Origin of the sequence: Nocardiopsis deserti, from assembly GCF_008638355.1 — a bacterium.
Lineage (GTDB): Bacteria > Actinomycetota > Actinomycetes > Streptosporangiales > Streptosporangiaceae > Nocardiopsis > Nocardiopsis alborubida.
In genome coordinates, this window is sequence record NZ_VWVS01000019.1 from 1 (window position 1) to 57,671 (window position 57,671).

A 57,671-nucleotide genomic window follows, 5' to 3' on the forward strand; every position below is an offset into this window, starting at 1 on the left:
CCGCCGTGGCGAAGGTGGCGGTGCGGCGGGTACTGCGGCGGGCGCTCTTGGTCATGGCGTACTCCGTTGCGCGGGGGGGGGGGGGGACGGGCGCGCCCGGCGCCGCGACGCGTGCGAAATAGCGGGTTCCGCACGGGCCGTGAGGGGCGCGCCCGCGTGGGCGGGTGCCCACTGAACAAGCGTTAAGTGACTGTACGTACGCGAGCGGTCGCGGACAAGGGGGTCACGCGAAAAAGTTGGGATCGCTCCCATGGGGCTGGGGTGAAACGTGTGCTCTGTGTGCTTTTGGGGTGGTGTCGCCGCCTCGGGGGAGGGATCAGGGCCCGGGGCGGGACCTGTCGGACGGGGGCGTCAGCTTTGCTTTGGCGAGGGACCCCGGGGCTTCAACTCCAAGAGGAATCACTGCGCGGACCACACCGGCCCCTGGTGACGGGCATCACATCGGATTGCTTTGGCTGCGTGCTGACACTGAACGGGTGCACGATGGTGGGCGTGTCGAAGATCGTCGCGTGGGTCAAGCTCACACCGTCGCCCGAGCAGGCTGCGGTGCTGGATTCGACCCTGCGCGCGCTCAACGACCACGCCACCTGGGTGGCGAAGGTGGCTCACGAACGCGGGGTGATGCGCAACTACGAGCTGCGCAAGCACACCTACCGGCAGTTGCGTGAGACCGGAGTGGGCTCCCAGGCGGCCCAGCACGTGATCAAGAAGGTGTGCGACGCCTACCGCGCCCGCCGGTCCAATCTGGACAACGGCAACTACGGGCCGAAGGGTTCGGTCCGCCGGAAGCGGATCGAGTCCACACCCATCGTCTTTCGCCCGGAGTCGGCGCACCCCTACGACGCGCGCAACCTGTCCTTCGCTCTGGACGCGCGCACAATCTCGCTGTGGACCTTCCAGGGCCGGTTAAAGGATGTGCCGTTCGTCGGCTCCCCCGACCAGATCAAGATGCTGGCCGAACACAAGCAGGGCGAGGCCGACCTGCTCTGCCGCGACGGTGCCTGGTTTCTGGCGGTGACTGTGGAGGTGCCCGATGCCCCCGAGATCGACCCCGACTCCTTTCTCGGGGTGGACCTGGGCATCGTCAACATCGCCACCACCTCTGACGGCCGGGTCATGGCCGGACGCGGGATCAACCGGTACCGCAGGCGCCAACAGCGGTTGCGGACCAAACTCCAGTCCAAGGGCACCCGCTCCGCCAAGCGTCTGCTCAGGAAGCGGCACCGCCGTGAGGCCAGGCACGCCCGGGATGTCAACCACCGGATTTCGAAACGCATCGTGGCCGAGGCCGAACGCACCGGGCGCGGCATTTCCCTGGAAGATCTCAAGGGAATTCGCGTGCGGGTACGGCAACGCAGGCCCCAACGGGTCACGCTGCACTCCTGGTCCTTCCACCAGCTGGGTCAGTTCATCGCCTACAAGGCCCGCCTGAAGGGTGTGCCGGTGGTGTTCGTGGACCCGGCTTACACGTCGCAGACGTGCGCTGAGTGTGACCACGTGGACTACAGGAACCGGGTCGATCAGGCCGTCTTCATCTGCCGGGGCTGCGGTGTCGTTGCACACGCGGACCGGAACGCCTCCGCCAACATCGCCGCTCGCGGTCGTGTGGTGTGGAACGCGGGGCGGAAGTCACACGTCCCACCCGACAACCCCTAGCGGAGTTGTCGGGTCAGACGCGGTGGGCTCCCTCGCACCCAGCGGAGGTGGTCCAACCGCACGCTCGGTCCCTTCAGGGAGCCGAGAAGCTGACGGTCTCCTGGAGCAGCGGGACCAGCTCGTCCAGCGCGTGGGAGATGCCCGGGTACGAACCGCTGGAGAAGGCGTTGGCCAGCTCCATGTCGTCCAGGATGACCAGTCGGCCGTCCTCGGCGGAGGGGATGCCCTGGAGCACCGGGTCCTCGTGCAGGTGGTCCGCCGTGCCGCCGATGGGGAACATGACCGTCAGGTCCGCGTCCAGGACCTCCAGCCGCTCCGGGCTCAGGTCGACGTAGAACGCGTCGTCGGCCATCTCCTGGACCTCGGGCTTGTACTGGAAGCCCAGCTCCTGGAGCAGGTCCACCCGGGAGTCGCCGGGCACGTAGGCGCCGTACTGGCCGTCGAAGTAGGCGCCCACGGTCAGGGTCATGTCGGCGAACTCGGGGTTCTCCTCGCGGATCTGGGCGAAGCGGCCCTCCAGCTCCTCGATGAGCTCCTCGGCGCGCTCCTGTTCGCCGACCACCTGGGCGACCTGGCGGGTCTGCTGCTGCCAGGTGGTGCCGTAGGTGACCTCCACGCCGGGCGGCGGGCCGACCACGGGGGCCACCGGCGAGAGCGTGTCGTAGCGCTCCTGGCTGTTGTCGGAGCGGGTGTCGAGGATGACGTCGGGCTCCAGGGAGGCGATCGCCTCCAGGTTCGGCTCCATGGTGCCGAGCTGGACCGGCTCCTCGTCGAACATGTCGGCCGCCCACGGACCCACGCCCGTGCCGCCGTAGGCCTGCCAGTCGGCCACACCGACCGGCTGCACGCCCAGCGCCAGCGCGGTCTCGGCGTCGGACCAGCCCATGGCGACGACGTTGGTCGGTTTGTCCGCGATCTCCACGTCGCCGAAGAGGGTCTCGACGGTGACCGGGTACCCCTCGGCGACCTCGCCGTCCGAGCCGCCCTCCGCGGAACCGGAGGTCTGGCCGCCGCAGGCGGCGAGCAGCAGGAGGGACAGCGCACCGGCGGCGATCGCGCCGCCGCGGGTCAGCGGACCGGGGTTCATGGGGCCTCATTCGGTCGATTGGATGAGCTTAGCCTTGCCTAAGCAAGGGTTATGGTGCTGGAGTCGGCGGTTTTGTGCAAGCTCGTGCTGAAGAACGGAAAAAGTCACGTATGCCGGTAAGGCGCGGTATGCACGGTGATCGACGGGCCCGCACGGCCCCCCTTGAGGGGCGCGGTCGTGTCGAGGGTCACACCGTCAGGCGTAGGCGTCCACGCCGTGGCGCCAGTAGCCGATGAAGGCGATGTCGTCCTTGGGGATGCCGTGTTGGTGTACGAGGGTGCGGCGGAGTTGGGTGGGCAGGGTGTTCTCTCCGGCGACGAAGCAGTAGGGGCGCCCCTCGGGGAGTGGGGCGGTGCGTACGGTTTCCAGGGCCAGTCGTCCGGGGACGGCGTGGGGGTCGGTGCGTGGTAGCCAGTGCACCTGTACTCCGGTGGGAGCGGTCACGGGGCGGATGTCGGTGCTGTCGGGGACTTCCAGGTAGGCCTGTCCCCGTAGGTCGGCGGGTGCCTGTTCGAGGATGGAGAGCAGGGCGGGTACGGCGCTCTCGTCGCCGACGAGCAGGTGCCAGTCGGCCTCCTCGGGCGGCAGGTAGTAGATCCCCTCGGGGTAGAGGCCCAGCTCGTCGCCGGGCCGGGCGGCCAGCGCCCACGCCGACGCCGGGCCCTCGTCCCCGTGCGCGACGAACTCGATGTCCAGTTCCAGCGCCTCGGGGTCGAAGCGGCGGACGGTGTAGTTGCGCACGTGCGGGCGCAGGTCGTCGGGCATGGCGCGGAACGCGGCCACCCACCCGTTGCCGTCGCCGCCGCTGTCGGCGACGGGCAGGTGCAGGCGGTCCTGGCCCGGCCGGGCGAAGAGGATCCGCGTGCACTGGTCCAGGCCCAGGAACTCGAACCCGGTCAGCTCCTCGCCGGTGAGCGTCACGGTGAGGAAGTGCTCGCTGGTCCGCTCGGTGCGCGCCACCCGGGTGCGGATCATGGTGCGGTGGCTCGGATACCTGATGCGCAAGGCGCGGCCCCTTCGTTCGGGTCGGAGAGCGGCGGGTGTCGGGTTCGTCCGGTCTCGGGGTGCTGTGACCGTATACCGACATGGGAAAGGTTAGCCTAACCAAGGTCGGTGTGGCACGGTGGTCCGGGGCCGGTGGTTCCCGGTTCCGTGGGCGCTCCGCCAGCCGACTAGGGTCGGTTTTCCGAACCTGCCTCAGCTTGCGGGGGCGGTTCGGGCGCCCACAGGGCTCCCGTTCTCCGGGCGCCCGAACACGGGCCGAAGCGAAGCGGAGGCCCCGGGGAACACCGGCTAGCCTTGCCCAGGGCACGACATCGCGGGGGGAACAGGACATCGGATGAGTAGACGTCTGTACGGGGCAGCGCGCCCCGCGTCGAGCGGACGCGCCGTATGAGCGCCGCCCCAGCCCCCGCCCCCGCCGCCGAGCGCGAACGGCGCTCTCCCCGCGTCCCCGAGCGGGAGGTCCCCGACAGCGTGCGCGCCCTGCGCCGCCGCACCCTGAGGCGCAACCGCGGCCACGTCACCGTCGGCGTGGTCCTGCTCTCCCTGCACCAGGTCGCCGAGGCCCTCGTCCCGGTGGCCATCGGCCTGACCATCGACTGGGCCGTCTTCACCGGCGACGTCGGCGCCCTGGGAGTCTGCGTCGCGGGCATGGTCGTGCTCTTCACCGTGCTGGCCCAGGCCTACCGCAACGGCGCCCGCTTCACCCTGCGCGCCGTCGAGAACGAGGCGCACCTGCTGCGGGTGGAGGCCGCCCGCCGCGCCCTGGACCCGCGCGGCGAACGCAGCGGCCTGCGCGCGGGCGAGGTCCTGTCGGTGGCCACCTCCGACGCCGAGCAGGCCGCCCTGTACGTGCGCGCCTGGTCGGCGTCGATCGCCGTGGTGGTCGCCATCGCCGTCACCACCGTCGCGCTCCTGGCCATCGACGTCCCCCTGGGAGCCGGCGTCCTCGTCGGCGTCCCCCTGCTCATGCTGTTCCTGCGCCTGCCCGCCGCCCGCATCACCCGGCGCAGCGAGGCCAAGCAGGCCACCGCCGCGGGGGCCACCGCCCTGGCCACGGACCTGGTCAGCGGTCTGCGCGTCCTCATGGGCATCGGGGCGCGGCGCAACGCGGCCACCCGCTACCGCCGGGCCAGCACCCTCGCCCTGGACGCCTCGGTCGGCGCCGCCGCCAGCAACGGCGTCTACCGCGGCCTGGTCACCGCGGCCAGCGCCGTCTTCCTGGCCTGTGTGGCGGGCGTGGCCGGGTGGATGGCCCTCCAGGGGCGCCTCAGCATCGGCGAACTCGTCACCGTCATCGGCCTCGCCCAGTTCCTGGCCGAACCCGTGCAGGGGCTGGGCATGGTCGGCCAGCTGTTCGCCACCGCCCGCGCCTCCGCCCGGCGGCTGGTGCGCCTGCTCAACGCCCCCGACGCGGTCACCCCGGGCGAGCGCGCCTGCGCGGGGGAGCCCGTGGTCGCGCTGTCCGGGGTCAGCTACCGCACGCTGCGCGGGGTGGACCTCGAACTCGCCCCCGGCGAACTCGTCGGCGTGCTCACCACCGACCCCCGCGACGCCGAGGCGCTGCTGGAACTGCTCTCGGGCCGGGCCGAGCCCGCGGCCCTGGACGGCACGCTCACCGTGGGCGGCGTCCCCGTCCCCGAACTCGCCCTGGACGCCCTGCGCGAGGCGGTCCTGGTGGAGGAGCACGGCGCCACCCTGTTCGAGGGCACCCTGCGCTCCAACCTGGACACCGGCGCGGGCGGCGACGAGGAGCGGCTGCTGGACGCCCTGCGCGCGGCCTCGGCCGCGGACCTGGTCGACGGCCACCCCGAGGGCCTGGACCGACCGGTCGCCGACCGCGCCGCCAACCTCTCCGGCGGCCAGCGACAGCGCGTGGCCCTGGCCCGCGCCCTGGTCGCCGACCCGCCCGTCCTGGTGCTGCACGACCCCACCACCGCCGTGGACGCGGTCACCGAGGAGGCCATCGCCCGGGGCACCGCCGCCGCCCGCGCGGGCGCGGCCAGGGCCACCCTGGTCGTGGCCAACAGCCCGGCGCTGCTGGCCCGCGCCGACCGCGTCGTGGTGCTGGCCGGAGGGCGGGTGCGGTGCGCGGGCACGCACGCGCTGCTGGTCGAGGAGGACGCGGACTACCGCGAGGCGGTACTGCGTTGACCGCCCCGCAGCAGAGCGCCCCCTCGCGGTTCACAGCACACCAGAGCGCTCCGTCGCCGACCGCCGCCCCAGGGCGCCGAGCCCTCCTTCCCCACACCCACGACCCGGAGGACGACCGATGAGCACGCCGGTGGAGGACTCCGCGAGCGAACACGGGGAGCTGCTGCCCACCGCCTCGGCCCGCCGCACGTGGGCCGTGCTGGGCGAAGGGGTGCGCGGCACGGGCTGGGGCACCCCCCTGGCCCTGGCCACCGTGCTCGCGGGCAGCGCCGCCGGACTGGTCGCCCCCTGGGTGCTGGGCCGGATGGTCGACGACATCTCGGCGGGGCGGGGGCTGGACACCGTCCTGTCCTCGGTCCTGCTGATCGCCGGGGCGGGTCTGCTCGGCGGTCTGCTCACGGGCGTGGGCAGCTGGCTGGTCAGCCGGGTCGGCGAGACCGTCCTGGCCCGCCTGCGCGAACGCGTCATGGACCGGGTGCTGCGCATGCCCGCCGCCCGCCTGGAGCGGGTACGCATCGGTGACCTGCTCTCCCGGGTCGGCGACGACGTCGCCGTGGTCACCGCCAGCATCGCCCGCAGCGGCCCCGACGCGGTCGTCGCGCTGGCCACCGTTCTGCTGACCGCGGTGGGCATCACCGCCCTGGACTGGCGCCTGGGCCTGGCCGCGATGCTCTGCGTGCCTGTCTACGTGACTGCCGTGCGCTGGTACCTGCCCCGCTCGGGTCCCTACTACGCCCGCGAGCGCGTGGCCATGGGCGAGCGCTCGCACGCGATGATGGGCGCCCTGCGCGGGCGCTCCGCCGTGCGCGCCTACCGCCTGGAGGACGAGCACGAGTCCCGGGTGCGCGAGCGCTCGACCGCCGCCATGGACATCACGGTCGCGGTGTTCCGGCTGTTCACCCGCTTCGGGTCGCGGCTCAACGCCGCCGAGTGCGTCGGACTGACCGCGGTGCTGGTGGCCGGGTTCTGGCTGGTGCGCGCCGACCTGGCCAGCGTCGGCATGGTCACCGCCGCCGCCCTGTACTTCCACCGCCTGTTCGGCCCGCTGATCTTCCTGGTCATGAACTTCAACGAGGTGCAGTCGGCCGGGGCGAGCCTGGCCCGCCTGGCCGGTGTGGTCGACCTCCCGGTGGAGGCCGACCCGGGCGCGGAGGAGGGCCCGGCCGGTTCCTCGGTCCGCGTCGCGGGGGTCACCCACTCCTACGGCACCGGCGGCCCGGCGGCCCTGGAGGAGGTGTCGCTGGAGGTCGCTCCGGGCGAGCGCGTGGCCCTGGTCGGGGCCAGCGGCGCGGGCAAGACCACCCTGGCCGCCCTGGTCAGCGGTCTGCGCACGCCCACGGCCGGAACCGTCTACCTGGGCGGGATCCCCCTGGAGGAGCTGGGGGAGCGGCGGGTGCGCGAGCACGTCTTCCTCGTCAGCCAGGAGACCCACGTGTTCGCCGGAACCCTGCTGGAGGACCTGCGCCTGGCCCGCGCCGGGGCCGACGCGGCCGAGGCGGAGGCCGCCCTGGAGACCGTCGGCGCCCTGGAGTGGGTGCGCGCCCTGCCCGAGGGGCTGGACACGGTGGTCGGCGAGGGCGGGCACGCCCTGACCGCCGAGCAGGCCCAGCACCTGGCGCTGGCCCGGCTGGTGCTGGCCGACCCGGACGTGGCGGTCCTGGACGAGGCCACCGCCGAGGCGGGAAGCTCCGGCGCCCGGCGCCTGGAGCGGGCCGCCGCCGCGGCCACCGCCGGGCGCACGACGCTGGTGGTGGCGCACCGGCTGACCCAGGCGCAGACCGCCGACCGCGTGGTGGTCATGGACCGGGGCCGCGTCGTCGAGCAGGGGACGCACACCGAGCTGGTCGCGGCCGGAGGGCGCTACGCCGACCTGTGGCGCAGCTGGCAGGGCGCGCCGGACGACGGGGAACTGCTCTCCCGCTGACCGCGGGCGGGGTCAGAGCTGGAGTTCGCTCTCCACGCGCCGGAGGGTGTGGCGGGCCATGGCCAGGTTGGCGCGCTGGCGGTCCAGCGCGAGGTAGAGGAAGACGCTGCCGTGCGACTTCTCCAGCAGGCGGATGAGGTGGTACTGGCTGCTCAGCGTGATGAGGATGTCCTCGATGCGGTCGTCGAGGCCGATCGCGCCCAGGGCGCGCGTCTTGGCGCGCACGACCTCGGTGTTGGCCGCGGCGGCCATCTCCAGGTCGAAGTGGCCGCCTCCGCCCATGGTGCCCAGGGACATGCCGCTCTCGTAGTCGACGACCGCGACGCCGATGGCGCCCTCGATCCCCATGGCTTCCTTCATCGCCGCTTCGGCGTTCATGGCGTCTCCTCACGCTCGGTGTCCACCGCAGGAGCGGCGATACATGTCGAAAGTTAGCGAAACGCCTGGAGGGTGCGTAAGTGGACAGTTTGTGGCGAGGGCCCATCGTTACCACAGTGTGTTCTCTTTGCTCCGCTTTGACTGTTAAATGTCTTTTGGAGGCAATCGGACGCCGGGGGGCACGTGTCGAGCACAGCTGTATCCACGGAGCGTTACCTGAGCTGTGACGGGGTCGTGGCCGCGATGCTCGTGGACCGCGCGACGGGCCAGGCGCACGCGCGATCGGGGGCGGCGTCGGCGCTGCCCGACCCCGAGCACGCGGCGGACTCCCACCACCTGGCCCTCGACCTCGCCGTCGCCTCCCACGAACCGGCCGTCCAGGAGAGCGTGGTCACCACCGACGGCCACCACGTGCTGACCCGCGCCGTGCCCTCTCCGGTCGCGGACGAGGTCCTGCTCGTCCTGGTCTTCGACCGCGCGCGGACCAACCTCGCGCTGGCCCGCTACCAGGCCGACGAGCACACCGCGGCGCTGCTGTCATGAGCGCCGTCGCGCCCCCGCGAGCCCTGGCCGAGGCCCTGCTCCGTGCCCGCGAGGAGGGGCTCACCGGAGCCCTGCGTCTGACCGGCCCGCCCGAGGCCCTGGTCCACCTGAGCGCCGGGCGCGTCACCGCCGTCACCACACCGGCGGCGCCCACGCCCGAGACCCTCCTGGTCAGGTCCGGCGCGGTCCCCGCCGGGGTCTGGGCCGACGCCTACGAGGCCGCCGCCCACACCGACAGCCTGGCCCGGGAACTGCTGAGCCGCGGCGCCGTCTCGGCCGCGGTACTCGAACTCGCGTGCGCCACGGCCCTGGCGGACGGCGCCCTGGCGCTGTGCCTGTCCCCCGAAACCCGGGTGGAGGCCGTGCTCGCCGACGCCGCGCCGCCGCTGCTGGGCCTGGCGCACGGCCTGGACCCGCAGGAGGTGCTGACCGAGGCCGGGCGCCGCCTGGCCTTCCTCACCGACCGGTGGGGCGCGCCCGCGGAACTGGCCCGCCGCCGCCCGGTGGCCGCCGGGCCGGTACGCGACTCCCTCCCCTCCGCCTACCGGCTCCTGCTCACCCAGGCCAACGGCCGCCGCACCCCCCGGGACCTGGCCTTCGCCCTGGGCCGGGGGTTGACCGGGGTCATGGCCGACGTCGCGCGCCTCACCGAACGCGGGCTGCTGGAGGCCGCCGCCCCCGGCGGAGCGGACGGCCTCACCCGCCGCACGCCCGAGGCCGCCGCCCCGGACGAGGGCCCGTCCGCGCTGGCCAAGCGGCGGCCGGGTTCCAACGCCGTGCGCCCCGCGCCCCGGGCCTCGTCGGCCCCCGTCCCCGGGAACGTACGCGAACGCCTGCGCTCGCTGGGCGCCGACCACGGGACGGTCGGGGCGGGCACGGGAGGGGAAGCCGAATGAGCACGACCGGACGCCCCCGTCCGGCCCGCGGCGGCGAACCCCCTGCCGGGGGACACGAGGCGGGCGGCCTGACCGCCCTGCCCAAGCGCACCCCCTCCCCGGTGCCACGGGGACCGCGCCCCCGGCCGGGCCTGTTCGGCCCCAAGGAGCCCGAACCGGGGCCCATCGCCGCCCTGCGCCGCGCGCAGCGCGCCGCGGTGCCCCTGGAGAGGGTGCGCCGCGCGCTGGAGGACCTGGACGCCCACACCGGCCGCGCGCCGCGGCCGACCGACGAGCACGGGAGCGATTAGATGGTTCAGGGTCAGATCGCCGAGGAGCTGGCGCGGCTGCGCGAGCACGTCGTCGGCGTGACCGACAGCGCCGTGGCCGCCTCCGACGGCATGCTGGTGGCCTCCGACATCCAGGGCGGCCGCCCCCACGCGCTGGCCGCGCTCGCCGCCGCCTCCCTGGGCCTGGGCAAGCGCACCGGTGACGAGACGGGGCTGGGACCCCTGCGCGAGGTCGTCACCCGCTGCCAGGGCGGCTACGCGGTCGTCTACGCGGTCGGGATGGAGGCCCTGCTCGTCGTGCTGGGCGACGAGGGCATGGACACCGCCGCCCTGCGCCGTGAGTCCCGGCTGACGGTGGAGCGCGTGGGCTCGCTTCTGGAGGTCACCTCCGCCGGTTGAGGCCCTGAGCAGGAGCCTCACCGGGTCCGGCCCGCCGCCCGGCGGGCAGTGGACCGGTCGCCGCCCTGCCCCGGTGCGGGGCCGCGGCCATCCGGACGGTCACGGGACCGGCCGGGGCCGTCGGCTCCGCGCGGGCCGGTCAGGCGCCGACGTAGGCCGCGAGGTGCTCGCCGGTGAGGGTGGAGCGGGTGGCGACGAGGTCGGCGGGCGTGCCCTGGAACACGATCCGGCCGCCGTCGTGGCCCGCCCCGGGGCCGAGGTCGATGATCCAGTCGGCGTGCGCCATGACCGCCTGGTGGTGCTCGACGACCACGACCGACTTCCCGGAGTCCACGAGCCGGTCGAGCAGGCCGAGCAGCTGCTCGACGTCGGCCAGGTGCAGGCCGCTGGTCGGCTCGTCCAGGACGTAGACGCCGCCCTCCCCGGCCATGTGGACGGCCAGTTTGAGCCGCTGCCGCTCGCCGCCGGACAGGGTGGTCAGCGGCTGGCCGACCCTGAGGTAGCCCAGGCCGACGTCCTCCAACCGCCGCAGGATCCTCGCGGCCGCGGGCACCTTCGCCCCCTCGCCGTCGAAGAACGCGTGCGCCTCGGCCACCGACATCGCGAGGACCTCGCTGATGTCCCGGCCGTTGTCCGGACCGCCCAGGCGGTACTCCAGCACCTGCGGCTGGAACCTCCTGCCGTCGCACTCCTCGCACGGCGAGGCGACCGTGTCCATCATCGCCAAGTCGGTGTAGAGCACCCCGGCGCCGTTGCAGGCCGGGCAGGCGCCCTCGGAGTTGGCGCTGAACAGGGCCGGTTTCACGCCGTTGGCCTTGGCGAAGGCCTTGCGGACCGGGTCGAGCAGCCCGGTGTAGGTGGCCGGATTGCTGCGCCGCGAGCCGCGGATCGCGCTCTGGTCCACCGACACCACGCCCGCGCCCGCGGGGACCGACCCGTGGACCAGCGAGCTCTTCCCGCTGCCCGCCACGCCGGTCACCACGCACAGCACGCCCAGCGGCACGTCCACGTCGACGTCGCGCAGGTTGTTGGCGTCGGCGCCGCGGATCTCCAGGGCGCCGCGGGGCGTGCGCACCCTCGGCTTGAGCCGGGCCCGGTCGTCGAGGTGGCGGCCGGTGAGGGTGCCGCTGGCGCGCAGCCCCTCGACGCCGCCCTCGAAGACGATCCGGCCGCCGTCGTCACCGGCTCCGGGGCCGAGGTCGACCACGTGGTCGGCGATCGCGATCGTCTCCGGCTTGTGCTCCACGACGAGCACGGTGTTGCCCTTGTCGCGCAGCCGCAGCAGCAGGTGGTTCATCCGCTCGATGTCGTGCGGGTGCAGCCCGACGGTGGGCTCGTCGAAGACGTAGGTGACGTCGGTGAGCGAGGAGCCCAGGTGGCGGATCATCTTGGTGCGCTGCGCCTCGCCGCCGGAGAGGGTGCCCGAGGACCGGTCGAGCGAGAGGTAGCCCAGTCCGATCTCCACGAACGAGTCGAGCGTGTGCCCCAGCTTCGCCAGCAGCGGTCCCACGGTGGGCTCGTCGAGGCCGCGGATCCAGGCGGCCAGGTCGCTGATCTGCATCGCGCACGCGTCGGCGATGCTGATCCCGCGAATCCTGGAGGACCGGGCCGCCTCGCTCAGGCGGGTGCCCTCGCACTCGGGGCAGGCGGTGAAGGTGACCGCCCGGTCCACGAAATCCCGGATGTGCGGCTGCATCGCCTCCCGGTCCTTGGACAGGAACGACTTGCGGATCTTGGGGATCAGCCCCTCGTAGGTGAGGTTGACGCCCTCGATCTTCACCTTGACCGGCTCCTTGTACAGGAGGTCGGCGAGCTCTTCCTCGGTGTAGTCGCGGATCGGTTTGTGGGGGTCCACGAAGCCCGACTCGGCGTAGACCCGCACCGTCCAGAAGCTGTCCGACTTCCAGCCGGGGATGGTGAACGCGCCCTCGGCGATCGACTTGGAGTCGTCGTAGAGCTGGGTGAGGTCGATGTCGGAGACCGCGCCCCGCCCCTCGCAGTGCGTGCACATGCCGCCGGTGCGGGTGAAGGTCTGCTTCACGGCCTTGCCGGTGCCGACCTTGATGGCGCCGCTCGCCTGGACCGAGGCGACGTTGAACGCGAACGCGTTGGGCGAGCCGACGTACGGTTTCCCGAGGCGGCTGAAGAGGATGCGCAGCAGCGAGTTGGCGTCGGTGGCGGTGCCCACCGTGGAGCGGATGTTGGCGCCCATCCGCTCCTGGTCGATGATGATCGCGGTGGTCAGCCCGTCGAGGACGTCGACGTCGGGCCTGGCCATCGTCGGCATGAGGCCCTGTACGAAGGCGCTGTAGGTCTCGTTGATCATCCGCTGCGACTCCGCGGCGATCGTGTTGAACACCAGGGAGCTCTTGCCCGAGCCGGAGACGCCGGTGAACACCGTCAGCCGTCGTTTGGGGATCTCGACGCTGATGTCCCCGAGGTTGTTCTCGCGTGCGCCGTACACGCGGATCAGGTCGTGGCTGTCGGCGGCGTGCGGTTCGGACGCCCCCGCGTCCGCCCTGGTGGCCGTGCTCATTGTTTCTCCCTCGGTCGGGCGAGGCCTCTGCGTCGGCGTCGTCTGGGTCGGGCCCACCAGTACCGGACGACGACCGTCGCGTGCCGGTCCGTGTGACCGGCGGGGTCCGTGGTGTCAACGCTAGACGGGGGAGCGGGGGCGGCGCTTCTCGATTCCTGACCGGACGGCCCGCTTCGCGCCGCCGCGGTCCGGCAGGACACCTGGTCGGCCGCGGCGCCGACGCTCGTGGACGAGGGGAGCGGCGTCGGGTGGCGCGAAGGAGAGGGGCTCAAAGCGGGTCCTCGGAACCGTCAGGAAGTCGTCGGGCGGTCCTCTCCCGCGCTGGTCTCTCCCGCGCTGGTCTCTGCCGCAGGGGATCGGCCGCCGGGGGAGTGCCGAACGCACGCTTGTAGCCGCGGCTGAACTGTGACGGGGTTTCTCCCGCTACGGATTCCCGGCGCACCTCGAACCGTGGAGGTCCGCCTGGGGGACGGGCTGGGAAACGACTTCGTGCGGGATTACAGGATTCTGCACGACAACGGTCACAACGTACTGGCGTTTGATTTTCGCAACTGCGGACTGAGCGCGGCAGCGAACGGAGGAATGGCGTCGAAGCCGACTCTGACCTACGGCGTCCACGACGATCCGCTGGTCCGGCCCTCGGATCGCGAAGGCGTCTTCGAGGCGATGGGCGCCGGAGACGGCGGGCGGGCCCTGGATGAGTGATTCCCGGGGGCCGGTGGTCATGGGCCGTCAACCGCGTCACAACACCACCACGGGCTCCCTCGCCTCGTGCTCAGGCCAGGCGTCCGTGGAATGACCCGTCTAGTCCATGGCGGCGCGGCCGTGGCGCCAGTAGCCGATGAAGGCGATGTCGTCCTTGGGGATGCCGTGTTGGCGGACGAGGATGCGGCGTAGTTCGGTGGGCAGGGTGTTCTCTCCTGCGACGAAGCAGTAGGGGCGTCCTTGGGGGAGCGGGGCGGCGCGTACGGTCTCCAGGGCGAGTTGTCCGGGGACGGTGTGGGGGTCGGTGCGCGCGAGCCAGTGCACCTCCACTCCGGGCGGGGCCTGGACAGGCCGGACGTCGTCTGTGCAGGGTACTTCGAGGTAGGCCTGTCCGCGCAGGTGGGCGGGGGCCTGTTCGAGGATGGAGAGCAGGGCGGGCACGGCGCTCTCGTCGCCGACGAGCAGGTGCCAGTCGGCCTCCTCCGAAGGCAGGTAGTACACGCCGTCCGCGAGCATGCCCGCCTCGTCCCCGGGAACGGCGGCGCGGGCCCAGGCGGAGGCGGGACCGGCGTCGCCGTGGTCCACGAACTCGATGTCCATCTCCAGCGCCTCGGGGTCGAAGCGGCGCACCGAGTAGCTGCGCACGTGCGGCTGGCGGCTCGGCGGCATGGCGCGGAGTTGCTCGAACCACCGCTTGTCGGCGTCGGCGGGCATGTGCAGCCGGTCCTGGCCCGCGCGGGGCAGGAACAGGCGCACGAACTGGTCCCGGCCGAGGAAGGCGAAGTCGGCCAGCTCGGCGCCGCCCAGGGTCACCGTGACGAAGTGCTTGCTCAGGCGCTCGGTCCGCACCACGCGGGTGCGGATCATCTCGCGGTGGCCGGGCTGTTCGACGCGCACGGGACCTCTTCTTCCTCGCCTGGGGACACGGGGGCGGGCTGCCTCCAGGTGAGGTTAGCCGAACCTTGCTTCGGCCGCGTTGCCCGAACCCCGGCCCCCGGGGTCCCTCCAGCGACGGAGCCTCCCGCGCCGAACCCGGGCGCCCGGCCGGGTCAGCCCCGGGGCTCGGGGCGGGCCCGGCACCATGCCTCCTCGAAGTCGCTGCCGCTGATCTCCAGGGACGCGTGTCGCGGCTCGTACAGGTCGCAGGGCGGGTTGAACGGCCAGTCCTCAGGGCCCGTCCTGACTGCGGTGCCGTCCGCGTCGATCTCGACCTGCCGCAAGCGACGACCGTCCGGACCGAGCTCCATCAGGAAGACCTCCGGGTCGCCCTCCTCCTGCCAGCGCAGGTACACACGGTCCCGACCCGCCAGGGCACCGAAACCGGGCTGGTCGCGCTGGGCGTCCCGTTGGGCGCGCAGACTGGACAGCGGGTTCGGATCCGGCGCGTCGAGGTGGACCTCCTCCAGGGCCCATGTCCGCGCATGTGCGAGGGCGTAGGGGTCAGTGACCACCTCGACCTCGGCGCAGGTGCGCACGATCTCCTCCGCGGACCCGGCCCACACCCACCACCACAGGCCACCCATCCCGTAGTCGTGGAGGACCAGGTGGCGCGTCTTGGGAACTCTGCTTCGTCGGTGCACGACCCGGGATCCTGTGCCTTCCTCGGACGGCCCCGCCGCGCGGACGGATGCCCGTCTTTCACTCCTCTTGCCCGAGAGGTAAATCTACGTCGTAAAGGCAACGCCTGTCCGTTCTGCCTTCGATCGGGGAGAACTCTGACCGGAGACCGGAACCCACAACGGGACACGACTGTCGTCACCGTGCCGGAGAATCGGCGTATGACACAGCCAGCACACCGACACCACGCCATCGACTACCTGGAGCTCACGGTCACCGACCTGGACCGGGCGCGACGCTTCTACTCCGAGGCGTTCGGGTGGCGCTTCAACGACTACGGCCCCGGCTACGCGGGCATCCAGAACCCCGAGGGGCCGGACGCCCCCGAGGTGGGCGGCCTCGCGCTGGGCGAGGAGACGCGCGCGGGCGGCCCCTTCGTCCTGCTGTACTCGACCGACCTGGACCGTTCCGTCGAGGCCGTGGAGGGCGCGGGCGGCCGTGTGGTGCGGGGCCCCTACGCCTTCCCCGGCGGGCGCCGCTTCCACTTCACCGACCCCAGCGGCAACGAACTGGGCGTCTGGGCCGAGGCCTGATGGGCGGGCAGGGACACGAGGGGGGCGACCCCGCTGTGGAGCACCTGACCGCGACCCTGCGCCGCCGTCGGGAGGAGCTGGCGGGAGCGGCCGGGGTGCGGATCGGCAACGCCCTGGTCGTGCACGCGCTCGCCACGCACATGTGGGCGGGGGTGCCGGTCCCGGCCGTGGCCTGCCACGCCTCCGTCGACCCGTTGCGCCTGCGCGCCTCCGCCGGGCCGGTGACCTGTCGCAGGTGTCTGACCCAGAGCGGTCAGGAGCGCCAGCGGCAGGTTCCCGGGCAGACCGCGCTGGAGGTGTGACCGGTCGCGGCCGGTCGCCTGTGCCCCGGGCTCCCGCCGCCCGGCTCAGGCGGGGCCGGGCGCCTCTTCACGGTCGTGGGCCCCTTCGCGCCCGGTGTGGCGGGCGACGGCCTCGTTGAGGACCGCGCAGGCGCGGCGCAGGTCGGCGGGGTGCGCTGACCCGTAGCCGAGGACCAGTCCGTGCACGGTCGGGGCTCCGTGGCTGGCCCGTGAGGTGTCGTCCACCAGGACGCCCCGTTCGGCGGCCTCGGCGACCACGGGGGCGACGGCACGGGCTGGCAGCGGGAGCAGGACGTGCAGGCCCGCGGTGTCCCCGAGGGGGCGCGTGGTGAGGAGTTCGATCATCAGTTCGCGGCGGCGGGCGTACTCCAGGCGCATGCGGCGCAGGTGCCGGTCGAGGTCGCCGCGTTCCAGCAGCAGGGCGGTCGCGGCCTGGACCGGGACGCTGGTGCGGTCCGACAGGTCGTGGCGGACGTCGGCCAGGCGTTCCAGCAGCGGGGGTTCGGCGACGATCCAGCCGATGCCCAGGTCGGGGGAGAGGGTCTTGGACAGGGTGCCGAGCAGGATGACGCGGCCGGGGTCCAGGCCGTAGAGGGCGGGCAGGGGCGCCACGTCGTAGCGGAACTCGGCGTCGTAGTCGTCCTCCACGACCACCGCCGCGTTCTGGCGGGCCCAGGCCAGGAGGCGTTCGCGGCGAGGGACGGGCAGCCGTCCGCCGAGCGGGTACTGGTGGGCGGGTGTGGTGTAGACGAGGGACAGGTGGCCGGGCAGGTGCTCGGTGAGGATGCCGTCGTGGTCGACCGGGCAGGGGAGCACGCGGGCTCCGCGGGCGGCCAGGATGGTGCGGGCCTTCTGGTAGCCGGGCTCCTCCACGCCCGCGCGGGTGCCCGCGCCGAGCAGGGCGGCCCCGACCAGGTCCAGGCCGTTGCCGGTGCCGCGGGTGACCATGACGTTCTCGGGGCCGATGCGTACTCCGCGGGTGCGGCGCAGGTGGTCGGCCAGGAGTGCGCGCAGCCGGGGCAGGCCGCGGGGGTCGGGGTCCTCGTCCAGGGGTTGTTCGGCCGCGTGCCGCCAGGCCCTGCGCCAGGCGGCGCGGTCGTGGTCGCGGACCCAGGGGGCGCCGGGGCGCAGGTCGATCATGCCCTGGCGGCGGGCCTGTTCCCGGGAGGTGCGCGGGGCAGTCGTGCGCACGGTGGGACTCGCGGTGGCGGAGGGGGTGCCGTGTCCGCTGCCGTCGTCGTTCCCGCTGGCGGTGTGCTCACGGGCGCCGCGTCCGTCGGCGGAGGGGACGGGGAGCCGGGCGGGGGAGGGCGGTGAGCCGTCCTGGGCGACGAACGTGCCCGAGCCGTGGCGTCCCTCCAGCCAGCCCTCGGCGTAGAGCTGCTGGTAGGCCTCGGTGACCACGGTCCTGCTCACGCCCAGCTGCACGGCCAGGGCACGGCTGGAGGGCAGGCGTTCCCCGGGGGCGAGGGTCCCGCCGGACATGGCCCCGCGCAGTGCGTCGGACAGCTGCACCGTGAGGGGGCGGGCGGCGGAACGGTCGAGGTGGAAGGCCGGTTCGGCCAGGCGTCGGGGCACAGTGGTCCTTCGTTTTCGGGCAGAAGTGGCCATGGTCGAAAGGTCCACTTGCTTTCTAGGCTATGGGCATGCTCTCCACGACAGAACGCACCCGGCTGCGCCGCGGCAAGCACAAGGCCCGTACCGACCGGGCCGACCTGTACGACCTCCTGGACGAGGGGATGGTGTGCCATCTGGGGGTGGTGGTCGACGGCGCGCCCATGGTGGTGCCCACCGCCTACGGGCGGGTCGGCGACACCCTGTACCTGCACGGTTCGACCGGGGCGCGGTCGCTGCGCGCGGGCGGCGAGGTGTGCGTGACCGTGACCCTGCTGGACGGCCTGGTGCTGGCCAGGTCGCTGTTCAACCACTCGGTCAACCACCGCTCCGCGATGGTCTACGGCGTGCCTCGGGTGGTGGAGGACGAGCAGGAGCGGCTGGAGGGGCTGCGCGCGCTGGTCGAGCAGTTGACGCCGGGGCGGTGGGAGGAGGCCCGCCAGCCGACCGCGAAGGAGTTGGCGGCCACGCGCGTACTGGCGCTGTCGTTGGAGGAGGCGTCGGTGAAGGTGCGCACGGGTCCGCCGACGGATGACGAGGAGGACCTGGCCCTGCCGGTGTGGGCGGGTGTGCTGCCGGTGCGGCAGGACTTCGGGGCGCCGGAGCCGGATCCGGGTCTGGCTCCAGGGCTGGAGGTTCCGGCCAGTGTGTCGGGGCGGTCGCTGTTCCCGTCGTCGCCGTCCTGAGGTCGGCGCTCGTGTGGCGGGCGGGGACGTCGTGGTTCCGCCCGTCGTCTGGGCTCCGTGAGCCGCCCGGGATCCCGCCCGCCGTCCGGATCCTGTCCGCCGCCAGGGTCCTGCCGCCCGCGGTCCGCGGCGTCGGGTGAGCCGGGAAAACGGTACGCGGGAAAACCGCGGAGGTCGCCCCGTCGGACATTCTTTGGCCTATTGGATAGGCCAATAGTCCTTTATTGCGGCGCGTTCGCCGGACGGGCACCGTCCTGGTCACCGCGGCCGCGGGAGGCGGCCGTTCGATGTGGCGAACCTCGCGTGAAACAGGAGCGGGGCGGCACGGCCGGGCGTTTTTTGTGGGGTTCCCACAACGCATCGGCTTCGCTATGCGTGGTTCGGACCATTGGTGTACCCGGCGGTAATCGACCAGGGTAGAAAGGGTAGGTGCAGGCGACGCTCCAAGACCCGGACGTCGCCTTCTGCGCGTGGGTACTTGGGAGGCTCAACCGGTGTTCAGTCGTGTCGCCATCGTCAACCGTGGAGAGGCCGCGATGCGGCTCATCCACGCTGTCCGGGACCTCTCAGCGGAAACCGGCGCGCGGATCGAGACGGTGGCCCTCCACACCGACGCCGACCGCGACGCCACCTTCGTCCGCGAGGCCGACGTCGCCTACTCGCTGGGGCCCGCCTCGGCCCGCCCCTACCTCGACCACGCCGTCCTGGAGCGCGCGCTGGTCCGGACCAGGGCCGACGCCGCGTGGGTGGGCTGGGGCTTCGTCGCCGAGGACCCGGCCTTCGCCGAGCTGTGCGAGAGGATCGGCGTCACCTTCGTCGGGCCCAGCGCCGAGGCCATGCGCAAGCTCGGCGACAAGATCGGTGCCAAGCTGATCGCCGAGGAGGTCGGCGTCCCGGTCGCGCCGTGGAGCCGCGGCGAGGTCGCCACCCTGGAGGAGGCGCTGCGCGCCGGTGACGAGATCGGCTACCCGCTGATGCTCAAGGCCACCGCGGGCGGCGGCGGGCGCGGCATCCGCATGGTCGCCTCGGGCGAAGACCTGGCCGAGGCCTACGAGCGCACCAGCCAGGAGGCGCTGCGCGCCTTCGGCTCCGGCGTGGTCTTCCTGGAGCGCCTGGTGACCGGCGCCCGGCACGTCGAGGTCCAGATCATCGCCGACGGGCAGGGCACGGCGTGGGCGCTGGGCGTGCGCGACTGCTCGGTGCAGCGGCGCAACCAGAAGATCATCGAGGAGTCGGCCTCCCCGGTCCTGGACGCGGAGCAGACCGCGCAGCTCAAGGCGTCGGCCGAGCGGCTGGCGCTGGCCGTGGACTACCGCGGCGCGGGCACCGTCGAGTTCCTGTACCACCCCGGTGAGAAGCTGTTCGCGTTCTTGGAGGTCAACACCCGCCTCCAGGTCGAGCACCCGATCACCGAGCTCACCACCGGCACCGACCTGGTCCGGCTCCAGCTGCACGTGGCCAGCGGCGGAAGGCTGGAGGGCCCCCAGCCGGTGGAGTCCGGCCACGCCGTCGAGGCTCGGCTCAACGCCGAGGACCCCGACCGCGACTTCGCGCCCGCCCCGGGCCGCATCGCGCGTCTGGCCCTGCCCACCGGGCCCGGTGTGCGCGTGGACACCGGCGTACGCGAGGGCAACACCATCCCGGCCGACTTCGACTCGATGATCGCGAAGGTCATCGCCTACGGTCGCGACCGCGAGCAGGCGCTGGGCAGGCTGCGCCGCGCGATGGCCGAGACCACGGTGATCATCGAGGGCGGCGCGACCAACAAGAGCTTCGTGCTCGACCTGCTCGACCAGCCCGAGGTGATCGATGCCAGCGCCGACACCGGCTGGATCGACCGCGTGCGCGCCCAGGGGCGCCTGGTCAGCCACCGCCACTCCGCTGTCGCCCTGGCCGCGGCCGCGATCGAGGCCTACCAGGACGAGGAGGAGATCAGCCGCCAGCGGCTGCTGTCCACCGCGCACGGCGGCCGTCCGCAGGTGCAGCACGAGAGCGGCCGTCCGCTGGACCTGAAGCTGCGCGGCGTGGGCTACCGGGTGAGCGTGGCCCGGGTCGGGCACCGCCGGTTCCGCGTCGGCGTCTCCGGCGGCGGCGACGTGCACCCGGCGGACGTGGAGGTCGAGCGCTTCGACGCGCACAGCGGCCAGATCGTGGTCAACGGCCGCCGGTTCCGGCTGGTGTCGGCCACGCACGGGCCGGTGCACCTGGTCGAGGTCGACGGCGTCACGCACCGGATCAGCCGCGACGAGGGCGGTGTGGTCCGCTCCCCGGCGCCCGCCCTGGTGGTGGCGACGCCGTTGGCGGTCGGCGACGAGGTCGACTCCGGCGCTCCCGTCCTGGTGCTGGAGAGCATGAAGATGGAGACGGTGCTGCGCGCGCCGTTCCGTGCCCGGGTGCGCGAGTGCCCGGTGTCGGTGGGCAGCCAGGTCGAGACCGGTGCGCCGCTGATGCGGTTGGAGCCGCTGTCCGACGAGGGCGCGGAGGAGGCGGAGTCGGACGTGGAGGCCGTCGCCATCGAGCTTCCCGAGGAGCCCGTGGAGGCCTCCGCGGCCGAGCGCGTGGAGCGCGGCCTCCAGGGCCTGCGCGGTCTGCTGCTGGGCTTCGACGCCGACCCGCACGACCGCGGGCGGGTGCTGGCCGACTACCTGGCCGCGCGCGCCGAGCTGGGCGGGCGTCCGGTCGAGGGCGAGCTGGACCTGTTCACCGTGTTCGCCGACCTGTGCGAGCTGAGCCGCAACAAACCGGGCGGAGAGCCGGACACCGAGCCGCACAGCTCGGTGCACAGCCCGCGCGAGTTCTTCCACAGCTACCTGCAGAGCCTGGACGTGGAGCGCGCCGGGGTCAGCGAGGGCTTCCGGGGCAAGCTCGCCCGGGTCCTGGCCCACTACGGGGTCACCGATCTGGACCGCACGCCGGAGCTGGAGGCCGCGGTCTTCCGGATCTTCCTGGCCCAGCAGAACACGGGCGCCGCGCTGGCGATCATGTCGGAGCTGCTGCGCCGCTGGCTGGCGGGCGGCCCGCCCGCGGAGGCGCTCAGCGAGCGCGCCGGGCTCGCCCTGGAGCACCTGGTGGAGGCCACGCAGGTGCGTTTCCCGACGGTGTCGGACCTGGCCCGCGGTGTGGTCTTCCGCTGGTTCGCCCAGCCGCTGCTGCGCCGCAACCGGGCCCGGGTCTACGCCGCGGTGCGTGACGAGCTGCGCCACCTGGACCGCAACCCCGACGCGCCGGACCGGGCGGAGCGGATCCAGGCCATGGTGGCCAGCGCCGAGCCGCTGGTGCGGCTGGTCGGCCAGCGCATGGGGCGGGCCGGGCGCGACCACGCCCCGCTGCTGGAGGTGCTGACCCGCCGCTACTACGGCAACCGCGGACTGTCGCGGGTCACCGCCCGCGAGGTCGGGGGCTGCCGGTTCGTCACCGCCGAGCACAACGGCGCGGGCGGCCTGACGCGCCTGGTCACGACCGCCGTCGACATCGCGGCCCTGCCCGGTGCCGTCGCCGCGGTCGGCGAGCTCGCCGCCGACGTCGCCGAGCACGGACTCGCGGCCGACCTCTACGTCACCTGGGAGGACCAGCCCGACGCCGACGCGATGGCGGTGCGGCTGGGGCGGCTCCTGGCCGAGAACCCGCTGCCCGCGGGCGTGCGCCGGGTCACCGCCACCGTCGCAGGTACCAGCGGCGCGGTGATGCACCACCACTTCACCTTCCGGCCCGAGGGGACGGGCTTCGCCGAGGACCGGCTGATCCGCGGCCTGCACCCGCAGATCGCCCGGCGCCTGCAGCTGCAGCGCCTGCGCGAGTTCGACCTCACCCGGCTGCCCTCGGCCGACGAGGAGATCTACCTGTTCAGGGCGGTGGCCAAGAGCAACCCGGCCGACGAGCGCCTCTTCGCGATGGGCCAGGTCCGCGACCTGACGCCGCTGCGCGAGGCGGACGGGCGCCTGATCGCGCTGCCCGCGCTGGAGGACACGGTCACCGGGTGCCTGGACGCGATCCGCAACATCCAGGCGCAGCGTCCGCACAACCGGCGCTTCGACACCAACCGCATCATGATGTACGTGTGGCCGGCGACCGAGCTGACCCCCGAGGAGCTGGAGACGCTGGTCCAGCGGCTGTTGCCGACCACGGCCGGGGCGGGGCTGGAGGAGGTCCAGTTCCTGGCCCGCCAGCGCACGTCCTCCGGTGAGCTGACCGAGGTCGCGGTGCGCATCAGCCTGGACCAGGGCCAGGATGCGCGGGTCCACGTCGAGGAGCCCTCGACCGAGCCGGTGCTGCCGCTGGACGACTACCGCCAGAAGGTGCTGCGCGCGGCCCGTCGCGGGACCGTCTACCCCTACGAGCTGACCGGTCTGCTGTCGGGGCCGGGCGGCGGTTTCACCGAGTACGACCTGGACGACAACGGTGTGCTGGTCCCGGTCGACCGGCCGCGGGGGCACAACTCCGCGGCGATCGTGGCCGGTGTGGTCACGACGCCGACCGTGCGCCACCCCGAGGGGGTCACGCGCGTGGTGCTGCTGGGCGACCCGACCAAGGCGCTGGGCGCGCTCTCGGAGCCCGAGTGCTCGCGGGTGATCGCCGCGCTGGACCTGGCCGAGTCGATGCGGGTGCCGCTGGAGTGGTTCGCGCTGTCGGCGGGCGCGCGGATCTCGATGTCCTCGGGCACCGAGAACATGGACTGGGTCGCGGCCGCGCTCAAGCGGATCGTGGAGTTCACCCAGGACGGCGGTGAGATCAACATCGTCGTCGCGGGCATCAACGTCGGCGCCCAGCCGTACTGGAACGCCGAGGCGACGATGCTCATGCACACCAAGGGCATCCTGGTGATGACGCCGGACTCGGCGATGGTGCTCACCGGCAAGCAGTCGCTGGACTTCTCCGGCGGGGTGTCGGCCGAGGACAACTTCGGCATCGGCGGCTACGACCGGGTGATGGGCCCCAACGGGCAGGCGCAGTACTGGGCGCCGAACCTGGCCTCGGCCCGCGACGTGCTCATGGCGCACTACGACCACACCTACGTCGTGCCGGGGGAGGAGGCGCCGCGTCGGGCCAGGACCCTGGACCCGGTCGACCGCGACGTCTCGGTGTTCCCGCACACGGTGGCGGGCAGCGACTTCACCACCGTCGGCGAGGTCTTCTCCGCCGAGCACAACCCGGACCGCAAGAAGCCGTTCGACATCCGCACGGTGATGCGGGCGCTCTCGGACCAGGACCACGCGGTGCTGGAGCGCTGGGCGGGCATGGCCGACGCCGACACGGCGGCGGTGCAGGACGTGCACATCGGCGGCTGGCCGGTGTGCCTGGTGGGGATCGAGTCGCGGTCGGTGCCGCGGCACGGCTTCCCGCCCACCGACGGCCCCGACACCTACACCGCGGGCACGCTGTTCCCGCGCTCGTCCAAGAAGGTGGCTCGGGCGATCAACGCGGCGTCGGGCAACCGGCCGCTGGTGGTGCTGGCGAACCTGTCCGGGTTCGACGGCTCGCCGGAGTCGCTGCGCAAGCTCCAGTTGGAGTACGGGGCCGAGATCGGCCGGGCGATCGTCAACTTCGACGGCCCGATCGTGTTCTGCGTGATCTCGCGCTACCACGGCGGCGCGTTCGTGGTGTTCTCCAAGGCGCTCAACCCGAACATGACGGTGCTCGCGCTGGAGGGCTCGTTCGCCTCGGTGCTGGGCGGGGCCCCGGCGGCGGCCGTGGTGTTCGCCGGCGAGGTCAACACGCGTACCGCGAGCGACCCGCGGGTGACCGGGCTCCAGGAACAGGTGTCGGCGGCCAGCGGCGCCGAGCGGGCCGCGCTCAACGCGCGGCTGGCCGAGACGCAGTCCTCGGTGCGGGCGGAGAAGCTCGGCGAGGTCGCCGCGGAGTTCGACCGGGTGCACAGCATCCAGCGCGCGGTCGAGGTGGGTTCGGTGGACGCGATCATCAGTGCCGCCGAGATGCGGCCGCGCATCATCGAGGCGATCGAGCACGGCATGAAGCGCTAGGGCCGGGCGTGACCGGCCGCGGGTGGACCGCGGTCGGCCGCGCGGGCTGACGGGCTGAGGGGCGGGGTCGCGGCGGCAGGTCGCGGTCCCGCCCCGTCGTCGTGCGCGGGACCGCCCTCCGGGGGCGGCACCGAGGGCTGGCGGTGTGGCCGTCCCCCGGCGCGCGGTCCTCCCGGCGGTGCGGTCAGCGGATCTTCTCGCCGTACACGTGGTCCACGGGCATGGTCATGAGCACCCTGCGGTCGGAGACCATGACCGACCGGTACTCCTCCCAGTCGGGGTGCTCGCCTGCGGCGAGGCGGTAGTAGTCCACCAGCGCCCCGACCTCGGGGCCGTGGGGGTCGGTGCCGGGGCCGGTGAGGGTGGCGACGCCCTCGGCGGTGGCCCAGGCCCAGCCGTCGGGGCTGGTGACCTGGAGCGTGGCGCGCGGGTCGCGGCGCAGGTTCGCCGTCTTGGCCCTGCCCTCGGTCATGGAGACGTGCAGCAGGTCGGTCTTGGCGTCGTAGAAGGGCTGGACGGGGGAGAGCTGGGGGCGGCCGTCGGCCTTGATGGTGGCCAGGACGCCGAGCCTGCTCTGGGCGAGCAGCGCGCGCGGGTCGAACGTCGTGGTGGTCATGTCCGGGGTCCCCTCTCTGCCGGGTGCGGGCGGTGCGCGGTGGTGCGGGGCCGTGTGCGGCCGGTCACGATCGTACTCCCGGTGCGCGCGTCGGTCCCGGCTCCGCCGCGTGGTCCGCGCCGCCGTGTCCGTTGGTCCGGGCCTCTGTGCGCCTTCCGGCCGCGAAGGGCCGAGGGGGCCTTGATAGTCTGCCCGGGCCAGTCGTACCACGTACGTGGTCAGGGAATCCGGTGCGAATCCGGAACTGACGCGCAGCGGTGAGGGGGACGGGCGGGGTACTCACGCCACTGGGGCGGAGGCCGCGGCGACCACAGCGTCGAAGCGGCACCGACCTGGGAAGGCATCCCGTCCGGGCGAACCCGAGTCCGAAGACCTGCTGGCCCCTCCGCGTCGAGTGCGCGGAGGCGTCCCGTGCCAGGCTCCGCGTTCGAGCCCCGACATCCAAGGCATGCCCATGCTGCGTCACGCCCCGCGCCCCCTTCCCCTCCTGCTCGCCTCCGCCCTGCTGCTCACCGCCTGCGCGCCCTCCCCGGACGGGGGGAGCGGCGAGGGGGAGGCCGCCGACGGCGCCCGCACGGTCGACAACTGCGGACACGAGGTGAGCGTCGACGCCCCGCCCGAGCGCGTCGTCTCCCTCAACCAGGGCAGCACCGAGATCCTGCTCTCCCTGGGCCTGGCGGACCGCCTCGTCGGCACCGCCACCTGGACCGACCCGGTCATGGAGGGCCTGGAGGAGGCCAACGAGGGCGTCCCCCGCCTGGCCGACAACGCCCCCTCCTTCGAGGTGGTCCTGGACGCCGAACCGGACCTGGTGACCGCGTCCTTCGTCTCCACGCTCGGCACGGGCGGCGTCGCCACCCGCGAGCAGTTCCAGGAGCTGGGTGTGCCCACCTACGTCTCCCCGACCGACTGCGCCGCGGGCAAGGACAACGACAGCGGGGGGGACGGCTCGCGCAGCGAAGCACTCACCCTCGACGCCGTGTACGGCGAGATCCGCGACCTGGCCCTGCTGTTCGGGGTGCGGGAGCGCGGAGAGGAGCTGATCGCCGGACTGGAGGGGCGGGTGGAGGCGGCGACCGGGGACCTGGACGCCTCCGGGGTCTCCCTCATGTACTGGTTCGCCAACTCCCAGTCGCCCTACCTCGCGGGCTGCTGCGGCGCCCCCGGCGTCATCACCCGCGCGGTCGGGGCGGAGAACGCCTTCGACGACACCCACGACGAGTGGCCCCAGATCAACTGGGAGACCGTCGCCGACCGCGACCCCGACGTCATCGTGCTCGGCGACCTGACCCGCGATTCCCAGACCGCGGAGAGCGCCGACGCCAAGATCGCGTTCCTGGAGTCCCACCCCGCCACCCGTGAGCTCACCGCCGTGCGCGAGGAGCGCTACGTCCTGCTCAGCGGCCAGGCCATGAACCCCTCGATCCGCACGGTCGAGGGGATCGAGCAGGTCGCTGACGGTCTGCGCGCGCTCGGGCTCACCCCGTGAGCGGTGCGCGTCTGGCGCTGCTCTCCTGCGGTGGACTGGTGCTCCTGGCCGTGTCGGTCTCGGTCGCGGTGACCATCGGCCCCGCCGACATCACCACGGTCGAGGTCTGGAGGTCGGTCGCCGCGCGGCTGGGGTTCGGTGAGAGCCGCCTGACGCCGCTGCGCGAGGGCATCGTGTGGAACCTGCGCATGCCCCGCACCCTGCTCGCCGCGGTGTGCGGGGCGGGGCTGGCCCTGTGCGGGGCGGTCATGCAGTCCCTGCTGCGCAACCCGCTGGCGGACCCCTTCGTGCTCGGGGTGTCCTCGGGGGCCTCCACCGGGGCGGTCGCCGTGCTGGTCCTGGGGTGGGGCGGCGCGGTGGTGTCGCTGTCGGCGGGCGCCTTCGCCGGTGCCCTGCTCTCCTTCGGGCTGGTGGTGCTGCTCGCGCACACCCTGGGCGCGAGCATGGACCGCGTGGTGCTGTCCGGTGTGGCGGCCATGCAGCTGTTCTCGGCGCTGACCTCGTTCATCGTGCTGACCTCGGCCGACGCCGAGACCACGCGGGGCGTGCTGTTCTGGCTGCTGGGCTCCCTCAGCGGCGCGGGATGGGACGACGTGGTGCTGTGCTCGGTGGTGCTGGCCGGTGTGCTCGCGGTGTGCCTCGCGCACACCACCACCCTGGACGCGTTCGCCTTCGGGGAGGAGGCCGCGGCGAACCTGGGAGTGCGGGTGGCCCGCGCCCGCATGGTGCTGCTGTGCGCCACCGCGCTGCTCACCGCCGCCCTGGTCAGCGCGGCCGGGGCGATCGGTTTCGTGGGGCTGGTCCTGCCGCACGCGGCCCGCGCGCTCACCGGCGCGGCGCACGCCAGGCTGTTGCCGGTCACCGCGCTGGCGGGCGCCGTCTTCCTGGTGTGGGTGGACACGGTGGCCCGCACCGCGCTGGACCCGCAGGAGATCCCGGTGGGGGTGGTGACCTCCCTCATCGGGGTGCCCGCCTTCGTCGCCGTGCTCTACCGCGCCAGGAGGCACACGTGACCCGTTCAGACCAGGCGCGGGCCCGAGGCCGCAGCGGTGCGCCGTCCGCGACGGCGCCGGGGGCAGACGCCGCGCCGGAGGCGCCCGCAGGAGGACGGGACCGCGGCCCAGGGCCGTCCGTTGGGGGCGGTGGGCGCGGGGAGGGCGGTGCGCCGTCCGTGCGCCGGGCGCCCCCGAGCGACGACGGCCGACGACCCACGCGAGGGGACCGGACGCGGCACAGTGCGCCCGGCGGGACCGGCCTGCGCGCCGAACGGGTGAGCCGCCTGATCGGCGGAGGGCTCGTCCTGGACGGTGTCACCCTCGCTCCGCGCCCGGGTGAGACCGTCGGCCTGCTCGGCCCCAACGGTTCGGGCAAGTCCACGCTGCTGCGGCTGCTCGCCGGTGTTCTCGCACCCTCCTCCGGCGTGGTCGCCCTCGACGGGACGCCGCTCGGCCGGACCGCGCGCCGGGCGGTGGCGCGGCGCGTGGCCACCGTCGAACAGAACGCGCACACCCAGACCGAGCTGACCGTCCGCGACGTGGTGGCCCTGGGGCGCGTCCCGCACCGCCGCGCCTGGACGCCCATGTCGGGGGCCGACGCGGGGGCCGTCACGGCGGCCCTGGAGCGCACCGGACTGACCGGCGCCGCCGACCGGTCCTGGCACACGCTCTCCGGAGGGGAGCGCCAGCGCGCCCAGATCGCCCGCGCCCTGGCCCAGGAGCCCAGCGAGCTGCTGCTCGACGAGCCGACCAACCACCTCGACATCCAGTACCAGCTCGACCTCATGGAACTGGTCGCGGGCCTGCCGGTCACCACCGTCATCGCCATGCACGACCTCAACCTGGCCGCGATGTACTGCGACCGGCTGCTGGTGCTGCGGGGCGGGCGCGTCGTCGCCGAGGGCACGCCCCCGCAGGTCCTGACCCCCTCCCTCATCGAGGAGGTCTACGGGGTGCGGGCCGAGGTCGCCCCCGGCCCCGGGCACCCGGTGATCCGCTTCCTGCGCCGCGGCGCCGAGCCGCCGCGCCACCGTGACGCCCCCGCCGCGGGGGCGGGGACAGAACCCGGACCCGAGCGGTCCGACCGACGATGGGGAGCCAACCCCGAAGGAGGAATCCGGCCATGACGGTACGGATCGCACTGCTGTCCACATCCGACACCGACCTGCTCTCCGCGCGGGCCAGCGGCCGCGCGTACGCGTGGGCCAACCCCTCCCGCGCCTCCGACGCCGAGCTCACCGGCGTCGTCGAGGGCGCCGACCTGGTGGTGGTGCGGCTGCTCGGCTCCCCGCACGACCTGTGGCCTGGGCTGGCCGCCGTCCGGGAGCGGGGCACGCCGCTGGTCGTCCTGGGCGGTGAGCAGCAGCCCAGCGCCGAACTGATGGAGCACTCCACCGTCCCGATCGGCCTGGCGGCCGACGCCCACCGCTACCTGGCCGAGGGCGGCCCGGCCAACCTCGCGCGCCTGCACGCCTTCCTGTCCGACACCGTGCTGCTGACCGGTGAGGGGTTCGAGGCGCCCGCGCCCGTGCCGCTGTGGGGCCTCGCCGAGCGCGACCGGCCTCGGGGCTCCGGCCTCCCGAGGGTGGGCATCCTCTACTACCGGGCGCACGAGGCGGGCGGCAACACCGCCTTCGCGCACGCCCTGGCCGACGCCGTCGACGCGACCGGGCGGGCCGTGGGCGTGCCCGTGTTCGCCGGATCGCTGCGCTCGGCGCCCGACGAGCTCTACGAGGCGCTCGGCGGCTTCGACGCCCTGGTGGTCACCGTCCTGGCGGCGGGCGGCAGCGTACCCGCGTCCGCGAGCGCGGGCGGGGACGACGAGGCGTGGGACGTGGAGCGGATGGCGGCCCTGGACGTCCCCGTCCTCCAGGGGCTGTGCCTGACGAGTCCGCGCGCCGACTGGGAGGCCTCCGACGACGGCGTCACCCCGCTGGACTCGGCGAGCCAGATCGCCATCCCCGAGTTCGACGGCCGCATCATCACCGTGCCCTTCTCCTTCAAGGAGATCGACCGCGACGGCCTGCCCCGCTACGTCGCCGATCCCGAGCGCTGCGCCCGCCTGGCCGGGATCGCCGTCGCCCACGCCCGGCTGCGGCACGTGCCCCCCGCCGACAAGCGCATCGCCCTCGTCCTGTCCGCCTACCCCACCAAGCACTCCCGCATCGGCAACGCGGTCGGGCTCGACACGCCCCGCTCGCTGGTGCGCCTGCTGCGCCGGATGCGCGCCGAGGGCTACGACCTGGGCGAGCCCGGCGCCCTGCCCGGCCTGGACCTGCCCGACGACACCGAGGCCGGGGACGCGCTGATCCACGCCCTGATCGCGGCGGGCGGCCAGGACGAGGACTGGCTGACCTCCGTGCAGCTGACCGACGCCCAGGTGCGGATCACGCCCGAGGAGTACGCCGCCTGGACCGGGGACCTGCCCGCCCCGCTCAGGGAGGCGATGACCGAGGCGTGGGGGGCCGCGCCCGGCAGCCTCTACGTCAACGACGCGGGCGAGCTGGTCCTGGCCGCGATGCGCGCGGGCAACGTCGTCGTCCTGGTCCAGCCCCCGCGCGGCTTCGGGGAGAACCCGATCGCCATCTACCACGACCCCGACCTGCCCCCCAGCCACCACTACCTGGCCGCCTACCGCTGGCTGGAGCACGGCTTCGGCGCCCACGCCGTCGTCCACCTGGGCAAGCACGGCTCGCTGGAGTGGCTGCCCGGCAAGAACGCCGCGCTCTCGGCCGCCTGCGCCACCGACGCGGTGCTCGGCGACCTGCCGCTCGTCTACCCGTTCCTGGTCAACGACCCGGGCGAGGGCGCCCAGGCCAAGCGCCGCGCCCACGCCACGGTCGTGGACCACCTCATCCCGCCGATGGCCCGCGCCGAGTCCTACGGCGACATCGCCCGCCTGGAGCAGCTGCTCGACGAGCACGCCAACATCGCGGCCATGGATCCGGCCAAGCTGCCCGCGGTCCGGGGAGAGATCTGGTCCCTGATGCGCGCGGCGGAGCTGCACCGCGACCTCGGCCTGGAGGAGCGGCCCGACGACGAGGAGTTCGACGACTTCCTGCTCCACGTCGACGGCTGGCTGTGCGAGATCAAGGACGCACAGATCCGCGACGGCCTGCACGTGCTCGGCGAGGCGCCCGAGGGGGAGGCCCGGGTGAACCTGGTCCTGGCCGTCCTGCGCGCCGCCCAGGTGTGGGGAGGGGTGGGCGCGGCGGTGCCCGGGCTGCGTTCGGCCCTGGGCCTGAAGGAGGACGCGCCCACCACCGAGGTCGACCAGGTGGAGGCCCTCGCCCGCGGCCTCGTGGAGCGGATGGAGGCCGCGGGCTGGGACCCGGCCGCCGCCTCCGGCCTGCACGACGACCCCGGGGTGCGCGCCGTCCTGGAGTTCGCCGCCGCGCAGGTGGCGCCCCGCCTGGCCCGCACCACCGACGAACTCGACCACGTCGTGCACGCCCTGGCGGGCGGCTTCGTCCCGGCGGGCCCCTCCGGCTCCCCGCTGCGCGGCCTGGTCAACGTGCTGCCGACCGGCCGCAACTTCTACACCGTCGACCCCCGCGCCGTCCCCTCCCGGCTGGCCTGGCAGACCGGGCAGGCGATGGCCGAGTCCCTGCTGCGCCGCCACCTGGAGGAGACCGGGACCTACCCCGAGTCGGTGGGCCTGTCGGTGTGGGGCACGTCGGCGATGCGCACCTCCGGCGACGACGTGGCCGAGGTGCTGGCGCTGCTGGGCGTGCGCCCGGAGTGGGACGAGGCCTCGCGCCGGGTCTCGCGGCTCGACGTGGTGCCGCTGGAGGAGCTGGGCCGCCCGCGCGTGGACGTCACGGTGCGCATCTCCGGCTTCTTCCGCGACGCCTTCCCCCACGTGGTCGCCATGCTGGACGACGCCGTGAACCTGGTCGCCGACCTGGACGAGCCCGGGGAGAGCAACTTCGTGCGGGCCCACACCCTCGCCGACCTGGAGGAGCACGGCGACCGGCGCCGCGCCACCACCCGCGTCTTCGGCTCCGCGCCCGGCTCCTACGGCGCGGGCATCCTCCAGGTGGTGGAGTCGGGCACCTGGCGCGACGACCGCGACCTGGCCGAGGTGTACACGGCCTGGGGCGGCTTCGCCTACGGGCGGGGCCTGGACGGCGTCGCTGCCGCCGAGGACATGCGCGCCAACTACCGCCGGATCAAGGTCGCGGCCAAGAACGTCGACAGCGCCGAACACGACATCGCCGACTCCGACGACTACTTCCAGTACCACGGCGGCATGATCGCCACCGTCCGCGCCCTCACCGGCGCCGATCCCAAGGCCTACGTCGGTGACTCCACCTCGCCCGACGCGGTGCGCACCCGCACCCTGGCCGAGGAGACCGCCCGCGTGTTCCGGGCCCGGGTGGTCAACCCGCGCTGGATCTCGGCCATGCGCCGCCACGGCTACAAGGGCGCCTTCGAACTGGCGGCCACCGTCGACTACCTCTTCGGTTTCGACGCCACGGCCGGTGTCGTCCACGACTGGATGTACGACAAGCTGGCCGCCGAGTACGTGCTCGACGCCGACACCCAGGAGTTCCTGCGCCGCTCCAACCCGTGGGCGCTGCACGGCATCGTCGAGCGGCTGCACGAGGCCGCCCGGCGCGGGCTGTGGGCAGAGCCGGACCCGGCGACGCTGGAGGCCCTGACGGAGGTCTACCTGGAGGTCGAGGGCGACCTGGAGGACCGGTCCGAGTGAGGGTGCGCATCCTGGGCATCGGCATGGGGCCGCGGCACGTCACCCCGGAGGTCGCCGAGGCGCTGCGCGGCTGCGACTACGCGGTGGCCGCCCGCAAACGCGGGGACGACGGGCTGCTGGCGCTGCGCCGGGCCGTCTGCGAGGCGCACGGCGTGCCGCTGGTCGCGGTGCCCGACCCCGAGCGCGACCGCGACGACCCGGCGGACTACGCGGCCGCGGTGGCCGCCTGGCACGAGGCGCGGGTCGCCGCCTACGAGCGGGTGCTGGGCGAGCGCGGCGGCACGGCGGCGTTCCTGGTCTGGGGAGACCCGGGGCTGTACGACTCCACACTGCGGATCGTGGAACGGATCGCCGAGCGGGGGGCCGTCGCGGTGGAGTACGACGTGCTCCCCGGCGTCAGCGCTCCCCAGCTCCTCGCCGCGCGGCACCGGATCGTGCTGCACGAGGTGGGCCGTCCGGTGCACGTGACCCCCGCGCGCCGCCTGGGCGAGGCGGTGGCCGCGGGGCAGGACAACATCGTCGTCATGCTCGGGGGAGAGCCCGCCTTCGGGGGGCTGGAGGGCTGGACGGTCTGGTGGGGTGCCAACCTGGGCACCGACACCGAGGAGCTGGTCGCCGGGCGGGTCGGTGGGGTGCTGCCCGCGATCGCCGCGGCCCGCGCACGGGCCCGGGAGCGGGCCGGATGGGTCATGGACGTCGCGCTGCTGAGGAGGACGGCATGAGTGCAACCGGGCCGGAGGCCTCGTTCGAGGGCGGTGGTCCGTCCCCGCGGGGAGAGGACCAGGGACGCGGGGGAGGAGGACTGCTGGTCGCCGGGACCACCTCCGACGCGGGCAAGAGCGTGGTCACCACCGCCCTGTGCCGGGCCTTCGCGCGCCGCGGCGCGCGGGTCGCCCCCTACAAGGCGCAGAACATGTCCAACAACTCCATGGTCTGCCACGGACCCGACGGCCACCCGGCGGAGATCGGCCGCGCCCAGTGGGTGCAGGCGCTGGCCGCCCGCGCCGTGCCCGAGCCCGCCATGAACCCCGTGCTCCTCAAACCGGGCACCGACCGGCGCAGCCACGTCGTCCTGCTCGGCCACCCCGCCGGGGACGTCTCCTCTGCCGACTGGGAGTCGGGCCGACGCCACCTGGCCGAGGCCGCGCACACCACCTACGACGACCTCGCGGCCCGCCACGACGTCGTCGTCGCCGAGGGCGCGGGCAGCCCCGCCGAGATCAACCTGCGGGCGGGCGACTACGTCAACATGGGCCTGGCCCGGCACGCGGGCCTGCCCGTGGTGGTCGTCGGCGACATCGACCGGGGCGGTGTCCTCGCCGCGATGTACGGAACGGTGGGCCTGCTGGAGGCCGCCGACCAGGCGCTGGTCGCGGGCTTCGTGGTCAACAAGTTCCGCGGGGACCCCGGACTGCTCCGGCCCGGCCTGGAGGACCTCCAGCGGCTCACCGGCCGCCGGGTCTACGGCACCCTGCCATGGGATCCGGGGCTGTGGCTGGACTCCGAGGACGCCCTGGACCTGGAGGGCCGCCGGGCGCGCGGGGGAGCGGGGTCGAGGGTGGCCGTGGTGCGCCTGCCCCGGATCAGCAACTTCACCGACGTGGACGCCCTCGGGCTGGAACCCGGTCTGGACGTCGTCTTCGCCTCCGGCCCGCGCGACCTCGCCGACGCCGACCTGGTCGTCCTGCCCGGCACCCGCGCCACCCTGGCCGATCTGGACTGGTTGCGTTCCCGGGGGCTGGACCGGGCGATCGTCGAGCACGCCCGGCGCGGTCGGCCGCTGCTGGGGATCTGCGGCGGGTTCCAGATGCTCGGCCGCACCGTCACCGACTCCGGCGGGGTCGAGGCCGAACCCGGAGCGCGCGCGGACGGCCTCGGGCTGCTCGACGCCCGGACCGAGTTCACCGCCGACAAGACCCTGCGCCTGCCCGCGGGGGAGGCGCTCGGGGCGCCCGCGCACGGCTACGAGATCCACCACGGCCGGGTCACGGTCGGCGGCGGAGCGGAGGAGTTCCTGGGCGGCGCACGCGCGGGCAACGTCTTCGGCACCATGTGGCACGGCAGCCTGGAGGGCGACGCGTTCCGCGCCGCCTTCCTGGCCGAGGCGCTGGGCTGCGAGCCCTCCGGGGTGCGCTTCGCCGCGGCCCGGGAGCGGCGCCTGGACCTGCTCGCCGACCTGGCGGAGGAGCACCTGGACGTGGACGCCCTGCTCGCCCTGGCCCGCGAGGGCGCTCCGGCGGGTCTGCCCGCGCTGGCCCCGGGGGCCCCGGGGGCCCCGCCCGCCGCACGTTCGCGGCGCGGGCCCGGGGCGGAGGTGCCCCGGTGAGGCTGCTGCTTTTGGGGGGAACGTCCGAGGCCCGTGAGTTGGCCGCCCTCCTGGTGGAGGCGGGCGTGGACGTGACCACGTCGTTGGCCGGGCGGGTGGCCCGGCCCCGTCTGCCGGTGGGGAAGGTGCGGATCGGCGGCTTCGGGGGAGTGCCGGGTCTGCGCGCGGCGCTGGCCTCCTACGACGCGGTGGTGGACGCCACCCACCCCTTCGCCCTGGGTATGAGCGCCAACGCGGCGGAGGCCTGCACGGACCTTCCCCTGCTGCGGCTGGAGCGGCCGGGCTGGGATCCCGATCCGGCCTGGCGGTACGCCGCCACCCACGAGGATGCGGCGGAGCGGGCCGCGGCGCTCGGGGAGCGGCCCTTCCTCACGGTGGGCCGCCAGGAACTCGCCCGCTTCGTTCCGGAACTGGGGCGGCGGGCGGTCCTGGCCCGGGTGGTGGACGTCCCCGAACTCGCGTTGCCCGACACGTGGTCGCTGAGGACCAGCAGGGGGCCGTACACCCTCGGCGGCGAACTGGACCTGATGGGCGGGCACCGCGCGGACGTCCTGGTCACCAAGGACTCCGGCGGCACCTACACCCGGCCCAAGATGGAGGCCGCGCGGCTGCTCGGCGTCCCGGTCGTGGTGGTGCGGCGCCCGCCGGGACCTGCCGGGGTGCCCACCGTCCACGACGTGGCGGCCGCGTTCGCCTGGGTGACCGCGCTGGGAGGGTGACGACTCGCCCCCCTTGTCGTGATCCTGTGCTTATGGCGCGTCTCGACGCCCCAACCTCGCCAAGACGCGGGCCACCGTCCTTGCGTCACACCAGCAACGGTTCCGGCCAGCCCCGCAGGACAGGCGGGTCGCCGTACGGCCTACGGCGTGAGGGCGTTGGTCAGGACGCGCGTTCCGGCTCCGGCGAGGGGTCCCCGGTCCGCGGACCGCGCAGCGCGGGCATCAGGACGCCGTCGACCAGCGACACGAGGAAGTCCCGTTCGAAGGGCCTGCGCTGGACGAGCGCCCGGTAGGCGGCCATCGACGCGACGACCTGGGAGAGGGTGTCGACGTCGGCCGCCGCCGAGGCCTCACCGCGCTCGACGGCGCGCCGTATGAGAACGCGGTGGGCCTCGGCCCAGGGCTGGACGATCGCGGCGCTGACGGCGTCGGCGGACGCCCGGTCCTGGACGAGCATCGAGGCCAGCCCCGCCATGATCCGCAGCCTGCGCTCGCCCTCCCGTGCCGACTGGGGCCTGAACAGGCCGAGCAGGTCCTCCCGGAGGTCGCCGGTGTCGGGCAGGCGCTCGATGTCGACCTGGTCGCGTTTCATGCGCGCCACCGCGTCGACGACCAGTTCGGTCTTGGAGGCCCAGCGGCGGTAGAGCGTGGCCTTCCCCGCCCCGGCCCGGGCGGCGACGGCGTCCATCGTCAGCCGGGCGAACCCGACGTCGGCCAGGACCTCCAGCGCCGCGTCGAGGATGTCGCCGTCACGGGAGCGGTCGCGTTTGCGGCCGGGTCGTGCTGGCCCGCCGCCGGGCGCGGCGGGCTCACGGGTGTCGCTGTCTCGCGCCATGGCGGTTGCCTCCTCGTCTCACCGCTGGTCAGGACGCTACACGCCTGTGCCGGAACGGCGTAATTCAGGAACAGAGTAGTTCAGGAACGGAATAGTTCCGGAACTTGTGCGTATCGAAATGTCCGGACGGTGTGGCACGATGAGCCGATGCACCACGTGAGTGACGACGAGAGGCGCGCCCGCATCGGCGTCCGGCACGCCCTGGCCCCGGGTTTTCACGCGGACTCCCCGGAGGCGGCCACGCGGGCGATGACCGCGCTGCACGCCACCGAACCGGCCACGGTCTACCTGTCGTGCCGGGCGCGCGTGCCCTCGCTGACCGTGGCGGACCTCGACAGGGCGCTCTACGGGGACCGGAGCCTGGTGAAGCAGCTGGCGATGCGGCGCACGCTCTTCGTGTTCCCGCGCGAACTGCTGCCCGCCGTGTGGCCGAGCGCCTCCGCGCGCGTCGCCGCCACGGAGCGCGCCCGCATGCGCAAGGACCTGGTCGGGGCGGGGATCACCGACGACGGCGACGCCTGGCTCGACCGGGCCGGGGCCGAGGTCCTGGCCCTGCTCGCCGACGCCCCGGAGGGCCTGGTGGCCGCCGATGTGCGCCGGGCGGTGCCCAGGATCGACGTCAGGGTCGCGGGGTCGGCGGGCGAGGTGTGGTCGGCGCCGCGGGTGCTCACCCTCCTCGGCGCCGCCGCCGACATCGTGCGCGGCGCCAACACCGGCCGCTTCGCGGTCTCGCAGCCGCGGTGGACCCTGACCGGACACTGGCTCGACGGCGTTCCCGCCCCGTGGGGCGCCGCAGAGGGCTACCGGGAACTCGTCCGCCTCTGGCTGCACAGTTTCGGTCCGGGGACCGAGGACGACATCGTCTGGTGGCTGGGATCGACCAAGACGGTCGTGCGCACGGCGCTGGCCGAACTCGGTGCCGTCAGGGTCTCCCTCGACGGCGGCGCCACCGGTTGGCTCCTGCCCGACGACCTCGCTGAGGCGGCCGACCCGGGCGCGTGGGTGGCGCTGCTGCCGGTGCTCGACCCGACCGTCATGGGCTGGCGCGGCCGGGACTTCTACCTGGGCCCGCACCGCGAGCAGCTCTTCGACAACCGCGGCAACGCGGGCACGACGGCCTGGGCGGACGGCCGCGTGGTCGGGTCATGGGTGCAGGACGGCTCCGGCGCGGTCCGGGTGCACCTGCTCGAATCCGTTTCGCCCGCGACGCGGCGGGCCCTGGGGGAGGAGGCGGCGCGGCTGACCGAGTGGCTCGGCGGTGTCCGCATCGGCACCGGCTACGTGTCGCCCGCGATGAGGGCCGCCCGGGACGCGTGGGGCTGAGGGCGGACCGGCGGCCCGGCCGCGTGCTGGCTCTCCCGGCTGCCGGGAGGGCAGTCGCCAGGCCCGCTCGCCCGACACCGATTCCCCGACCACACCCGTCAGAACTGGGCAACGACGGGATATCGGTTCGCGGTCGCGCACGGTGTGGCCGAAAGGACGCGAAGGCAGTTCCGGGTCGATTCCGACAACCGCCGTCGTCCGAGGTGACAGCGCCTGTTTCGTCTGGTGCGCACCCGACGCGCGTTCGGTTGAAGTCGGCCCGGTGACCCCCCTTCCGGCGTCGCATCGGAGCGTGTAGCGTGACCGGGGGTCAATGTACGACACGTGCATGCGGAAATTGAATTCCGCTGACTGGATGGGCGATTCCTTTGCGAATACGCCGCCGCGCCGGTGATGTGCATGGGGCGGCGGGGGGCGGAGAATTGCGCGAATTCCGTTGACCGGCGCCATCGTGCCCATACACGAGAGACCGCGATGCCCAGCACGACCGTCATCAGCAGCAAGGCGGCTGTCTATGGCGCTTTCACGGCGAACGGAGTGATGTACGCGGCGCTGGTGAGTCGCGTGCCAGCTCTGGGGGCGGAACTGGGCCTGTCCACGGCGGAACTCGGCCTGCTTCTGTTATGGCTGTCCGCCGGGGCCGTGTCCGGGCTCCCCGCGGCAGGCCTGCTGGTCCAGCGCCTCGGCGGGAGCCGGGGGACCACCGCCGGTATCTCCCTTGCGGCAGCAGGGCTGCTGCTGCTCGCCATCGGCCTGGGAATCGCCTCGTGGCCTGTCGCGGCGGCCGCACTCTTTTTCGTCGGGTCGGGAATGGGGCTGTGGGAAGTCAGCATGAACGTTGTCGGCTCACGTACAGCGCACCTCATCGGCAGCGAGAACCTGTTGCCGCGACTTCACGCAGCGCTCAGTCTGGGAACCGTGCTCGGGGCCCTTCTCGGTGCGTTCCTGTCGAGCGTGTCGGTACCTCTGCCGAGCCAGAACCTGGGAATGGCAGGACTGTTGGTGCTGACGGCCCTTCTGCTCAGCCGGGTCACCCAAGGCGCGGACGCGCCTGACACAGGCGATGTCACGCGCGCGCCCGGGGGAGTGCTGTGGGCCTCCTGGCGTGAGCGGCGAACCCTTCTTGTCGGAATATGCGTCCTGGGATTCGCCTTCACCGAAGGCACGGCCAACGAATGGATCGCGTACGTTCTGGTCGACGGTTATGGCGCCGCCGAGCACACGGGAGCCCTGGCGTTCGCCGCCTTCGTGGCGGCGATGACGGCGGGGCGCCTCACCGGAGGCGCCCTCGTCGCCCGCTTCGGCCGCGCCAGCGTCCTTCGCGTATCGGTCGGACTGGCCCTCTGCGGCGTACTCGTCATGGTTTTCGGCGACGCGGTCGCGTGGGCTCTCGTGGGAGCGCTCCTGTGGGGGTCGGGGGCCGCGATGGGGTTCCCGGTCGGCATCGCGGCGGCGGCGGACGATCCCGCGAGAGCCGCGGCGAGGGTGTCCGTGATCAGTTCGTTGGGATACGCGGCCTTCCTCGGGGGGCCGCCGTTGCTGGGGTTGCTCGGAGGGCTCTACGGCATCCAGCAGGCGATCCTGGTGGTCTGTGCGGCGCTTCTGTTGGCCTTCCTCGCGGCGGGGGCCACCCGGCGGACCACCGCCGTCGGGAACGGAGGCGTCCCTGACGGGCCTCGGTAGGAGGACCGTCGCAGGTGCTGTCCGGCCCGATGCCGCTGTCCACGGTGCCCGGTCAGGCGGCGGCGCGGGCGGCGTCCGCGAAGCGGGCGGCGAGCCGGGGGTGACCGGCCCAGTGGACGTGCAGGTAGGAGGCGTGCAGCGTCGGCGAGGCGAAGCCCTCCGCTGCGCCCTCGATCTCCCACGCCGGGCGGTCACCGCAGGCGCCGGGGGTCAGACCGGTGCGGTGGAACTCGTGTCCGGTGACCCTCTCCCCGGCCCGGGTCAGCAGGGTGTCCCCGGGTGAGACCGCCTCGGGGTAGCGCAGGGTGAGCCGCCCCGTCATCCGGGCGTGCGCGGGGACGGCCCCGGCCATGGGCTCGCCGTCGAGCGTCTCGGCGAGGTAGAGCAGGCCCGCGCACTCGGCGACGGTCGGCACCCCGTCCCGCACCGCCTCGCGCAGCTGGGTCAGCAGTCCGCGGTTGGCGGCGAGCTGGCCGGCGTAGACCTCGGGGAAGCCGCCGCCGAGGTAGACGCCCCGGGTGCCCGGGGGCAGCGCGGGGTCGCCCAGCGGATCGAAGGCGACGACCTCGCACCCGGCGGCGGTGAGCAGTTCCTCGGTCTCGGCGTAGCGGAAGGTGAAGGCCCTGCCGCCCGCCGCCGCGACCACCGGCCGCCGCGACGCGGGGAGTCCCTCGGTCCGCGCCGGATCCCACGGGCGGGCGTCCAGGGCGGGTGCGGAGCGGGCCGCCGCGAGCAGCGCGTCCAGGTCCACCTGGCGCGCGATGTGCTCCCCGAGCCGTTCGACCACGCGCGCCGACTCCGCCCGCTCCGACGCCGGGACCAGCCCCAGGTGCCGGGACGGGCTGGCGAGCCGCTCGTCGCGGTGGACCACGCCCAGGACGGGCAGGTGCGTGGCCCGGGTGATCTCGGCGACGTTGCGCGCCGAACCCGCCTGGTTGAGGATCACCCCGACCACCTCGACGGCCGGGTCGTAGGCGGCCATCCCCGCCACCAGCGCGCCCACCGAACGCGACATCCGCGACACGTCCACCACCAGCACCACCGGTGTCCGCGTCAGGGCCGCGACGTGCGCGGACGAGGCGAACCCGTCGGTGCCCAGCCGCCCGTCGTGCAGGCCCATCACCCCCTCGATGACGGCGACGTCCGCGCCGCGCGCCCCGTGCAGCAGCAGCGGCGCCACCCGGTCCTCGCCGACCAGGTGGGGGTCGAGGTTGCGGCCGGGGCGCCCGGTGGCCAGGGCGTGGTAGCCGGGGTCGATGTAGTCGGGGCCCACCTTGTGGCCGCTCACCGCGTGCCCGGCGTCGCGCAGCGCCGCCATCAGCCCGGTCGCGACCGTGGTCTTGCCCTGCCCGGTCATGGGCGCGGCGATCATCAGCCGGGGCAGTGTCGTTGGTCGGGGCGATGCCGTCGGTCGGGCTGGCGGCGTCGGCCCGGCGGGCTCCGGGGACCCCCTTCTCCAGCCTCCCCCGCGCTTCCCGGCGGGCGTGGGGACCCCCGTTTCCCCGGCTCTCGCGCACTCCTCGGCGGCCCCCGCCGTCCGGCTTCGCGAACCCTCCGAGGCGCCCGGGGACGTCACCACTCGATGCCCCGCTGGCCCTTGCGTCCGGCGTCCATGGGGTGCTTGACCTTCGTCATCTCGGTGACCAGGTCGGCGGCCTCCAGCAGCCGCGGGTCGGCGCGGCGGCCGGTGATCACCACGTGCTGGCGGCCGGGGCGGTCCCGCAGGGCGGCCAGGACGTCCTCGACGTCGACCCAGCCCCAGTTCAGCGGGTAGGTGAACTCGTCGAGGATGAGCAGGTCGTGCGTCTGGTCGGCCAGCCGCCGCCGAATCTCCGACCAACCCTCGGCGGCGTCCGCCGCGTGGTCCTCGGCGTCGCCCTTGCGACGGCTCCACGACCAGCCCGAACCCATCTTGTGCCACTCGACCGGGCCGCCCTCACCGGTCTGCTCGTGCAGTTCGCCCAGGCGTTCCAGCACGGTCTGCTCGCCGATGCGCCACTTGGCCGACTTGACGAACTGGAACACCCCGATCCGCCAGCCCTGGTTCCAGCCGCGCAGCGCGAGGCCGAACGCGGCGGTCGACTTGCCCTTGCCGTCACCTGTGTGCACGGCGAACAGGGGCTGGTTGCGGCGCTGGCGCGTGGTGAGCCCGTCGTCGGGGACGACGAGCGGCTGTCCCTTGGGCATCAGGCGGCCCTCTCTCGTACGGCGGTGCCCAGCGCGTCCGCGCTGACCTCGTTGACGGGCAGGTGGTCGGCGCCCAGGCGGGCGGCCAGGGAGGCGGCCAGGCCCAGGCGCAGCGGCCCGGACTCGCCGTCCACCACGACGGTGGTGACGCCCAGTCCGGCGACGTGGTCGGCGGCGGCCATCGCGCGGCCGACGGCGCCCTTGCCGCCGGTGGCCCGGCCGTCGGTGACCACGACCAGGAGCGGGCGCAGCCTCGGGTCCCGCAGCCGCTCGCGCCGCAGGACGCGGGACGCCTCCTCCAGGCCCTCGGCGAGCGGGGTGCGCCCTCCGGCGGGCAGGTCGTCGAGGCGGGCCGCGGCCACGTCCACCGAACGGGTCGGCGGCAGCGTGAGTTCGGCCCCGCGTCCCCGGAAGGTGACCAGGCCGACCTTGTCGCGGCGCCGGTAGGCGTCCAGGAGCAGGGACAGGATCGCGGTCTTGACCTCGGTCATGCGCCTGCGCGCCGCCATGGAGCCGGACGCGTCCACACAGAACAGGACCAGGTTGGTCTCCTGGCCCTCGCGGACCGCCACGCGCAGGTCGCGGGGGTGCAACCGCAGTCGGCCGCCGCCCTGGGGCCGCAGCGCCGCGGCCCGCACGGTCTCGACCAGGTGGACCGCGCTGCCCGTACCCCGGCCGGGCGCGGCGGCGCCGATCCGTCGGCCCCGCGTGCCGAGGGCCCGGCTGCGCCTGCCGTCGGCGCCCTCGCCGGAGCCCCGCACGGTGAGCAGCCGGGTCCGGTAGGGGGCGGCGGCACTGGCCGTGGCAGGGGAGGCGCCGGAGGGGCGGGGCTCGGGGGAGTCGCCCTCGGAACCGTCGGGCGCGTGCTCGGCGGAGGCGGGGGAGCGCTCCTGGTCGGGCTGCTCTCCGGAGGGCGCGGCGTCCCCGGCGCCGTCCGGGGGGCTGGCGCCGTCGGAGGGGTCGTCGTCGCTGGCGGGGCCCTGCGGGTCCTGTGGTTCCGGCGGGGTGTCGGAGCCGTCGGGGTCGTCGCTCCCCTCCGGGCCCGGCGGCTGCGGGGGGTCGGGCGGCGGTTCCTCGTCGCCCAGGATCCGGTCCAGGAGTTCCTCGTCGAGCCCCGGCGCGTCGAAGGGGTTGCGTCGGCGCCGGTGCGGCAGGGCGAGCGTGGCGGCGCGGCGGATGTCGGCCCGGGTGACCGAGGTGCGGCCCGCCCAGGCCGCGTGCGCCATCGCCGTACGCGCGGTGACGATGTCGGCGCGCAGGCCGTCCACGTCGTAGGCCGCGCACACCTCGGCGATCTTCAGCAGCGCCGCCTCCGACAGCCGCACCCGCCCGAGCGCCTCCCGGGCCGCCGCGATGCGCTCGGCCAGGGCCTTCTCGGCCTCGTGGTAGCGCCCGGCGAAGGCGGCGGGGTCGGCGTCGTGGGACATGCGCCTGCGCACCACCTCGGCGCGGGCCGCGGGGTCGGACGGCGCGGCGACCTCGACGGTGAGCCCGAAGCGGTCCAGGAGCTGCGGGCGCAGCTCGCCCTCCTCGGGGTTCATGGTGCCGATGAGCAGGAACCGGGCCGCGTGCTCCACGGAGAACCCGTCGCGCTCCACGGTCACCTGACCGGTCGCGGCGGCGTCCAGGAGCAGGTCGACCAGGTGGTCGTGGAGCAGGTTGACCTCGTCGACGTAGAGGATGCCGCGGTGGGCCCGGGCCAGCAGACCGGGTTCGTAGGCGACCCTGCCGTGGGTGAGCGCCTGCTCCAGGTGCAGGGAGCCCAGGACGCGGTCCTCGGTGGCGCCGACGGGCAGTTCGACCAGGCGCACCGGGCGGCTCTCCACGGCCGCTCCGGACCCGAAGGGCCCGTCGGGGGAGTGCTGTGCCGGGTCGGCGGGGTCCACGGAGAACCGGTCGCCCTGGTAGACGTCGACGGGCGGCAGGAGGGAGGCCAGGGCCCGGACGGCGGTGGACTTGGCGGTGCCCTTCTCGCCGCGCACCAGGACGCCGCCGATCTCCGGGGAGACGCTGGTGAGGACGAGGGACAGGCCCAGGTCGTCGAGTTCCTCGGCGTCGCAGCCGACGATCGCGGAAAAGGGGTAGTGCGGTGACCGCAATGGCATGTAGAGGCTCCCGCTCATGTCGCCATCGGTAAGGGACGGGCGCGAGGCCGGTCTTCGGACTTGCCGGGTCCTTCCTGGACGGAAGGCTCGGTTCACCGCAGCGGGCCTGTGCCGGAGTCTCACCGGGCTTCCCAGATTCTCCCCGTCGGCCGTCCCCACCGTTTCCGATGGCTGGGCCGTTGGGGCACCTCATGCCTGCCGCCACGATAGCGTCCGGGGAATGAAGGATGACGCGCCCCCTCCCCCCGAACCCGGGATCACCGTCGTCGGCATCGGTGCCGACGGCTGGTCCGGCCTGCCCGAGCGTCTGCGCGCGCTCGTCCTGGCCGCCGACACGGTGCTGGGCGGCCGCAGGCACCTGGCGATGCTCCCCGACCGGCCCGGACAGCGCCGCCAGGCCTGGCCCTCACCCCTGCGCGAGAACCTGCCGCCACTGCTGGCCTCCCTCGACGGCGCCGCACCTGACGGCGCCTCCACCGTGGCGCTGGCCTCCGGAGACCCCCTGGTGTCCGGCGTCGCCACCACCCTGATCGACCTGCTGGGCGCGGACGCCGTACGGGTGGAGCCCGCCGTCTCCTCGGTAGCCCTGGCCCGCGCCCGCATGGGCTGGCCCGCGGAACGCTGCGCGGTGGTGGGCCTGGTCGGCCGCGACCCCCGCCTGCTGCTGCGCCAGCTCGCACCCGGCCACCGCGTCCTGGTGCTCTCCTCGGACGGCGGCACTCCCGCGGCGGTCGCCGCCCTGCTGGTCGGCGCGGGCTACGGCACCAGCCGGATGACCGTGCTCGGCGACCTGGGAGCGGACTCCGAGTCGCGCCTGGAGAGCACCGCCGACCACTGGCTCGCGGACCCTCCCGGCGCGGTGCCCGCGCTGCACGTGCTGGCCCTGGAACTCCTCGGCCCGCCCGGGTACGGCCTGGTCGCGGGCCTGCCCGACGACGCCTTCGAACACGACGGGCAGCTCACCAAGCGGGACCTGCGCGCCTCGGCGCTGGCCCGGCTGGCGCCCTCGCCGGGCCAGCACCTGTGGGACGTGGGCGCGGGCGCGGGATCGGTCGGCATCGAGTGGATGCGCGCCCACCCCTCCTGCACCGCCACGGCGGTGGAGGCCCACGCCGAACGGGCCGCGCGGATCGGCCGCAACGCGGGCCGCCTCGGCGTTCCCGGACTGGACGTGGTCACCGGCCGCGCGCCGGACGCGCTGGCCGGGCTGCCCGCGCCCGACGCGGTGTTCGTGGGCGGCGGCGCGACCCGGCCGGGCGTCCTCGACGCCTGCCTGGGGGCGCTGCGGCCGGGAGGGCGAATCGTGGTGCACGGGGTGACGCTGGAGACCGAGCACCTGCTCGCCGACGCCCACCGCCGCCACGGGGGCGAGCTGACCCGTGTCGCGGTCGAGACCACCGCGCCCATCGGGGCGTTCACCGGCTGGACGCCCGCCCGCACGGTCACCCAGTGGTTCCTGGTCATGTCCGCCCGGCAACGACCCGAGTGATCCTGGGCCTCGGACGGAGCCAGCCGCTTCCGGCTGGGACGGCTGGGGCGCATCGTAGGGACAGTGCGGTTTGCCTTTTCGGCGCCCTGGAGGACCCCGGCTCCGCAGATCTTCGCTTCGGGCATACCTTCCGTCCTTCCTCGGCGTTACTCTGGCCAGAAGCCGTGTCCGCGTCGTCGCTCACCACCACGGACATCACCCAGGGGGCTTCATGACCGTCGTAGAACACCACCCGCCACCCGAAACGCCAGCGCTTCCGATGAGTCCGGAGCTGTTCGAGCACCTCGCCGGACAGGCGTTCGAGGCCGACCGTGTTCGTATGGAGATGTTCAACGGGAAGGTCTGGGTCCACAAGGTGACCGACGGAGCGCACGCGGGGATCCTCACGTGGCTGATGCGTGAGTTCATCGCCCACCGCCCCGACCTGGACCTCATCACCAGCGGACTGGGCATCAAGGTCGACACCTACCGCAACGGGCGCGCCCGCCCCGACGGCATCCTCGCCCCGATCGGTCACTTCGACCAGGCGGGAGAATGGGCCGACCCGGAGGGTGTCCTGGCCGTGGTCGAGGTCACCTCCTGGGACGCCGACACCCATGCCCGTGACCGTGTTGAGAAGCCCGCCGCCTATGCGGCGACCGGTATCGGCGTCTACCTGCTGGTGGACCGGGACGCCGATGCCGTCGTGGTCCACAGCCGACCCGTCCGCGGCCAGTACCTGGACCGAAGTACCCATCCTTACGGTGAGGCCGTCCAGATCCCCGGAGCCGACGTCACGTTGGACACCGAAGCACTCAAGCGGTTCGTCCGCTGACACTGACGGCCCGGACGAGGGCGGCCCGGTCCGACCGCCCCTCACCGCCGCCACGGGGGCGAGCTGATCCGTGTCGCGGTCGAGACCACCGCGCCCATCGGGGCGTTCACCGGCTGGACGCCCGCCCGCACGGTCACCCAGTGGTTCCTGGCGGCGGGGTACTGACGCGGGGGCGGGCCGGGTCGTAGAGGTAGGACTCACCGCCCGCCCGGGGATCCAGCGCCCGCCCCACCAGGATCACCGCCGCCTGCCGGAACCCGGCCTCCTCCACCGCGTCGGCGACGGTGGAGACCGTGCCGCGCAGCACCGCCTCGCCCGGCTGGCTGGCCCGGTGCACCACGACCACCGGGCAGTCGCCGCCGTACTCGGGTTCGATCTCGGCCATCAGCTCGCGCACCCGCCGGATCGCCAGGTGCAGCACCAGCGTGGCCCGGGTCGCCGCGAACGCGGACAGCGACTCGGTGCCGGGCATGGCGCTCGAACGGGCCCGTGTCCGGGTCAGCACCACCGACTGGGCCACCAGCGGCACGGTCAGCTCCCGTCCCGCCAGCGCCGAGGCGGCCGCGTACGCGGGCACCCCGGGCGTGACGTCCCACGGAACGCCGTGCGCGTCGAGCCTGCGGGTCTGCTCGGCCAGTGCCGAGTACAGCGACGGATCGCCGGAGGTCAGCCGTACGACGTCGCGGCCCGCGGCGTGCGCGGCGACCAGGTGATCGGTGATGCGGTCCAGGTCCAGGCCCTGGGTGTCCACCAGTTCGGCGCCGGGTGCGCAGTGGGTCAGGACCTGCGGGTCCAGGTAGGTGCCGGGGTAGAGCACCACGTCGGCCCCGGCGAGCATCCGCGTGGCGCGGACGGTCAGCAGGTCGGCGGCGCCGGGCCCCGCGCCCACGAAGTGCACGGTCACGGCTTCACCCACCGCGGGGTCCACACGCGGCCCGCCCCGGTGACCCGGGTCCCCGAGGCGCCGACGATGAGCAGGCAGCGCATGTCGACGGCGGCCGGGTCGAGTTCGCCCAGGGTGGTCACCGTCAGGGACTCGCCGTCGCGGCCCACGTCGCGGCCGACGACGACCACGGTGTCGGGTTTGCGGTGCTCCAGCAGGATCCGGCGCGCGGTCACGATCTGCCCGGTCCGGGACCGGGAGGCGGGGTTGTAGACGGCCAGCGCCAGGTCGGCCTCGGCGACGGCGCGCAGCCGCCGCTCGACCACCTCCCACGGTTTGAGGCGGTCCGACAGGCTCATCACCGCGAAGTCGCCGCCCACGGGGGCGCCCGCACGGGCCGCGACCGCCTGGACGGCGCTGACCCCCGGCAGCACCCGGACGGGCACGTCCCGGTAGGCGGGGTCCTCGGCCGCCTCGAACACGGCGGTGGCCATGCCGAAGACCCCGGCGTCCCCACCCGAGACCACGGCGACGCGTTCGCCGCGCCCGGCCAGGTCGAGGGCGAACCGGGCGCGCTGGAGTTCGACGGTGTTGCCGGAGGCGTGCCGGGTGAGCCCGGGGCGCTGCGGGACCCGGTCGACGTAGGGGCCGTAGCCCACCACGTGGTCCACCTCGGCCAGCGCGGCGGAGGCCTCGGGGGTGAGCCAGTGTTCGGGGCCGGGGCCCAGGCCCACGACCAGCAGTTCGGCCGCCGCTCCGACGGGACCGGACGCCGCCTGCGCCGTTCGCGTCGCATGGGCCGCCTGCGTCCGCGCGGCCGCGCCGACCTGGCGCGAACGCCGGCCGTTGCGGCTGTCCCCGGTGACCAGCACCAGGGAGAAGTAGGGCACCGTCGCCGGATCGACCTCGGCGACCGGCAGCCGCCGCTCCCCGCCCATCGAGGCCCGCTCCACGTACACCGCGTGCTCCAGCCGCCCGGCCGCGGCCAGGGCGCGGCGCACGGCCGGGAAGGTCCGGCCCAGCTTCATGACCACGGCCGCGTCGGTGTCGGCCAGGCGGCGGGCCAGCTCCGGTTCGGGCAGGGTGCCGGGCAGCACGGTGAGCACGTCGGTCTGCCGGGCCAGCGGGGCGGCCGCGGCGGCGGTGGCGGCGGCGAACGCCGGGATCCCCGGCACGATCTCGGTGGGGTAGCGCTCGGACAGCCGGTCGTGCATGTACATGTACGACCCGTAGAACAGCGGGTCCCCCTCGGAGAGCAGGACGACGTCGCGTCCGGCGTCCAGGTGGGCGGCCAGCCGCGCGGCGGACTCCTCGTAGAAGTCGGCGAGCGCGCCCGCGTAGCCGCCCGGGTGGTCGGTCGCGCCGGTGGTCACCGGGTAGGTCAGCTGTTCCTCGACCACGGAGTCCGGGATCAGGGCGTCGGCGATGCGGCGGGCGTTGGACTCCTTGCCCACCCCCGCGTGGTAGGCGACGACGTCGGCCGCGGCGATGAGCCTGGCCGCCTTGAGGGTGATCAGCTCGGGGTCGCCGGGGCCGACGCCGACGCCGTGGAAACGGCCGGTCACTCTTCCTCCTTGGCGAGTGCGTTGAGGGCCGATGAGGTCATCGCCGATCCCCCGCGGCGACCGCGCGCGGTCACGTAGGGGACGTCGACGCCGTGTCGGTCGCGGAGTTCGGTCAGCGCCTGCTTGGACTCGGCGGCGCCGACGAAGCCGACCGGGCAGCCGACGATCGCGGCGGGTCGCGGGGCGCCGTCGACCAGCATCTCCAGCAGGTGGAACAGGGCGGTGGGCGCGTTGCCGACGGCGACCACGGCGCCGTCGAGCAGCGGCTCCCACAGCGACACCGCGGCGGCCGTGCGGGTGGTGCCCCACTCCCGGGCCAGACCGGGAACCCGCTCGTCGCCCAGGAGGCAGAGGACCTCGTTGTCGTTGGGCAGGCGGCTCGCGGTCACGCCGGAGGCCACCATGCGCGCGTCGCACAGGATCGGCGCACCGGCCCGGAGGGCGGCGCGCGCCGCGGGGACCAGGTCGGGGTGGACGACGAGGTCGTCGGCGAGGTCGACCTGGCCGGTGCCGTGGATCATCCGCACGGCGAGCCGTTCGGCGTTGGCGGGCAGGTGGTCGAGCCGGGCCTCGCGCCGGATGGTGGCGAAGGAGTCGGCGTAGATCGCGGGCCCGTCGTCGACGTACTCGTAGTGCCGGTTCGGGCGTCTCGGGGAGGTCACCGCGCCTCCCCGTGGACGTGACCGTGTTCTCCGGGGACGAGCCTGTGTCCTCCGGGAACAAGGATGGCGCGCCACGGCGTGACGACGAGTTCGCCGGATCCGGCGTCGAGCGCTTCGGCGGTGAGCGCGTCGGCGGCGGCCCGGTCCAGGCCGTCGGCGGGCACGGGGACGTGCCGTCCGATGCCGGGAAGGAGGCCGTGCGGCAGCGGTGGCGCGGGGTCGGGCAGCCGCGGGTCCGGCGGTGCCGGGGCGGCCAGGGGCGAGGCGAGTTCGGCGACGTGCCAGGGTGCGGCGGGGCCGTCGCCGCGCCGCTCCAGGAACCGGTCGGCGAGGCCCGCGAGCGTGGCCGCGGCCTCGTCCAGCGGCGTCAGCGGGCCCCAGCGCTCGCCGACCCTGAGCTGGGCGGTGTGCGCGTCGAGGGCGACGATCCCCAGGTCGCAGGAGCGCTCCAGCAGGTCGCCGCTTCCGTCGTCCAGGGCGAAGAGGAAGCGGCCGGGAAGGGCGGCGCGGTGGGGCTCGGAGCACAGCAGCGCGTCCAGCGCGGCGGCCACGGGGCGCAGGTCGGCCTTCCCGCCCGCCAGTCCCGTGCACGGGGAGACCATGACGTTGCGGACCAGTTCGTGGGCGGGCGAGGGCAGTAGGCCGGTTCCCTCCAGGGCCCGGAGCACCTCGGGGGTCAGCCGCCCGTCGCTTCCGGGCAGGGCGCGCAGCTGCACGTTGGCCCGCCCGGTGACGTGGATCCGGCCGTCGCCGTACTCCTGGGCCACGGCGGCCAGGGCGCGTAGCGGGCGGGCGGGGAGCCTGCCGCCGACGAGCCGGAGCCGGACCAGGAGCCCGTCGTCGGCGGGCCAGGGCCGCAGGGCGCCCGGGCAGCGGTCGCGCCGGGAGCGGACGGTGGAGGATGGGGATGGGGAACCCATCGGGGACATGCGCGTCCTTCGGGTCAGGGACCCGTTCGCGGGGTCCGCGGTTGACCTGGCGGCCCGTCACCGCCAGCGCCAGCAGGTCTTCGGACTCGGGATCGACCGGTGCGGAGCGCCTTCCCGGAGCGTGCGCTCCAGTGGCTGTCCCGGGGAAGCGCGTCCCCGGGGCGTGCCCGCCCGTCACCCTCACCGCTGCGCGTCAGTCCCGGATTCGCACCGGGTTCCCTGCCCCACGAGGTGGAGTTCGACTGGCTCGACGAGGGTACCGTCCCCACTCCCGGGGCAGCTCCAGGGGCCTTCGCCCCGACGCGGCCCCGACGCGGCCGGAGACGGCCGTCCCGGGCGCGGGGGCGCGGTCGGCGGTGCGTGACGCACCCGGCCGGTACGGTACGTACCGCGTATCCTCCGCACGGTTCGCCCCGCCGTGCCCTACCCCCGGGAGCCGATGGATGTACACGGTCCGAATCTCGCAGACCGACCCCTACGCCTTCTCCAGCCTGGACGCGGCGCTGCGGGCCCCGATGTACGCGGGCTGTGACCTGTACCTGCACGTCGAGCCGGGGCACTACGCGGAATCTCAGGTGCTCGGCGTGAACCAGCACGTCATCGTGGTGCCCCTCCAGGGTCCCGGCACCGTGACGGTCTCGGCGGGCGACACGAACGTGTTCAACGTGCGCAAGGGGCGGCTGGAGCTGCACGGTGTGCACGTACGCAACGCCTCGACCGAGTACCCGCCCGTGTACGTGCACCCGAAGGCCTTCCTCAAGGCCGTCGACTGCCTCTTCACCGCGAGTACGCGAGTGAAGGCGGAGAACGCCCAAGCCGAATTCACCAACTGCGGGTTCGCGGGCGGCGGTGTCCGCATGGACGACTCCACGGGGAAGGTGGAAGGCTGCCGTTTCACCGACGCCGTGCTCATCGTCGAGGGCCCCGACTCCCCCGAGGTCCGCGGGACCACCTTCACCGGGGGCCACGACACGTGGCACACCCTGTACATATCCAAGGCCTCGCCCGCGGTCACCGACTGCGTCCTGACCGACTGCGGCGGGGAGAAGACCCAGGCGGTCCACGTGCGGGACTCCTCCGCTCCGAGGTTCACCAACCTGACGGTCACCGGGGACCGGGGCTGGCCGGTACGGGTGACCGGGCGCTCCAGGGCGGAGTTCAACCACCTCAGGGTGGACGGCGGCCCCGCTGACGGCACCTCGGTGTATGCCTGGGACGACTCCGAGATGACCATCACCCACGGCCGCATCACCAACGTCAGGGGCAACGCCCTGGCGATCACCGGGGGCGCGTTGACCGTCCGCGACCTGGTCGTCGAGGACGCTGCCGGGAGCGGCCTCTACGGAAAGGCGGCCAGAGTCAGCGGTGAGAGGCTGTCCCTGACCCGTGTCGGTGGGAACGGGGTCTACGTCGAGGAGTGCCGGACGACGCTCTCGGACGTCGAACTGCGTGAGAGCCCGCCGGAGGCACTGGGGAAGTGGAGCGTGTTCACCGCGCAGAAGGGGCGGTTCGAGGTCGCCGGCTTGCGTGCCTCGAAGGCGCCGGCGATGGCGCACATCGTCGACGCGCGGGGAATCCTGACCGATCTGACCGGGGACGACGTCGATAGCGGTCTCCTTGTCAGAGAGGACAGTACGGTCACGTTGCGCGAAATGGCGGTCACCAACAGCAGGCTCAACGCGCTGACCGTCAAGGACGGGTCCGAGGTCGAGGTCGACGGCGCCCGAATCTCGGACTGCGCCCTGCACGGTGTCTACGCGGGGAGCGCGTCGCGGTTGGTCCTGCGCTCCTCGACGGTGAGCGGGTGTGCGTCGGCCGGAGTCGGCGTGGACAAGGGCGCTGTGGTCACGTTGGAGGACACCACGGTCCGTGACGGCGACGGCTCCGGGCTGGCCGTGTACGACACCAGTCGGGTGCGCCTGGTGGGGTGCACGGTCTCCGGCAACGCCGGTGAGGGGGTGGACGCCGAGGACACCGCGACCGTGCAGGCCGAGGACACCGAGATCACCGGGAACGGGGGCGGTGACAGGGTCAGGGCGCGGGCCGCGGCCGACGGCGTCGGCTCGGCCGCGCCGGACGCACCCGAGGGTGAGGCAGTGCCGCTGGAGGAACTGCTGGCCGAGTTGGACGCCATGGTGGGTCTGGACGGGGTGAAGAAGGAGGTCCGCGCCCTCGTCAACTTCCAGCAGGTCAGCGTCAAGCGTGCGGCGGCGGGGCTGCCCGCGCTCAACGTCAGTCGCCACCTCGTCTTCTCCGGGCCGCCCGGAACCGGCAAGACGACCGTCGCGCGACTCTACGGTCGGATCCTGCGCTCCCTGGGCGTGCTGGGGAGCGGCCAGTTCGTGGAGGCCGCCCGCCCCGACCTCGTGGCCGAGCACCTGGGCGGCACCAGCGCCAAGGTCGCCGAGGTGGTCGAGCGGGCCCGGGGCGGTGTCCTGTTCGTCGACGAGGCCTACGCGCTCGCCCGTAAGTTCGGCAGCGGTGCGGACTTCGGCCAGGAGGCCATCGACACCCTCATCAAACTCATGGAGGACCTGCGCGAGGAGGTCGTCATCGTCTTCGCCGGGTACTCCAGCGAGATGCGCGGCTTCCTCGACGCCAACCCCGGGCTGCGGTCGCGCGTCGCCCGCACCATCGAGTTCGAGAACTACTCGCCCGAACAGCTCACCACGATCTTCACCGGGATGGCGCACAAGCAGGGCTACACGCTGGGGGAGGGCGTGCGGGAGCTGGTCACCCGGCACTTCCAGGCCCAGAAGCGCGACGAGACCTTCGGCAACGGGCGCGAGGCGCGCCGCGTGTTCGAGGAGACCGTCCAGACCCAGGCCACCCGGATCGTCGACGGGGACTTCGGTTCGGCGGAGGACCTGTCGCTGATCCTGCCCGAGGACCTCGCCGGGGTCGTGGACGGCGGGCTCTCCTCCAGGGTCGCGGAGGGGCCCAGGGACGCCGGTCAGGTCGAGGAACTGATGCGGCGCCTGGACGCCATGGTGGGCCTGGCGGCGGTGAAGCGGGAGGTGGCCGACCTGGCGAACCTGATCTCGGCCGGACGTCGGCGGCAGGCGGCCGGGCTGGAGGCCCCGCTGCCCTCCCGGCACCTGGTCTTCGCCGGGCCTCCGGGAACGGGCAAGACCACGGTCGCGCGTGTCTACGGGGAGCTGCTGGCCGCCCTGGGGGTGCTCGCCCAGGGACAGGTGGTGGAGGCCAGCCGGGCGGACCTGGTGGGCTCGTACGTGGGCCACACCGCCCAGCGCACGCGCGAGGTGTTCGACCGGGCACGCGGCGGTGTGCTGTTCATCGACGAGGCGTACGCGCTCGCCCGGCCGGGAGGCAGCGGCTCCGACTTCGGCCAGGAGGCCATCGACACGCTCCTGAAGCTGATGGAGGACCACCGCGACGAGGTGGTGGTGATCGCCGCCGGTTACACCGGGGAGATGCGCGAGTTCATGGCGAGTAACCCGGGGCTGGAGTCGCGGTTCTCCGGGACGGTGGAGTTCGCCCCCTACGCCGCGGACGAGCTGGTGCGGATCTTCGTCGGGATGGCCGAGGGCAACGACTTCCTGGTACCCGAGGAGACGCGTGGGGCGCTGGGCGCGCTGGTGGCCGAGCGGGCCGGGGTGTTCGGGGACGGCAACGGGCGCGAGGTCCGCAAACTGTTCGAGGAGAGCGTGATCCGCCAGTCGAGGCGGATCGAGGCGGCGGCCCTGGCGGGGGAGGACCCCGGGAGGGCGGAGTTGCAGACCTTGTGCCCCGAGGACGTCGTCGAAGCCCCGTAGGGCGCGGGAGTACCCCGCCGCCGCGCGGCCCCCGGCCGGATCACGTCCTCGGGAAAGGGGGAGCGGAGCACGTGCTCCGCTCCCCCTTTCCCGTGACCGCGGGGGGGCGGGGCTCACGCCGTGGAGCGCTCCTGCTCCGGTTCGAGGTGGCGGATGCCGAAACCGCGGGTCAGCGGCGCCAGGAAGGCGAGCAGGGCGGAGAACAGGAAGCCGCTCCAGTTGAACACCGCCCACGGCAGGAACTCGAAGTTGGCCACGCCCAGGGTCGTGGCGAAGAAGACGCCCGACACCGTCCAGGGCATCAGTACCTCGGTGATCGTGACCGAGTCCTCCATGCTGCGCGACAGGTTCACCGGGTGCAGGTTCCTGGCCCGGTAGGCGTCGCCGTAGACGTCCTTGACCAGGAAGAACGTCACCAGGGCGTTGGAGGTGCCGTTGATGATCGTGAAGCCGGAGAGCAGGGTGGTGAGGATGAGGCTGCCCGTGGACCGCAGCTTCTCGATCAGCCCCTCCAGCAGGACCCGCAGCACGCCCGACCTCTCCAGCGCCGAGGCGAAGAAGAAGGCGCAGAAGACGAAGAACGCCGAGTTGTACATCGAGTACAGCCCGCCCCGGTTCAGCAGCTCGGCCAGGACGTCGGAGACCCCGTCCCCCCGCGGCAGCATGTCGGTCGTGAAGCCGGAGACGGCCGCGGCGAACATGTCGCCCACGTTCGCCCCCTGGGCCAGCAGCGCGAGCAGCAGCGCCGTCATGGACGACGCGAACAGCACGACCAGCGGCGGCTTCCTCATGACCGACCCGGCGAGCACGACCAGCGCCGGGATCAGCAGCAGCGGGTTGAGGGTGAACAGCCCGTTCAGCTCGGTGACGACCTCGTCGATACCGCCCAGGCTGGCGGACGAGGTGGTGATGGTGGTGCCCGCGACGAGGAAGACGACGACGGCCACCACCGACGAGGGCACGGCCGTGTAGAGCATGTGCCGGATGTGCTCGTACAGGTTGGCGCCCGCCGCGAGCGAGCTCATGTTGGTCGTGTCCGACAGGGGCGAGAGCTTGTCCCCGAAGTAGGCGCCGGACACGACCGCGCCCGCCGTGATCGCCAGCGACACGTCCATCGTCTGGGCCACCCCGATCAGGGCGACGCCGATCGTTCCGCCGGCGCCCCAGGACGTGCCGGTGAAGGTGGCGACGAGCGCGGTGGCCACGAAGGACAGCACGTACAGGTAGGAGGGGTTGATGAGCTCCAGGCCGTAGTAGACCATGAGGGGGATCGTCCCGGCGATCATCCACGAGCCGATGAGCATGCCGATGCTGAGCAGGATCAGGACCGCGGGCAGGGCGCGTTTGAGCTTCTCGCCCATGTTCGTCAGCACGTCCTCCCAGCGCACGCCGTGCCAGAGCGCGAAGAGGGCGAACACCACCCCCGCGAAGATGAGCATGAGCTCCGCGGGGTACTTCAGGACGCCGATGCCGCCGACGAGAACGGCGACGGTGATGACCACGGGGACGCACGCCGCCGCCACACTGGGTCGGCGAACGTGTTCGTCCGGGGGGTTAGTCATCTTCTTTCCTCTCGGTGACGACCGCTTTCCGGTCTTCTACAGTGCGGTGAAGGCCCTTTCGAGATCCTCGATCTGGTTGTCGGCCCCCTCCAGGCCCACGGAGAGGCGGATCATTCCGGGGGAGAATCCCTTTTCCCGCAGCGCCTCCTCGTTTCCGGGCCGGACGGGGGCGGTGACGAGGCTTTCGTAGCCGCCCCAGCTCGCGCCGATCCGAAACAGCGACAAACGGTTGATGAAAGCCGCGACCTTTTCGAAGGAACCGTCCTTCAGGTCGAAACTGAGCAGCCCGGAGAACCCGCTGAACTGGTTCCTGATCAGGGGGTCGTCGGGCCGGTGGTCGTGGTGGGGGTGGTGGATCGCCGCCACCTCGGGCCGTGTCGCCAGGTAGTCGATGACCCGCACGGCGCTGCGCTCGTGCTCGGCCATCCTGATCGGCAGCGTCCGCAGCCCGCGCAGCACCATCGACGCCTCGACGGCCGACATGACCGAGCCCAGGAGCTGGAACCCCGTGGAGAAGAGGTCGCGCACGAAGGAGGCCGGGCCGATCACCGCCCCGCCCAGGACGTCGCTGTGGCCGCCGATGTACTTGGTGCACGAGTGGATGACGATGTCCACTCCGGCCAGGATCGGCTTCTGGAAGAGCGGCGTGGACCAGGTGTTGTCCATCGCGGTCCAGATTCCCCTGGCCCGGGCGGTGCGGGTGATCTCGGCCAGGTCCAGGACCTTCATCCGCATGGTCCCGGGGCTCTCGACGTAGACGAGCGCCGTGTTCTCCCGCAGGTGGGGCTCGATGTCGGAGGTGCCGTCGGGGAGCACGGTGTGGTCGATGCCGAAACCGCGCAGGTGCTCGGCCAGTTCCAGGGCCGGGCCGTAGGTGCTGTTGACGAAGAGGATGTGGTCGCCGCCGCGCAGCAGGCTCATCAGAACGGCGCTGATGGCCCCCATTCCGGAACCGAAGCACTGACACGCCTCGCCGCGCTCCAGAAGGGCCAGCCTCTCCTCCAGAAAGGCCACCGTGGGATTGGCTCCGCGGCTGTAGACGTACCTCTCGTGTTCCTGTTCCTGTTCCTCGATGAACGCCTCGAACGAGGGTTTGGTGAAGATACTGGTCTGGAACACCGGAGGGGCGACCGCGCCGTGGACGTTCTCCGGCCCCTCCCACGCGCTCATGCAGATTTCCCTGTCGGACCTGTCCACCGTTGCCCCCCGGTCGGTTCCTTGGCGCGCTCGCGCGAACGCGGCGGCCGATGGTCCCGACCCGCCGCGCCCGCCGTCGCGGCCCGTGCGCGCGGGCGGCGCCCGCGCTCGTGTCGGTGCGGTCGGCGGCCGTCCGTGGTAGGACCCGCCGCCCGCACGTGTGCTCAGGGCACGGCTTCGCGGTCGAGACGACGCGGAGCGCGTGCCGGTGCGGTCATCTTGTAGTACAAGCTGCTAAGTAGTCAATGGGTGGACACGGGTCCGCCCGCGGGCCCCGGCGTCTGTACGCTGAGGAGTCGGCACAACCCTCCAGCGAAGGACGAGGCGTACACGATGGGATCAGCGTCGCCGGGGACCCAGGGCGAAGGGCCCACGGGCCGGTCCCAGCAGCGGCACGCCCGCCCGAACTCGCTGACCTCGCAGGTCGTCGCCTTCGTCGAGGAGCTGTGCGTGGGTCCCGACGCGCAGCCGGGCACCCAGCTGCCCTCGGAGAAGGAGCTCGCCGAACGCTTCGGGGTGAGCCGGGTCGTGCTGCGCGAGGCCCTGAGGACCCTGGAGGCCAAGGGCCTGGTGCACCGGCGCCAGGGCAAGCCCGCGGTCATCGCCTCGCCCAACGCCCTGCCGGTGGAGAACTTCGTGGCCCTGTCGGTGCTGCGCGACCGCCGGGCGCTGATGGAGTTCACCGAGATCCGCAAGGCGCTGGAGGTGCACGGCGCCCGGCTGGCCGCGCAGCGCATCGCCGGACCGGAGGAGGAGCAGACCCGCGAGGACATCGCCCGGGCCCGCCAGGCCATCGCCGACATGCGCGCCGCCCCCCTGGACGTGCCCAACCGCGTGCGCACCGACTTCGCCTTCCACCAGGCCCTGATCTCGGCCTCCGGCAACCGGAGCCTCACCCAGATCCTGGACGCGCTCGAACGGTCGCTGGCCGACAGCCGCGAGCAGAGCCACCGCCGCTTCCTGGCCACGGCCGAGGACCCCGCGGTCTCCGCGACCGAGCACGAGGAGGTCCTGGAGGCGGTGCTGAGCGGTGACCCCGCCCGCGCTGTGGCGGCGATGGAGGACCACCTCCAGGTCACCCTGCGCGAGATCGAGACCCGCCCCAAGGCGGAGGGGCCGCGGGAGGCCCCGGCCTGACCGGCCGCCGGTCGCCGCTGCCCCGATGGCGCGCGCCTCGCCCCCATGAGTAGCGTGGGGGCGTTCGTCGTTTTCCGGACACCGAGAGGGCGGGGTCGCGCATGACGAAGAGGGCCGAGGTGGACTGGGTCAGCGTCGAGGAGGGCCTTCCGCACGACGGCGCCGCAGTGGTGGGAGCCGTGACCGGCCGCTACCCGGACGGGGAGGAGTTCTGGCTGGTCCTGCCGATGCACTTTCGTCGCACCGACTTCGACGAGACCACGGGTGAGGAGATCAGGGACGTCTTCGTCGACCCGGACTGGGTGGTGCGCAAGCCCCACGGCGGCGACACGGAGGAGCAGGTCACGCACTGGGCTGCGTACCCGTACCTCCCCGGAATGACCGTG

General features: G+C 73.5%; 44 protein-coding genes and 3 riboswitches (1 of these 47 running past the window's edge). Of the genes, 26 read left to right on the forward strand and 18 right to left on the reverse strand.

The window, feature by feature from the left end; translation table 11 throughout:
* Positions 1 to 483 precede the first annotated feature (483 nt).
* Positions 484 to 1,656: an RNA-guided endonuclease InsQ/TnpB family protein gene (locus FYW99_RS24610; protein WP_150254517.1), complete on the forward strand. Its 1,173-nt coding sequence runs from the start codon at positions 484 to 486 to the stop codon at positions 1,654 to 1,656.
* Between the two features lie 73 nt (positions 1,657 to 1,729).
* Here FYW99_RS24610 and FYW99_RS24615 read toward each other — a convergent pair whose 3' ends face one another.
* Positions 1,730 to 2,743 carry an iron-siderophore ABC transporter substrate-binding protein gene (locus FYW99_RS24615; RefSeq protein ID WP_150254414.1) on the reverse strand — a complete coding sequence of 338 codons (1,014 nt, stop codon included), beginning with the start codon at positions 2,741 to 2,743 and terminating at the stop codon, positions 1,730 to 1,732.
* Positions 2,744 to 2,938: 195 nt separating this feature from the next.
* The gene (locus FYW99_RS24620; RefSeq protein WP_150254518.1) at positions 2,939 to 3,718 is read right to left on the reverse strand and encodes a siderophore-interacting protein; all 780 of its coding nucleotides are present in this window, start codon (positions 3,716 to 3,718) and stop codon (positions 2,939 to 2,941) included.
* Positions 3,719 to 4,135: 417 nt separating this feature from the next.
* On the opposite strand from FYW99_RS24620, the gene FYW99_RS24625 reads away from it, so the two are divergent.
* Together FYW99_RS24625 and FYW99_RS24630 are read left to right on the forward strand one after the other, a co-directional pair.
* On the forward strand, positions 4,136 to 5,899 hold the full coding sequence (locus FYW99_RS24625; protein WP_150254415.1) for an ABC transporter ATP-binding protein: 1,764 nt from the start codon (positions 4,136 to 4,138) through the stop codon (positions 5,897 to 5,899).
* Between the two features lie 118 nt (positions 5,900 to 6,017).
* Positions 6,018 to 7,823 carry an ABC transporter ATP-binding protein gene (locus FYW99_RS24630; RefSeq protein WP_150254416.1) on the forward strand — a complete coding sequence of 602 codons (1,806 nt, stop codon included), beginning with the start codon at positions 6,018 to 6,020 and terminating at the stop codon, positions 7,821 to 7,823.
* Between the two features lie 12 nt (positions 7,824 to 7,835).
* Here FYW99_RS24630 and FYW99_RS24635 read toward each other — a convergent pair whose 3' ends face one another.
* Positions 7,836 to 8,201: a hypothetical protein gene (locus FYW99_RS24635; RefSeq protein ID WP_017564933.1), complete on the reverse strand. Its 366-nt coding sequence runs from the start codon at positions 8,199 to 8,201 to the stop codon at positions 7,836 to 7,838.
* A 183-nt stretch (positions 8,202 to 8,384) separates the two neighbouring features.
* On the opposite strand from FYW99_RS24635, the gene FYW99_RS24640 reads away from it, so the two are divergent.
* The 4 genes from FYW99_RS24640 to FYW99_RS24655 are packed head-to-tail and all read left to right on the forward strand — an operon-like array spanning position 8,385 to position 10,308.
* Entirely contained in the window at positions 8,385 to 8,744 is a 360-nt protein-coding gene (locus tag FYW99_RS24640) for a hypothetical protein (protein ID WP_223839502.1), read from the forward strand.
* Positions 8,741 to 9,640 (forward strand): hypothetical protein, encoded by a 900-nt coding sequence (locus tag FYW99_RS24645; RefSeq protein ID WP_150254417.1) that lies wholly within the window; start codon positions 8,741 to 8,743, stop codon positions 9,638 to 9,640. Before FYW99_RS24640 ends, FYW99_RS24645 begins: the two co-directional genes overlap by 4 nt.
* Positions 9,637 to 9,930 carry a hypothetical protein gene (locus tag FYW99_RS24650; protein WP_150254418.1) on the forward strand — a complete coding sequence of 98 codons (294 nt, stop codon included), beginning with the start codon at positions 9,637 to 9,639 and terminating at the stop codon, positions 9,928 to 9,930. The genes FYW99_RS24645 and FYW99_RS24650 overlap by 4 nt, the downstream gene beginning before the upstream one ends.
* Entirely contained in the window at positions 9,931 to 10,308 is a 378-nt protein-coding gene (locus FYW99_RS24655) for a roadblock/LC7 domain-containing protein (RefSeq protein WP_150254419.1), read from the forward strand.
* 139 nt (positions 10,309 to 10,447) lie between these two features.
* On the opposite strand, the gene FYW99_RS24660 is transcribed toward FYW99_RS24655, so the two are convergent.
* Positions 10,448 to 12,844, reverse strand: coding sequence for an ATP-binding cassette domain-containing protein (locus FYW99_RS24660; protein ID WP_150254420.1), 2,397 nt, complete (start codon positions 12,842 to 12,844; stop codon positions 10,448 to 10,450).
* A gap of 450 nt (positions 12,845 to 13,294) precedes the next feature.
* On the opposite strand from FYW99_RS24660, the gene FYW99_RS24665 reads away from it, so the two are divergent.
* On the forward strand, positions 13,295 to 13,549 hold the full coding sequence (locus FYW99_RS24665; RefSeq protein WP_150254421.1) for a hypothetical protein: 255 nt from the start codon (positions 13,295 to 13,297) through the stop codon (positions 13,547 to 13,549).
* A gap of 99 nt (positions 13,550 to 13,648) precedes the next feature.
* On the opposite strand, the gene FYW99_RS24670 is transcribed toward FYW99_RS24665, so the two are convergent.
* Together FYW99_RS24670 and FYW99_RS24675 are read right to left on the reverse strand one after the other, a co-directional pair.
* Positions 13,649 to 14,446, reverse strand: coding sequence for a siderophore-interacting protein (locus FYW99_RS24670; RefSeq protein ID WP_150254422.1), 798 nt, complete (start codon positions 14,444 to 14,446; stop codon positions 13,649 to 13,651).
* A 152-nt stretch (positions 14,447 to 14,598) separates the two neighbouring features.
* Entirely contained in the window at positions 14,599 to 15,129 is a 531-nt protein-coding gene (locus tag FYW99_RS24675) for a hypothetical protein (protein ID WP_223839504.1), read from the reverse strand.
* 198 nt (positions 15,130 to 15,327) lie between these two features.
* Between FYW99_RS24675 and FYW99_RS24680 the strand changes: the two genes are divergently transcribed.
* Both FYW99_RS24680 and FYW99_RS24685 read left to right on the forward strand, forming a co-directional pair.
* Positions 15,328 to 15,699, forward strand: coding sequence for a VOC family protein (locus tag FYW99_RS24680; protein ID WP_150254423.1), 372 nt, complete (start codon positions 15,328 to 15,330; stop codon positions 15,697 to 15,699).
* Positions 15,699 to 16,001 carry a hypothetical protein gene (locus FYW99_RS24685; RefSeq protein ID WP_150254424.1) on the forward strand — a complete coding sequence of 101 codons (303 nt, stop codon included), beginning with the start codon at positions 15,699 to 15,701 and terminating at the stop codon, positions 15,999 to 16,001. Before FYW99_RS24680 ends, FYW99_RS24685 begins: the two co-directional genes overlap by 1 nt.
* Before the next feature lie 45 nt (positions 16,002 to 16,046).
* On the opposite strand, the gene pdxR is transcribed toward FYW99_RS24685, so the two are convergent.
* Positions 16,047 to 17,579, reverse strand: a complete 1,533-nt coding sequence (gene pdxR / locus FYW99_RS24690) for a MocR-like pyridoxine biosynthesis transcription factor PdxR (RefSeq protein ID WP_150254425.1) — start codon at positions 17,577 to 17,579, stop codon at positions 16,047 to 16,049.
* Between the two features lie 68 nt (positions 17,580 to 17,647).
* Here pdxR and FYW99_RS24695 point away from each other — a divergent pair, with 68 nt between their 5' ends.
* The gene (locus tag FYW99_RS24695; protein WP_150254426.1) at positions 17,648 to 18,301 is read left to right on the forward strand and encodes a pyridoxamine 5'-phosphate oxidase family protein; all 654 of its coding nucleotides are present in this window, start codon (positions 17,648 to 17,650) and stop codon (positions 18,299 to 18,301) included.
* A 494-nt stretch (positions 18,302 to 18,795) separates the two neighbouring features.
* Positions 18,796 to 24,279 (forward strand): ATP-binding protein, encoded by a 5,484-nt coding sequence (locus FYW99_RS24700; protein ID WP_150254427.1) that lies wholly within the window; start codon positions 18,796 to 18,798, stop codon positions 24,277 to 24,279.
* 184 nt (positions 24,280 to 24,463) lie between these two features.
* On the opposite strand, the gene FYW99_RS24705 is transcribed toward FYW99_RS24700, so the two are convergent.
* Positions 24,464 to 24,895, reverse strand: a complete 432-nt coding sequence (locus tag FYW99_RS24705; protein ID WP_150254428.1) for a PPOX class F420-dependent oxidoreductase — start codon at positions 24,893 to 24,895, stop codon at positions 24,464 to 24,466.
* 181 nt (positions 24,896 to 25,076) lie between these two features.
* Positions 25,077 to 25,290, forward strand: a riboswitch (cobalamin riboswitch).
* Positions 25,291 to 25,349: 59 nt separating this feature from the next.
* Here FYW99_RS24705 and FYW99_RS24710 point away from each other — a divergent pair.
* From FYW99_RS24710 to FYW99_RS24740, 7 genes are all read left to right on the forward strand, one after another.
* The gene (locus FYW99_RS24710) at positions 25,350 to 26,384 is read left to right on the forward strand and encodes an ABC transporter substrate-binding protein (protein WP_190394803.1); all 1,035 of its coding nucleotides are present in this window, start codon (positions 25,350 to 25,352) and stop codon (positions 26,382 to 26,384) included.
* A complete protein-coding gene (locus tag FYW99_RS24715; RefSeq protein ID WP_150254430.1) occupies positions 26,381 to 27,397 on the forward strand; it encodes a FecCD family ABC transporter permease in 1,017 nt (338 codons plus the stop codon). Before FYW99_RS24710 ends, FYW99_RS24715 begins: the two co-directional genes overlap by 4 nt.
* Before the next feature lie 242 nt (positions 27,398 to 27,639).
* The gene (locus tag FYW99_RS24720; protein WP_223839541.1) at positions 27,640 to 28,506 is read left to right on the forward strand and encodes an ABC transporter ATP-binding protein; all 867 of its coding nucleotides are present in this window, start codon (positions 27,640 to 27,642) and stop codon (positions 28,504 to 28,506) included.
* Positions 28,503 to 32,093, forward strand: coding sequence for a cobaltochelatase subunit CobN (locus FYW99_RS24725; protein WP_150254432.1), 3,591 nt, complete (start codon positions 28,503 to 28,505; stop codon positions 32,091 to 32,093). The genes FYW99_RS24720 and FYW99_RS24725 overlap by 4 nt, the downstream gene beginning before the upstream one ends.
* Positions 32,090 to 32,815, forward strand: a complete 726-nt coding sequence (gene cobF / locus FYW99_RS24730; protein WP_150254433.1) for a precorrin-6A synthase (deacetylating) — start codon at positions 32,090 to 32,092, stop codon at positions 32,813 to 32,815. Before FYW99_RS24725 ends, cobF begins: the two co-directional genes overlap by 4 nt.
* The gene (locus FYW99_RS24735) at positions 32,812 to 34,419 is read left to right on the forward strand and encodes a cobyric acid synthase (protein ID WP_223839506.1); all 1,608 of its coding nucleotides are present in this window, start codon (positions 32,812 to 32,814) and stop codon (positions 34,417 to 34,419) included. Before cobF ends, FYW99_RS24735 begins: the two co-directional genes overlap by 4 nt.
* On the forward strand, positions 34,416 to 35,138 hold the full coding sequence (locus FYW99_RS24740) for a cobalt-precorrin-6A reductase (RefSeq protein WP_150254434.1): 723 nt from the start codon (positions 34,416 to 34,418) through the stop codon (positions 35,136 to 35,138). The genes FYW99_RS24735 and FYW99_RS24740 overlap by 4 nt, the downstream gene beginning before the upstream one ends.
* Positions 35,139 to 35,298: 160 nt before the next feature.
* Here the strand turns inward: FYW99_RS24740 and FYW99_RS24745 are convergent, their stop codons facing one another.
* Positions 35,299 to 35,973, reverse strand: coding sequence for a TetR/AcrR family transcriptional regulator (locus FYW99_RS24745; protein ID WP_150254435.1), 675 nt, complete (start codon positions 35,971 to 35,973; stop codon positions 35,299 to 35,301).
* Between the two features lie 147 nt (positions 35,974 to 36,120).
* Between FYW99_RS24745 and FYW99_RS24750 the strand changes: the two genes are divergently transcribed.
* Entirely contained in the window at positions 36,121 to 37,296 is a 1,176-nt protein-coding gene (locus tag FYW99_RS24750) for a winged helix DNA-binding domain-containing protein (RefSeq protein WP_150254436.1), read from the forward strand.
* Between the two features lie 474 nt (positions 37,297 to 37,770).
* Positions 37,771 to 38,979 carry an MFS transporter gene (locus tag FYW99_RS24755; protein WP_223839508.1) on the forward strand — a complete coding sequence of 403 codons (1,209 nt, stop codon included), beginning with the start codon at positions 37,771 to 37,773 and terminating at the stop codon, positions 38,977 to 38,979.
* Positions 38,980 to 39,031: 52 nt separating this feature from the next.
* Here the strand turns inward: FYW99_RS24755 and FYW99_RS24760 are convergent, their stop codons facing one another.
* The 3 genes from FYW99_RS24760 to FYW99_RS24770 all read right to left on the reverse strand — a co-directional run bounded on the left by FYW99_RS24760 (position 39,032) and on the right by FYW99_RS24770 (position 43,265).
* Complete coding sequence (locus tag FYW99_RS24760) at positions 39,032 to 40,351, reverse strand: cobyrinate a,c-diamide synthase (protein WP_150254437.1); 1,320 nt, start codon at positions 40,349 to 40,351, stop codon at positions 39,032 to 39,034.
* 200 nt (positions 40,352 to 40,551) lie between these two features.
* Positions 40,552 to 41,166 (reverse strand): cob(I)yrinic acid a,c-diamide adenosyltransferase, encoded by a 615-nt coding sequence (gene cobO / locus FYW99_RS24765; protein WP_150254438.1) that lies wholly within the window; start codon positions 41,164 to 41,166, stop codon positions 40,552 to 40,554.
* Positions 41,166 to 43,265 (reverse strand): VWA domain-containing protein, encoded by a 2,100-nt coding sequence (locus FYW99_RS24770; RefSeq protein ID WP_150254523.1) that lies wholly within the window; start codon positions 43,263 to 43,265, stop codon positions 41,166 to 41,168. Before FYW99_RS24770 ends, cobO begins: the two co-directional genes overlap by 1 nt.
* Positions 43,266 to 43,299: 34 nt before the next feature.
* A riboswitch (cobalamin riboswitch) is annotated at positions 43,300 to 43,441 on the reverse strand.
* Between the two features lie 50 nt (positions 43,442 to 43,491).
* Here FYW99_RS24770 and cbiE point away from each other — a divergent pair.
* The gene (gene cbiE, locus FYW99_RS24775; protein WP_150254439.1) at positions 43,492 to 44,760 is read left to right on the forward strand and encodes a precorrin-6y C5,15-methyltransferase (decarboxylating) subunit CbiE; all 1,269 of its coding nucleotides are present in this window, start codon (positions 43,492 to 43,494) and stop codon (positions 44,758 to 44,760) included.
* A 211-nt stretch (positions 44,761 to 44,971) separates the two neighbouring features.
* Positions 44,972 to 45,574: a Uma2 family endonuclease gene (locus FYW99_RS24780; RefSeq protein ID WP_150254440.1), complete on the forward strand. Its 603-nt coding sequence runs from the start codon at positions 44,972 to 44,974 to the stop codon at positions 45,572 to 45,574.
* A 133-nt stretch (positions 45,575 to 45,707) separates the two neighbouring features.
* Here the strand turns inward: FYW99_RS24780 and FYW99_RS24785 are convergent, their stop codons facing one another.
* Genes FYW99_RS24785 through FYW99_RS24800 form a run of 4 tightly spaced genes read right to left on the reverse strand, consistent with a single transcriptional unit; the run spans position 45,708 to position 49,613 of the window.
* A complete protein-coding gene (locus tag FYW99_RS24785; RefSeq protein ID WP_150254441.1) occupies positions 45,708 to 46,490 on the reverse strand; it encodes a cobalt-precorrin-4/precorrin-4 C(11)-methyltransferase in 783 nt (260 codons plus the stop codon).
* Entirely contained in the window at positions 46,475 to 48,022 is a 1,548-nt protein-coding gene (locus FYW99_RS24790; protein WP_150254442.1) for a precorrin-2 C(20)-methyltransferase, read from the reverse strand. Before FYW99_RS24790 ends, FYW99_RS24785 begins: the two co-directional genes overlap by 16 nt.
* Positions 48,019 to 48,684 (reverse strand): precorrin-8X methylmutase, encoded by a 666-nt coding sequence (locus FYW99_RS24795; RefSeq protein ID WP_150254443.1) that lies wholly within the window; start codon positions 48,682 to 48,684, stop codon positions 48,019 to 48,021. Before FYW99_RS24795 ends, FYW99_RS24790 begins: the two co-directional genes overlap by 4 nt.
* Entirely contained in the window at positions 48,681 to 49,613 is a 933-nt protein-coding gene (locus tag FYW99_RS24800; RefSeq protein ID WP_150254444.1) for a nitrite reductase, read from the reverse strand. The genes FYW99_RS24795 and FYW99_RS24800 overlap by 4 nt, the downstream gene beginning before the upstream one ends.
* Before the next feature lie 54 nt (positions 49,614 to 49,667).
* Positions 49,668 to 49,874: riboswitch (cobalamin riboswitch) on the reverse strand.
* A gap of 182 nt (positions 49,875 to 50,056) precedes the next feature.
* Here FYW99_RS24800 and FYW99_RS24805 point away from each other — a divergent pair.
* Positions 50,057 to 53,389, forward strand: coding sequence for an AAA family ATPase (locus FYW99_RS24805; RefSeq protein WP_150254445.1), 3,333 nt, complete (start codon positions 50,057 to 50,059; stop codon positions 53,387 to 53,389).
* A 113-nt stretch (positions 53,390 to 53,502) separates the two neighbouring features.
* Here the strand turns inward: FYW99_RS24805 and nhaC are convergent, their stop codons facing one another.
* A complete protein-coding gene (gene nhaC, locus FYW99_RS24810; protein WP_150254446.1) occupies positions 53,503 to 54,951 on the reverse strand; it encodes a Na+/H+ antiporter NhaC in 1,449 nt (482 codons plus the stop codon).
* A gap of 36 nt (positions 54,952 to 54,987) precedes the next feature.
* The gene (locus FYW99_RS24815; protein ID WP_150254447.1) at positions 54,988 to 56,121 is read right to left on the reverse strand and encodes a trans-sulfuration enzyme family protein; all 1,134 of its coding nucleotides are present in this window, start codon (positions 56,119 to 56,121) and stop codon (positions 54,988 to 54,990) included.
* A 360-nt stretch (positions 56,122 to 56,481) separates the two neighbouring features.
* Between FYW99_RS24815 and FYW99_RS24820 the strand changes: the two genes are divergently transcribed.
* Entirely contained in the window at positions 56,482 to 57,285 is an 804-nt protein-coding gene (locus tag FYW99_RS24820; RefSeq protein ID WP_150254448.1) for a FadR/GntR family transcriptional regulator, read from the forward strand.
* A 101-nt stretch (positions 57,286 to 57,386) separates the two neighbouring features.
* Positions 57,387 to 57,671, forward strand: the 5' portion of a protein-coding gene (locus tag FYW99_RS24825; RefSeq protein ID WP_150254449.1) for an AQJ64_40280 family protein. 57 nt of this gene lie beyond the right edge of the window; 285 of the gene's 342 nt are visible here — the first part of the coding sequence; it begins with the start codon at positions 57,387 to 57,389; its stop codon lies beyond the right edge, outside the window.

Bases quoted from the DNA above. Each gene is read 5' to 3' on its own strand.
- FYW99_RS24610 (WP_150254517.1), top strand. From the start codon at position 484: ATGGTGGGCGTGTCGAAGATCGTCGCGTGGGTCAAGCTCACACCGTCG.
- FYW99_RS24615 (WP_150254414.1), bottom strand. From the start codon at position 2,743: ATGAACCCCGGTCCGCTGACCCGCGGCGGCGCGATCGCCGCCGGTGCG.
- FYW99_RS24620 (WP_150254518.1), bottom strand. From the start codon at position 3,718: ATGATCCGCACCCGGGTGGCGCGCACCGAGCGGACCAGCGAGCACTTC.
- FYW99_RS24625 (WP_150254415.1), top strand. From the start codon at position 4,136: ATGAGCGCCGCCCCAGCCCCCGCCCCCGCCGCCGAGCGCGAACGGCGC.
- FYW99_RS24630 (WP_150254416.1), top strand. From the start codon at position 6,018: ATGAGCACGCCGGTGGAGGACTCCGCGAGCGAACACGGGGAGCTGCTG.
- FYW99_RS24635 (WP_017564933.1), bottom strand. From the start codon at position 8,201: ATGAACGCCGAAGCGGCGATGAAGGAAGCCATGGGGATCGAGGGCGCC.
- FYW99_RS24645 (WP_150254417.1), top strand. From the start codon at position 8,741: ATGAGCGCCGTCGCGCCCCCGCGAGCCCTGGCCGAGGCCCTGCTCCGT.
- FYW99_RS24650 (WP_150254418.1), top strand. From the start codon at position 9,637: ATGAGCACGACCGGACGCCCCCGTCCGGCCCGCGGCGGCGAACCCCCT.
- FYW99_RS24655 (WP_150254419.1), top strand. From the start codon at position 9,931: ATGGTTCAGGGTCAGATCGCCGAGGAGCTGGCGCGGCTGCGCGAGCAC.
- FYW99_RS24660 (WP_150254420.1), bottom strand. From the start codon at position 12,844: ATGAGCACGGCCACCAGGGCGGACGCGGGGGCGTCCGAACCGCACGCC.
- FYW99_RS24680 (WP_150254423.1), top strand. From the start codon at position 15,328: ATGACACAGCCAGCACACCGACACCACGCCATCGACTACCTGGAGCTC.
- FYW99_RS24685 (WP_150254424.1), top strand. From the start codon at position 15,699: ATGGGCGGGCAGGGACACGAGGGGGGCGACCCCGCTGTGGAGCACCTG.
- FYW99_RS24695 (WP_150254426.1), top strand. From the start codon at position 17,648: ATGCTCTCCACGACAGAACGCACCCGGCTGCGCCGCGGCAAGCACAAG.
- FYW99_RS24705 (WP_150254428.1), bottom strand. From the start codon at position 24,895: ATGACCACCACGACGTTCGACCCGCGCGCGCTGCTCGCCCAGAGCAGG.
- FYW99_RS24710 (WP_190394803.1), top strand. From the start codon at position 25,350: ATGCTGCGTCACGCCCCGCGCCCCCTTCCCCTCCTGCTCGCCTCCGCC.
- FYW99_RS24725 (WP_150254432.1), top strand. From the start codon at position 28,503: ATGACGGTACGGATCGCACTGCTGTCCACATCCGACACCGACCTGCTC.
- FYW99_RS24735 (WP_223839506.1), top strand. From the start codon at position 32,812: ATGAGTGCAACCGGGCCGGAGGCCTCGTTCGAGGGCGGTGGTCCGTCC.
- FYW99_RS24745 (WP_150254435.1), bottom strand. From the start codon at position 35,973: ATGGCGCGAGACAGCGACACCCGTGAGCCCGCCGCGCCCGGCGGCGGG.
- FYW99_RS24750 (WP_150254436.1), top strand. From the start codon at position 36,121: ATGCACCACGTGAGTGACGACGAGAGGCGCGCCCGCATCGGCGTCCGG.
- FYW99_RS24755 (WP_223839508.1), top strand. From the start codon at position 37,771: ATGCCCAGCACGACCGTCATCAGCAGCAAGGCGGCTGTCTATGGCGCT.
- FYW99_RS24760 (WP_150254437.1), bottom strand. From the start codon at position 40,351: ATGATCGCCGCGCCCATGACCGGGCAGGGCAAGACCACGGTCGCGACC.
- cobO (WP_150254438.1), bottom strand. From the start codon at position 41,166: ATGCCCAAGGGACAGCCGCTCGTCGTCCCCGACGACGGGCTCACCACG.
- cbiE (WP_150254439.1), top strand. From the start codon at position 43,492: ATGAAGGATGACGCGCCCCCTCCCCCCGAACCCGGGATCACCGTCGTC.
- FYW99_RS24780 (WP_150254440.1), top strand. From the start codon at position 44,972: ATGACCGTCGTAGAACACCACCCGCCACCCGAAACGCCAGCGCTTCCG.
- FYW99_RS24800 (WP_150254444.1), bottom strand. From the start codon at position 49,613: ATGTCCCCGATGGGTTCCCCATCCCCATCCTCCACCGTCCGCTCCCGG.
- FYW99_RS24805 (WP_150254445.1), top strand. From the start codon at position 50,057: ATGTACACGGTCCGAATCTCGCAGACCGACCCCTACGCCTTCTCCAGC.
- nhaC (WP_150254446.1), bottom strand. From the start codon at position 54,951: ATGACTAACCCCCCGGACGAACACGTTCGCCGACCCAGTGTGGCGGCG.
- FYW99_RS24815 (WP_150254447.1), bottom strand. From the start codon at position 56,121: ATGAGCGCGTGGGAGGGGCCGGAGAACGTCCACGGCGCGGTCGCCCCT.
- FYW99_RS24820 (WP_150254448.1), top strand. From the start codon at position 56,482: ATGGGATCAGCGTCGCCGGGGACCCAGGGCGAAGGGCCCACGGGCCGG.